At 73.6% G+C, this 57,383-nt stretch carries 47 protein-coding genes; 18 read left to right on the top strand and 29 right to left on the bottom strand.

Annotation, left to right across the window (positions count from 1 at the left end; translation table 11 throughout):
- The first annotated feature begins 15 nt into the window (after nt 1-15).
- Both C892_RS0100240 and C892_RS0100235 read left to right on the top strand, forming a co-directional pair.
- Nucleotides 16-1,365, top strand: a complete 1,350-nt coding sequence (locus C892_RS0100240; protein WP_017537284.1) for an FAD-dependent oxidoreductase — start codon at nt 16-18, stop codon at nt 1,363-1,365.
- Nucleotides 1,366-1,575: 210 nt separating this feature from the next.
- Nucleotides 1,576-4,668 (top strand): penicillin-binding transpeptidase domain-containing protein, encoded by a 3,093-nt coding sequence (locus C892_RS0100235; RefSeq protein WP_026124046.1) that lies wholly within the window; start codon nt 1,576-1,578, stop codon nt 4,666-4,668.
- A gap of 357 nt (nt 4,669-5,025) precedes the next feature.
- Here C892_RS0100235 and C892_RS0100230 read toward each other — a convergent pair whose 3' ends face one another.
- Nucleotides 5,026-5,328 (bottom strand): DUF3040 domain-containing protein, encoded by a 303-nt coding sequence (locus tag C892_RS0100230; protein WP_017537283.1) that lies wholly within the window; start codon nt 5,326-5,328, stop codon nt 5,026-5,028.
- Nucleotides 5,329-5,476: 148 nt separating this feature from the next.
- The gene (locus C892_RS28290) at nt 5,477-7,102 is read right to left on the bottom strand and encodes a glycoside hydrolase family 10-like protein (protein ID WP_017555511.1); all 1,626 of its coding nucleotides are present in this window, start codon (nt 7,100-7,102) and stop codon (nt 5,477-5,479) included.
- Between the two features lie 139 nt (nt 7,103-7,241).
- Between C892_RS28290 and C892_RS0100220 the strand changes: the two genes are divergently transcribed.
- Nucleotides 7,242-8,513, top strand: a complete 1,272-nt coding sequence (locus C892_RS0100220; RefSeq protein ID WP_017555510.1) for an isochorismate synthase — start codon at nt 7,242-7,244, stop codon at nt 8,511-8,513.
- A gap of 22 nt (nt 8,514-8,535) precedes the next feature.
- Here C892_RS0100220 and C892_RS0100215 read toward each other — a convergent pair whose 3' ends face one another.
- Together C892_RS0100215 and C892_RS0100210 are read right to left on the bottom strand one after the other, a co-directional pair.
- Nucleotides 8,536-9,318, bottom strand: a complete 783-nt coding sequence (locus tag C892_RS0100215; RefSeq protein ID WP_017555509.1) for a cupin domain-containing protein — start codon at nt 9,316-9,318, stop codon at nt 8,536-8,538.
- Nucleotides 9,319-9,366: 48 nt separating this feature from the next.
- Nucleotides 9,367-9,969, bottom strand: coding sequence for a TetR family transcriptional regulator (locus tag C892_RS0100210; protein ID WP_017555508.1), 603 nt, complete (start codon nt 9,967-9,969; stop codon nt 9,367-9,369).
- A gap of 88 nt (nt 9,970-10,057) precedes the next feature.
- On the opposite strand from C892_RS0100210, the gene C892_RS0100205 reads away from it, so the two are divergent.
- Complete coding sequence (locus tag C892_RS0100205) at nt 10,058-10,990, top strand: zinc-binding dehydrogenase (RefSeq protein ID WP_017555507.1); 933 nt, start codon at nt 10,058-10,060, stop codon at nt 10,988-10,990.
- A gap of 146 nt (nt 10,991-11,136) precedes the next feature.
- On the opposite strand, the gene menD is transcribed toward C892_RS0100205, so the two are convergent.
- The 3 genes from menD to menB form a co-directional block, all read right to left on the bottom strand.
- Nucleotides 11,137-12,807, bottom strand: coding sequence for a 2-succinyl-5-enolpyruvyl-6-hydroxy-3-cyclohexene-1-carboxylic-acid synthase (gene menD / locus C892_RS0100200; protein ID WP_026124045.1), 1,671 nt, complete (start codon nt 12,805-12,807; stop codon nt 11,137-11,139).
- A 335-nt stretch (nt 12,808-13,142) separates the two neighbouring features.
- On the bottom strand, nt 13,143-14,111 hold the full coding sequence (locus C892_RS0100195; protein ID WP_017555505.1) for an o-succinylbenzoate synthase: 969 nt from the start codon (nt 14,109-14,111) through the stop codon (nt 13,143-13,145).
- A 26-nt stretch (nt 14,112-14,137) separates the two neighbouring features.
- Nucleotides 14,138-14,977: a 1,4-dihydroxy-2-naphthoyl-CoA synthase gene (gene menB / locus C892_RS0100190; RefSeq protein ID WP_026124044.1), complete on the bottom strand. Its 840-nt coding sequence runs from the start codon at nt 14,975-14,977 to the stop codon at nt 14,138-14,140.
- Nucleotides 14,978-15,124: 147 nt separating this feature from the next.
- Here menB and C892_RS0100185 point away from each other — a divergent pair, with 147 nt between their 5' ends.
- The 4 genes from C892_RS0100185 to C892_RS0100170 all read left to right on the top strand — a co-directional run bounded on the left by C892_RS0100185 (nt 15,125) and on the right by C892_RS0100170 (nt 19,303).
- Nucleotides 15,125-16,321 (top strand): AMP-binding protein, encoded by a 1,197-nt coding sequence (locus C892_RS0100185; RefSeq protein ID WP_017555503.1) that lies wholly within the window; start codon nt 15,125-15,127, stop codon nt 16,319-16,321.
- Between the two features lie 382 nt (nt 16,322-16,703).
- Nucleotides 16,704-18,029: an RNA polymerase sigma factor gene (locus C892_RS0100180; RefSeq protein WP_026124043.1), complete on the top strand. Its 1,326-nt coding sequence runs from the start codon at nt 16,704-16,706 to the stop codon at nt 18,027-18,029.
- Nucleotides 18,030-18,272: 243 nt separating this feature from the next.
- The gene (locus C892_RS0100175) at nt 18,273-18,596 is read left to right on the top strand and encodes a hypothetical protein (protein WP_017537272.1); all 324 of its coding nucleotides are present in this window, start codon (nt 18,273-18,275) and stop codon (nt 18,594-18,596) included.
- An 89-nt stretch (nt 18,597-18,685) separates the two neighbouring features.
- Entirely contained in the window at nt 18,686-19,303 is a 618-nt protein-coding gene (locus tag C892_RS0100170; protein WP_017555502.1) for a TetR/AcrR family transcriptional regulator, read from the top strand.
- 28 nt (nt 19,304-19,331) lie between these two features.
- On the opposite strand, the gene C892_RS0100165 is transcribed toward C892_RS0100170, so the two are convergent.
- The gene (locus C892_RS0100165) at nt 19,332-19,721 is read right to left on the bottom strand and encodes a GntR family transcriptional regulator (RefSeq protein WP_017555501.1); all 390 of its coding nucleotides are present in this window, start codon (nt 19,719-19,721) and stop codon (nt 19,332-19,334) included.
- A gap of 153 nt (nt 19,722-19,874) precedes the next feature.
- Nucleotides 19,875-20,270 carry a hypothetical protein gene (locus C892_RS0100160; RefSeq protein WP_017537269.1) on the bottom strand — a complete coding sequence of 132 codons (396 nt, stop codon included), beginning with the start codon at nt 20,268-20,270 and terminating at the stop codon, nt 19,875-19,877.
- Between the two features lie 113 nt (nt 20,271-20,383).
- Between C892_RS0100160 and C892_RS0100155 the strand changes: the two genes are divergently transcribed.
- Entirely contained in the window at nt 20,384-21,076 is a 693-nt protein-coding gene (locus C892_RS0100155; RefSeq protein WP_017555500.1) for a TetR/AcrR family transcriptional regulator C-terminal domain-containing protein, read from the top strand.
- Between the two features lie 9 nt (nt 21,077-21,085).
- On the opposite strand, the gene C892_RS0100150 is transcribed toward C892_RS0100155, so the two are convergent.
- Both C892_RS0100150 and C892_RS0100145 read right to left on the bottom strand, forming a co-directional pair.
- Nucleotides 21,086-21,748 carry a response regulator gene (locus C892_RS0100150; protein WP_017537267.1) on the bottom strand — a complete coding sequence of 221 codons (663 nt, stop codon included), beginning with the start codon at nt 21,746-21,748 and terminating at the stop codon, nt 21,086-21,088.
- Nucleotides 21,745-23,013: a sensor histidine kinase gene (locus tag C892_RS0100145; protein WP_017555499.1), complete on the bottom strand. Its 1,269-nt coding sequence runs from the start codon at nt 23,011-23,013 to the stop codon at nt 21,745-21,747. Before C892_RS0100145 ends, C892_RS0100150 begins: the two co-directional genes overlap by 4 nt.
- Before the next feature lie 138 nt (nt 23,014-23,151).
- Here C892_RS0100145 and C892_RS0100140 point away from each other — a divergent pair, with 138 nt between their 5' ends.
- The gene (locus tag C892_RS0100140; protein WP_017555498.1) at nt 23,152-23,742 is read left to right on the top strand and encodes a hypothetical protein; all 591 of its coding nucleotides are present in this window, start codon (nt 23,152-23,154) and stop codon (nt 23,740-23,742) included.
- On the opposite strand, the gene C892_RS0100135 is transcribed toward C892_RS0100140, so the two are convergent.
- The 6 genes from C892_RS0100135 to C892_RS0100110 all read right to left on the bottom strand — a co-directional run bounded on the left by C892_RS0100135 (nt 23,739) and on the right by C892_RS0100110 (nt 32,583).
- Nucleotides 23,739-25,538, bottom strand: a complete 1,800-nt coding sequence (locus C892_RS0100135) for an ABC transporter ATP-binding protein (RefSeq protein WP_017555497.1) — start codon at nt 25,536-25,538, stop codon at nt 23,739-23,741. The two genes, C892_RS0100140 and C892_RS0100135, sit on opposite strands and share 4 nt — an antisense overlap.
- A 79-nt stretch (nt 25,539-25,617) precedes the next feature.
- A complete protein-coding gene (locus tag C892_RS0100130) occupies nt 25,618-26,631 on the bottom strand; it encodes an ABC transporter permease (RefSeq protein ID WP_017537263.1) in 1,014 nt (337 codons plus the stop codon).
- A 104-nt stretch (nt 26,632-26,735) separates the two neighbouring features.
- Nucleotides 26,736-28,499, bottom strand: a complete 1,764-nt coding sequence (locus C892_RS0100125) for an ABC transporter substrate-binding protein (RefSeq protein ID WP_083934293.1) — start codon at nt 28,497-28,499, stop codon at nt 26,736-26,738.
- A gap of 68 nt (nt 28,500-28,567) precedes the next feature.
- Nucleotides 28,568-29,593: an ABC transporter permease gene (locus C892_RS0100120; RefSeq protein ID WP_017555495.1), complete on the bottom strand. Its 1,026-nt coding sequence runs from the start codon at nt 29,591-29,593 to the stop codon at nt 28,568-28,570.
- A 558-nt stretch (nt 29,594-30,151) separates the two neighbouring features.
- The gene (locus C892_RS0100115) at nt 30,152-30,649 is read right to left on the bottom strand and encodes a hypothetical protein (RefSeq protein WP_017555494.1); all 498 of its coding nucleotides are present in this window, start codon (nt 30,647-30,649) and stop codon (nt 30,152-30,154) included.
- Nucleotides 30,650-30,810: 161 nt separating this feature from the next.
- A complete protein-coding gene (locus C892_RS0100110; RefSeq protein WP_017555493.1) occupies nt 30,811-32,583 on the bottom strand; it encodes an ABC transporter substrate-binding protein in 1,773 nt (590 codons plus the stop codon).
- A gap of 417 nt (nt 32,584-33,000) precedes the next feature.
- Between C892_RS0100110 and C892_RS0100105 the strand changes: the two genes are divergently transcribed.
- On the top strand, nt 33,001-33,402 hold the full coding sequence (locus C892_RS0100105; RefSeq protein WP_017555492.1) for a MerR family transcriptional regulator: 402 nt from the start codon (nt 33,001-33,003) through the stop codon (nt 33,400-33,402).
- Between the two features lie 101 nt (nt 33,403-33,503).
- Here C892_RS0100105 and C892_RS0100100 read toward each other — a convergent pair whose 3' ends face one another.
- The 3 genes from C892_RS0100100 to C892_RS0100090 form a co-directional block, all read right to left on the bottom strand.
- Nucleotides 33,504-34,895, bottom strand: coding sequence for a CotH kinase family protein (locus C892_RS0100100; protein WP_040685201.1), 1,392 nt, complete (start codon nt 34,893-34,895; stop codon nt 33,504-33,506).
- On the bottom strand, nt 34,895-35,581 hold the full coding sequence (locus C892_RS0100095) for a DUF4956 domain-containing protein (protein ID WP_017555490.1): 687 nt from the start codon (nt 35,579-35,581) through the stop codon (nt 34,895-34,897). The genes C892_RS0100100 and C892_RS0100095 overlap by 1 nt, the downstream gene beginning before the upstream one ends.
- A gap of 72 nt (nt 35,582-35,653) precedes the next feature.
- Entirely contained in the window at nt 35,654-36,466 is an 813-nt protein-coding gene (locus tag C892_RS0100090; protein WP_017555489.1) for a polyphosphate polymerase domain-containing protein, read from the bottom strand.
- Between the two features lie 484 nt (nt 36,467-36,950).
- Here C892_RS0100090 and C892_RS0100080 point away from each other — a divergent pair, with 484 nt between their 5' ends.
- A complete protein-coding gene (locus C892_RS0100080; protein ID WP_017555487.1) occupies nt 36,951-37,802 on the top strand; it encodes a metallophosphoesterase family protein in 852 nt (283 codons plus the stop codon).
- A gap of 160 nt (nt 37,803-37,962) precedes the next feature.
- Here C892_RS0100080 and C892_RS0100075 read toward each other — a convergent pair whose 3' ends face one another.
- Entirely contained in the window at nt 37,963-38,658 is a 696-nt protein-coding gene (locus C892_RS0100075; protein ID WP_017537251.1) for an HAD family hydrolase, read from the bottom strand.
- A gap of 82 nt (nt 38,659-38,740) precedes the next feature.
- The gene (gene metH / locus C892_RS0100070; RefSeq protein ID WP_083934292.1) at nt 38,741-42,214 is read right to left on the bottom strand and encodes a methionine synthase; all 3,474 of its coding nucleotides are present in this window, start codon (nt 42,212-42,214) and stop codon (nt 38,741-38,743) included.
- Between the two features lie 259 nt (nt 42,215-42,473).
- Between metH and C892_RS0100065 the strand changes: the two genes are divergently transcribed.
- On the top strand, nt 42,474-43,316 hold the full coding sequence (locus C892_RS0100065; RefSeq protein ID WP_017555485.1) for a PAC2 family protein: 843 nt from the start codon (nt 42,474-42,476) through the stop codon (nt 43,314-43,316).
- Between the two features lie 30 nt (nt 43,317-43,346).
- Here the strand turns inward: C892_RS0100065 and C892_RS0100060 are convergent, their stop codons facing one another.
- From C892_RS0100060 to C892_RS0100050, 3 genes are all read right to left on the bottom strand, one after another.
- Nucleotides 43,347-43,760 carry an ABATE domain-containing protein gene (locus C892_RS0100060; RefSeq protein WP_017537248.1) on the bottom strand — a complete coding sequence of 138 codons (414 nt, stop codon included), beginning with the start codon at nt 43,758-43,760 and terminating at the stop codon, nt 43,347-43,349.
- Between the two features lie 260 nt (nt 43,761-44,020).
- A complete protein-coding gene (mshC, locus tag C892_RS0100055) occupies nt 44,021-45,247 on the bottom strand; it encodes a cysteine--1-D-myo-inosityl 2-amino-2-deoxy-alpha-D-glucopyranoside ligase (RefSeq protein ID WP_083934291.1) in 1,227 nt (408 codons plus the stop codon).
- A gap of 91 nt (nt 45,248-45,338) precedes the next feature.
- Nucleotides 45,339-45,611 (bottom strand): hypothetical protein, encoded by a 273-nt coding sequence (locus C892_RS0100050; protein ID WP_017537246.1) that lies wholly within the window; start codon nt 45,609-45,611, stop codon nt 45,339-45,341.
- Between the two features lie 359 nt (nt 45,612-45,970).
- On the opposite strand from C892_RS0100050, the gene C892_RS0100045 reads away from it, so the two are divergent.
- A complete protein-coding gene (locus C892_RS0100045) occupies nt 45,971-48,448 on the top strand; it encodes an HAD-IC family P-type ATPase (RefSeq protein WP_017555483.1) in 2,478 nt (825 codons plus the stop codon).
- Nucleotides 48,449-48,666: 218 nt separating this feature from the next.
- On the opposite strand, the gene C892_RS0100040 is transcribed toward C892_RS0100045, so the two are convergent.
- The 4 genes from C892_RS0100040 to C892_RS0100025 all read right to left on the bottom strand — a co-directional run bounded on the left by C892_RS0100040 (nt 48,667) and on the right by C892_RS0100025 (nt 52,083).
- Entirely contained in the window at nt 48,667-49,422 is a 756-nt protein-coding gene (locus C892_RS0100040) for an Rv2133c family protein (RefSeq protein ID WP_017537244.1), read from the bottom strand.
- Nucleotides 49,419-50,015: an Rv2134c family protein gene (locus C892_RS0100035; protein ID WP_017555482.1), complete on the bottom strand. Its 597-nt coding sequence runs from the start codon at nt 50,013-50,015 to the stop codon at nt 49,419-49,421. The genes C892_RS0100040 and C892_RS0100035 overlap by 4 nt, the downstream gene beginning before the upstream one ends.
- A 51-nt stretch (nt 50,016-50,066) precedes the next feature.
- On the bottom strand, nt 50,067-50,792 hold the full coding sequence (locus tag C892_RS0100030) for an Rv2135c family putative phosphatase (protein WP_017555481.1): 726 nt from the start codon (nt 50,790-50,792) through the stop codon (nt 50,067-50,069).
- An 82-nt stretch (nt 50,793-50,874) separates the two neighbouring features.
- A complete protein-coding gene (locus C892_RS0100025; RefSeq protein WP_017555480.1) occupies nt 50,875-52,083 on the bottom strand; it encodes an undecaprenyl-diphosphate phosphatase in 1,209 nt (402 codons plus the stop codon).
- Between the two features lie 296 nt (nt 52,084-52,379).
- On the opposite strand from C892_RS0100025, the gene C892_RS0100020 reads away from it, so the two are divergent.
- The 4 genes from C892_RS0100020 (at nt 52,380) to C892_RS0100005 (ending at nt 56,769) form a co-directional block, all read left to right on the top strand.
- The gene (locus C892_RS0100020; RefSeq protein ID WP_017555479.1) at nt 52,380-53,333 is read left to right on the top strand and encodes an aldo/keto reductase; all 954 of its coding nucleotides are present in this window, start codon (nt 52,380-52,382) and stop codon (nt 53,331-53,333) included.
- Nucleotides 53,334-53,371: 38 nt separating this feature from the next.
- Entirely contained in the window at nt 53,372-53,782 is a 411-nt protein-coding gene (locus tag C892_RS32495; RefSeq protein WP_275041803.1) for a histidine phosphatase family protein, read from the top strand.
- A gap of 47 nt (nt 53,783-53,829) precedes the next feature.
- Nucleotides 53,830-55,704, top strand: a complete 1,875-nt coding sequence (locus C892_RS0100010) for a helix-hairpin-helix domain-containing protein (RefSeq protein WP_017555477.1) — start codon at nt 53,830-53,832, stop codon at nt 55,702-55,704.
- 198 nt (nt 55,705-55,902) lie between these two features.
- A complete protein-coding gene (locus C892_RS0100005) occupies nt 55,903-56,769 on the top strand; it encodes a EutQ-related cupin domain-containing protein (protein WP_239647204.1) in 867 nt (288 codons plus the stop codon).
- Nucleotides 56,770-57,383: the final 614 nt, after the last annotated feature.

Genomic DNA, 57,383 nt, shown 5'->3' with positions numbered 1-57,383 from the left:
ACGCGACCACTGCGCGTGGGAATCGTGGGGGCGGGCCCCGCGGGGATCTACGCGGCCGACCTGCTCACCAAGGACGAGACCCTGGCCGCGGAGGGCGTCGAGGTCAGCATCGACGTCCTGGACAGGCTCCCCTCCCCCTACGGGCTGGTCCGCTACGGCGTCGCCCCCGACCACCCCCGCATCAAGCAGATCCAGTCCGCGCTGCACAAGATCCTCGACAAGCCGCAGATCCGCTTCCTCGGCAACGTCGGCTACGGGATCGACCTGAAGCTGGAGGACCTGCACCGGCACTACGACGCCGTCATCTTCGCCACCGGCTCCGACCGCGACCGCCCCCTGGACGTCCCCGGTGCGGACCTGCCCGGCAGCCACGGCGCCGCCGACTTCGTCTTCTGGTACGACAGCCACCCCGACGTCTCCCCGCAGTGGCGGGTCGAGGGCACCAGCGTCGCCGTCATCGGCGCCGGGAACGTCGCGGTCGACGTCGCGCGCATCCTGGCCAAGGACGCCGACGACCTGCTGCCCACCGACATCACCGGCAACGTGCACGAGGGCCTGCGGGCCAAGGGCGTCACCGACGTGCACGTGTTCGCCCGGCGCGGCATCGCCCAGGCCAAGTTCACCCCGATGGAGCTGCGCGAGCTGGACAAGCAGCCCGGGGTCGAGGTGATCGTCTACCCCGAGGACTTCGAGATGTGCGAGGCCTCGGTGGCCGCCGCCGAGGAGTCCAACCAGGTCAAGACCAACGTCAAGGTCCTGCAGAACTGGGCCATCCGGGACCCGCGCGGCGAGCCGCGCCGCCTGCACCTGCACTTCCTGCACCGCCCCGCCGAGGTGCTCGGCGAGGACCGCGTCACCGGCCTGCGCACCGAGCGCATGGAGCTGACCGGCGACGGCGGGGTGCGCGGCACCGGCGAGTTCATCGACCACGAGGTCCAGGCCGTCTACCGCGCGGTGGGCTACCTCGGCTCGCCCCTGGCCGACCTGCCCTTCGACGAGGAGCGCGGCGTCGTGCCCAACGAGGGCGGCCGGGTGCTCGACATGGACGAGCGGCACGTCCCCGGCGTCTACGCCACCGGCTGGATCAAGCGCGGCCCGGTCGGCCTGATCGGCCACACCAAGGGCGACGCGCTGGAGACCGTCACCAACCTGGTGGAGGACCGCGCGGCCTTCCCCGAGCCCGAGGCGCCCGAGCCGGAGTCGTTCCTGCGGCTGCTGGAGGAGCGCGGAGTGCCCTACACCACCTTCGAGGGGTGGCGGCGGCTGGAGGCGCACGAGGAGTCCCTGGGTGAGGCCGAGGGCCGCAAGCGCGTCAAGGTGCGCGAGCGCGACGCGATGACCCGGATCGCCCGCGGCGAGGACTGATCCGGGACACTGGGCCCCTCACCGGCCGCTATCGTCGTTCCTGGCTCAGACGTACACGGCGAGGCGATCGGCCGGACCGGATCGCGGGCACGGGCCCCGAGGGCCCGTGCCCGCGCCCGGAGGGACCGCCCGCTCCCCCCTTCGGCGGCGACGCCGAGCCGTGCCCCTGCGCACGCGGGGGCGGTGCACCCCGGGAAGGACGAATCAGGCGTGGACGACAGGTGGACACCGGGAGAGGACGACGACGCGTTCCCCCGGCGCGACCAGGAGAGCGACGGAGGAGCGGCGCCTCCCCCGCCGCCCGCCGGTACTCGGGAGGAGGCGGAGTCCGCCCAGCCCCGCAACCCCTATGTTCTGCCGACGGCACCCTCCGAGCGGAACGAGCAGGGGCCGCCCGGCGTCCCCTCCGGCGCCGAGCGCCCCTACCCGTCGGGGCCGGGTGCCCCCGGCCGGGGCAGCGACGGCGGCATCGACTGGAAGGCGCCGCCGCGCCCGTCCGGCGTCCCCGGTGCAGGTGCCGGTGCCGCCGGGGCCGCCTCCTCCGAGGGCCCCGACGGCGACCCTGGTGGGAGCGACGCCCCGTCCCCTGTGGAGACCGGTCCTCTTCCGCAGACCCATGGCGGCGAGAGCGCCCCCTCCCGTAGTGACTGGGACGCCCCCAGCGACGCGAACGACCCGGTGACGCCGTCTCCGTCCGCGTCCTCGCCCCCTTCCGACCCTCAGGCCTCCTTCTCCCCGCCACCCGGGGCCCCGAGCGGGGGCGACCACCCCGAGCCTCCGACGGACGCGCCTGGCGCCACTGAGAGCCCTCAGGCCTACGACCCGTCCCGAGGGAGGGACGTCCTCGGTGGCGGCTTCTCCGAGGAGGCCCGGCCGCCGTTCGCCGACGGCCCCGGCCGCCAGGACTCCCCCTGGACCGGCGGCGGGGACCTCACCGGTGCCCCGTTCGAGCCCTCCCCGCAGCCCGTCCAGGAGGCCGACACCTCCCTCTCGCGCTTCGCACCCCCGACCGACCCCGAGCCGGGCGCCGCCGAGGTCGGCGACCGCGCTCCTTGGGCCACCTCCGCCTTCCCTCCTCAGGAGTACGGCGCCCCGGCCCCCGACGCCTCCCCCGACTCCACGATGCCCTCCTCGGGCCCGGCGGGCCCGGCGGGCCCTGCGGGCGATACCTTCGGGTGGCAGAGCGCTCCCCGACCCGCAGACGGGGTCTCAGAGCCCTCGGAGACCATCGCCCAGGGATACACGCCGCCCCCCGTCCCCGAGGGCGGGCAGCCGCACGACGCCCACGGCGCGTACGGGGAGGGCCTGTACGGGGACCGCGACCAGGGCGCCTCCACACCGCCCGGCGGGTTCGGCGCCGCGCCGGACGGACGCTCCTACCTGGACGAGTCGTCCAACCCCGCATTCCCGAACGCCGAGCGCTCCCCGTTCCCCGAGTCCGACGAGATCCCCGACGACACGTACGGCGCACAGAGCGCCCCCTACGGCGGGACGCCGGCGGGCGGGGACACCGGGCCCGGCACGCAGACCTTCGCCGTTCCCCCCGGAGTGCCCTCGGACGCCTCCTCCGGGCCCACCCCGTCGGGACCGTCCGATCCCGGCGGCCCCGGCGGCCCCGGCGGCCCCTACGGCCCGTTCGACGAGGACCCCGAGCCGAAGAAGCGCTCCCGCAAAGGCCTGTTCATCGGCATCGGGGCCGCCGTCCTCGCCGTCGTCCTCATCGGCGGCGTCACCGCCTGGTTCGTCCGGGGCAGGCCGGCGGGTCCCGAGGGCACCGCCGACGCCTACGCCGCCGCCTGGGGCGAGCGTGACTACGCGGCCATGGCGGCACAGACCACCGGCGGCGACGCCGAGAAGCTGCTCACCGGCCTCGACGAGAACCTCGGGGTCGAGAAGGCCTCCATCGAGGTGGGCGAGATCAGCGAGGGCGACGGCTCGGCCACCGCCCCGTTCACCGCCACCCTGTCGCTGAGCAGCGCCGGCGACTGGACCTACGAGGGCGAGCTGCCGCTGGTGCGCCAGGACGGGGAGTGGAAGGTCGACTTCACCCCCGACGTGGTGCACCCCGAGCTGTCCGACGGGACGACGCTCATCCGCGCCAACGTGCTGGGCGAACGCGGCCGCATCCTGGCCTCCGACGGCTCGCGCCTGGACACCGAGGACGCCTCCGGCTCGATCAAGATGCTCACCGGGTCGGTCGGGGCGGCCACCGCCGAGGACGTGGAGCGGCTGGGCGCCGGCTACCAGGAGGGCGACCCGGTCGGCCAGGGCGGCATCCAGCAGCAGTACGAGGAGCGCCTGGCGGGCGAGATGTCCACCTCCATCCGCGTCGCCCCGGTCGGCGAGGAGGAGGCGGCGGCCGAGGACCCCGACGCCCCGGTGGTGGCCACCCTGGAGGGCGAGCCCGGCAAGGACGTCACCACCGCCATCGACCCGGCCCTGCAGGACGCCGCGGCCGCGGCGGTCACCACCGAGGGCAAGCCGACCTCGCTGGTGGCGGTGCGCACCACCACCGGCGAGGTGCTGGCGGTCGCCAACAACGCCGCCGGGTTCAACCGCGCCCTGGACGGGCAGTACGCGCCCGGCTCCTCGCTGAAGATCATCACCTACGAGTCGCTGCTGGAGAACGGCATGACGACTTCGGACCCGATGGACTGCCCGAAGGAGGCGCTGGGCTTCAAGAACGCCGGGGACGCCGCCTACGGCGCCCAGACGATGAGCGAGGCCTTCGCCACCTCCTGCAACACCGCCCTGGTCCAGGCGGTGGTGCAGCGGCTCAGCGGCGAGCAGCTGGCGGCCACGGCCGAGGAGTTCGGCATGAACGCCGAGCTCAACGTGGGCATCCCCGCCCGCAAGCCGTCCTTCCCCCAGCCCGACGGCAACGGCCTGCTCGCCGCGCAGAGCATCGGCCAGGGCCAGGTGATCAGCACCCCGCTGCACATGGCCACCGTGCCCGCGGCAATCGCCGACGGGTCCTGGCGCTCCCCGGCGCTGGTGACCGACCCGGCGCTGGAGGACAAGCCCGACCCCAGGCCGATCGCGCACGCCGAGCAGATCCGGCCGATGATGCGCGCGGTCGTCACCGAGGGCACCGCCGAGAGCTCCGGGTTCGAGGGCGAGGTGTACGCCAAGACGGGCTCGGCCGAGTTCGGCACCGCCTCCGGTGAGGACGATGAGCTGGAGACCCACGCGTGGGTGGTCGGCTACAAGGGCGACATCGCCTTCGCCGCGGTGGTCGAGGGCGGCGGAGGCGGCGGCTCGGTCGCCGGCCCCGTGGCCGCCGAGTTCGCCAACACCTTCTGACCCGTCAGGGCCGGGACCGGCCCCACGCGTCGAGACGAGAGGCCGCCCGGGGTGTGCGCCCCGGGCGGCCTCGCCGTTCCCAAGGGTCCCGGACGGCGGGCGGGCTCCCACCCCCACTACCGCTTTACCGGGCGAAGGCCGCCGACGCCCCGCCCTACGGCGCAGATCCGACACCGCCTCGGGCAGGGGCGAGTCACCAGGCTGTACATGTCGGCCGCGAGGACGGCCGGTCCCGTCTCGGAGTCCCCCAGGAACACATCTCAGGAGCCAGGGCGTTCCCGACCGGCAGTGTGACCGGAGGCGGTCCTTCCCGCCCCAGTGGACCGGGGTCGGGCCGCTCCGGCGGGCGGGGCCGGGTCACCGGGCCGAGCCGCCCACGGCGCTGACCACGTCCACGTCCTGCTGCTCCCCGGGGCCCGCCGGGGCCTCGGCCGGGGGTGCGAGCAGGAGCAGTCCCAGCACCATGAGCAGGACCATCGCCGCGACGATCGCGCAGACCAGCCAGGCCCGCCACTTCAGGTCGCCGTCTGCGGGCCGGTCCGACAATCCGGGGTCACCGTCGCCGAACGACTGCAGGCGCCCCGCCAGGACCGGGTCGTCCTCGCTGAGGCGGTGCTCGATCGCGGCCAGGATCCGCTCCTCGTATTCGCGCAGAGCCATGGCGCCACCTTTCGCAACGGCAGGGGGAGCGCCGGACCGCCCCGGTGATACGGCGGCCCCGCCCCCGGTACCCGCTTTTCTATCCGGGAGCGGGTCCGCTGTCATCCGGTTCGGGGAATTCCCTCCTGACCGCGGGGTGCGGTCCTGCTCACCCCGTCGGGGCGGCGACCGCCTCGCCCTCGCCCGGCGCGCCTTCGGTGCGGTACCGGTCCAGGGCGGTCACGAAGTAGCGCAGCCCCTCATCGCCGCCCCCGGAGCCGTCCTCGGCGGCACCGGCGGCGGCATCGGTGAACGAGGGCCCGTCCCCCGCCCCCACGACGCCCACCAGGTTGTCGCGGCCGGCCAGCGCGCACGGGTCGTCGGCCCCGTCCCCCGCCACCCGGTACACGGCGTAGGAGCGCGCCCCCTCGACCGGGTCCCACGACAACCGGACGCCGCCGTCCCCGGTGCGCTCGGCCCCCAGCCCCCCGACCGGGTCGGGGCGCCCCTCACCGCCCTCGGCCCGGGGCGGCAGCGCCGGCAGGGCGTAGTGGTCCTCGGACAGCCGCTCCATCGCCCCCTGGGCCCGGCCCCGCAGGTCCTGCATGGAGAAGAACACGTCGCCGCCCACCTCGGGCAGCCCACCGCTGAAGTCGAGCTGGCGGGCGAGCGCACCGTCGCCCTCCCAGGCCTTCTCGCCGTCCTCGCCGACGCGGTAGGCGGCCTGGCCGATGTACAGGTCCACGCCCGTGCCCCGCACCTCCTCGGCCCACCAGGGCGCCAGCACCTCGTAGTCGGCGGCGGAGAACCCGCGCTCCCAGTACAGCTGGGGCACGAGGTAGTCCACGCTGCCCTGCTCGATCCAGGCCCGGGTGTCGGCGTACTGGGCCGAGTAGGACTCCAGGCCCTCGGTGTCGGAGCCGCCCGGGCCGCTGTCGGCGTTGCGGTAGATGCCGAAGGGGCTCACCCCGAACCGGACCCACGGCTCGGACTCCTCGATGGCCGCGTGCACGTCCGCCATCAGCGCGTCGACGTTGGAGCGCCGCCAGTCGTCGCGGTCCCCTCCGTCGCCGTACTCCTCCCAGCTCGCGTCGTCGTCGAACTCCTCGCCGCCGGCCGGGTAGGGGTAGAAGTAGTCGTCGAAGTGCACCCCGTCCACGTCGTAGCGGTCCACGACGTCCATGACGACGCCGGTGACCCATTCGCGCACCTCGGGCAGCCCGGGGTCGAGCCAGCCCTGGTCGTCGTACTCCACCAGCCAGTCGGGGTGCTCGACGGCCGGGTGGTCCCCGCTCAGCCCGTCGAGGTCGGGGTCCTTCCAGCCGACGCGGTAGGGGTTGAACCAGGCGTGCAGCTCCAGCCCGCGCGCGTGCGCCTCCCGGACGGCGAACTCCAGGGGGTCGTAGCCCGGGTCGCCCCCCTGCTCGCCGGTCAGGTAGCGCGCCCAGGGCTCCTTGTCCGAGGCGTAGACGGCGTCGGCGGTGGGCCGGGCGTGGAAGAAGACCGCGTTGAGGCCCAGTTCCGCGGCGTCGTCGAGCTGCGCGCGCAGCTCCTCCTTCTGCTCCTCGGCCTCCAGCCCCGGCTCGGAGGGCCAGTCGATGTTGCGGACCGTGGTCAGCCACACCCCGCGCATCTGCCGCTTGGGCAGATCGGCCGCGGCCTCGCACTCGGCGGGGATCGGCCGGGCGTCGGCGCCGGCCTCCGCGGGCCCCGCGTCCTCGGGAGGCGTCCCCGTGCACGCCGCCAGCACCGGCAGCGCCGCGGCCGTCGCCGCCCAGCGCAACAGCCTCCGCATGTCCCCCGTGCCCGCCTTTCCCCGCGTTCCGCCGATTCCACCGATTCCCGGGACAGCCTAGCGGCGCCTCCGTCACACCCGTCCCCGGATCCGCGCAGATGGGCACGCCCTCTCCGCCGACTCCCTAGACTCGAATGTCGTGAGTGTCGCCTTTGCATCCCCGTCACGCCTGGTCGTCCGCACCGTCGAGCTGCGCGACCGGCGTTCCCTGCTGTCCCACCTGCCCCCCGCCGCGCCCCTGTGCTGGCTCCGAGGCGGCGAGGGGCTGGTCGCCTGGGGCGAGGCGGCCCGCGTGGAGCCGCCCGCCGAGGCCGGGCCGCACGGGGCGGACCGCTTCGGCGGGGCCGCCGAGGCGGTGCGGGAGCTGTTCTCCGGGGCCGAGGTCGACGACGCGATCGACCTGCCGGGGACCGGACCGGTCGCCTTCGGGTCCTTCACCTTCGATGCGCGCTCGCCGGGATCGGTGCTGGTCGTGCCCAGCGTGGTGGCCGGGCGCCGGGACGGGCGCACCTGGCTGACCACCATCGGCGCGCACCGGCCGGGCGGCCACCCCGGCGCGCTCACCGCACCGGGGGCGCCGCTGCGCCCGGTGGGGCCGCTGACCTGGGGCCCGGGCTCGCGCACGGCCGAGGAGTGGTGCGGCTCGGTGGGCGCGGCGGTGGAGCGCATCCGGGCCGGCGGCCTGGCCAAGGCGGTGCTGGCGCGCGACGCGCTCGCCGACGCCGAGCGCGGCATCGACGTGCGCACCCTGCTGGGGCGGCTCGCGGCCGCCCACCCCGACTGCTACACCTTCGCGGTCGACGGCCTGGTGGGCGCCACCCCCGAGCTGCTCCTGCGCCGCGCGGGCGACCGGGTGGAGTCGCTGGTGCTGGCGGGGACCCGCCCCCGGGGCGCCACCGCCGCCGAGGACGCCGAACTCGCCCGGGACCTGCTCTCCTCGGCCAAGGACGCCGAGGAGCACCGCTATGCGATCGACTCGCTGCGCGCGGCGCTGGACCCGCTGGCCGAGGAGGTCTCGGCGCCGTCGTCGCCCGAGCTGCTGCGGCTGGCCAACGTGCAGCACCTGGCCTCGCCGGCCTCGGCCCGGCTGCGCGCGGGGGTCTCGACGCTGGACGCGGTGGGCGCCCTGCACCCCACGGCGGCGGTGGGCGGCACCCCCACCCGGGCGGCGGTGGAGCTCATCGCCGAGCTGGAGGGGATGGACCGCGGGCGCTACGCGGGCCCGGTGGGGTGGGTCGACGGCCAGGGGCGCGGCGAGTGGGCGATCGCGCTGCGCTGCGCACAGGTGTCGGGGTCGCGGGCGCGCCTGTTCGCGGGCTGCGGCATCGTGGCCGACTCCGACCCGCGCTCCGAGCTGGCCGAGGCCGACTCCAAGTTCCGCGTCATGCGCGAGGCCCTGACCGACGGCTGAAGGGGCCCGCGCCCGGCGGCGCTCACTCCCGCAGGGCCTCGAAGTCCGCGAACTCGAACCCCGGGGCGACGATGCAGGTCACCAGCGCCTCCTCGCCCACCAGCGGGCGCGCCGCCTGCCAGGTGCCGGCCGGGACCAGCAGCTGGAGCCGCTCCCCGGCCTCGACGTAGGGCCCCAGCACCTGCGGGCGCTCCTCCTGCGGCTCGTCCCCGGTCCCGCCCAGCAGCATCCGCAGCGGCCCGCCCCGGTTGAACACCCACAGCTCGTCCGAGCGGACCCGGTGCCAGCGCGACTCCTCGCCCGGGCAGAGCAGGAAGTGGATGGCGCTGGCCGCGTCGCGCGGCCCCGGGTAGCCCTCCGGCTCGGTGCGCACCGGGGCGCGCCACGTCTGGCGGTACCAGCCGCCCTCCGGGTGCGGCAGCAGGTCCAGCGCCTCCGCGGTGGGGCTGCGCCGGTCGACGCCGGTGAAGCCGCCCCACGGGTCGCGGCGCAGGTAGCGCACCCCCACCACGGCGCGGCGCGGGATCGGGCCGTACACGTGGGGGAAGCGCGCGTCCGGGCCGACCCCCGGGGGCGGCGCCGGCGCGGGCGCCTCCCAGCGCACCTCCGCGTCCACCATCCCGCTGTCCACGACCAGGGCCACCATCTGCTCGTCGGTCCCCCGGTAGAAGGCGTCGGCCACCGCCAGGAGCGTGGCCTCGTCCGGGGAGGCGTGCACGAACCCCTCGGTGTCCAGGGATTCGGCGGTGATGTCGCCCCCCTCCTGCCACCGCGCGTGCTCGGTCATGTGGAGGATGTAGGCCATGGGGGCGACGGTACCAGCGCCGTGACCGGCGACACCCTGTGCCCCGCCCTACGCCTCCAGGTGCAGGGCGGCGTCCATGCCGGCGAAGGCGCGGCGGACGTGCCCGGGCAGCTCTCCTGGCTCGCAGGCCGGCAGCCACTCGTCCAGGGCGCTCCTCCACGCCGCCACGCAGAACTCGACCAGCAGCCGCAGCTCCAGGCCGTCCGGCGCGTCGAGCCGCCTCCGGAACTCCGTCTGCACCTCGGCGCAGTGGTGCAGCGAGTGGCCCTCGAGCGCCGGGGACTCGGCGGTCAGCCGGAGGGTGGTGCGGAACCGGCGGTTCCAGTCCTCGTCCATCCGCGACAGCGCGGCCAGCAGTGTGTCGCGGAAGACGTCGCGCAGCGGTCCGGTCCTCGGCCCCTCGGCCTCGTCCAGGACCTCCAGGAAGACGCTCCACAGCTCCTTGGCGGCGGTGAGGGCCACGTCCTCCTTGGAGCGGTAGTAGCGGAAGAAGGTGCGCCGCGACACCTCGACGGCCTCGAGCAGTTCGTCGAGCGGGGTCGCGTCGAATCCGCGCTCGCCGAACAGCGTCACGGCGGTGTCCGCCAGCGCCTGGCGGGTGCGGACCTTCTTGCGTTCGCGCAGCGAGGCGGGCGGGTCGGAGGGCGTCATCGGAGCCAGTGTAGCGCGGCCGCCGAAACGTGGCGTATGCTCCGGAAGCGCAAATGCCACTCTGTGGCACTTTTCGTGAAGGAGCGACATGCGCGCACTCGTCATCGACCACGCCGCCCCCACCCGCCTGGCCATGGCCGAGGTGCCCGACCCGGTCCCCGAGCGGGACGAGGCCCTGGTGCGGGTCGAGGCCGTCTCCCTCAACTACGGGGAGGTCGCCGACGCCGCCCGGGGTGAGGCGCCGGACGGGACGGTCATCGGCTGGGACGCGGCAGGGGTGGTGGTCCGCCCCGCCGCCGACGGGTCGGGGCCGCCGGAGGGCGCCCGCGTCGTCACCCTCGGCCATGCGGGGTGGGCCCGGCTCCGGGCGGTGCCGGCGTCCATGCTCGGCACCGTGCCCGACGGCGCCGACCCGGGGGCCGCCGCCGCCCTCCCGGTCGCGGGACTCACCGCCCTGCACGTGCTGCGGCGCCTGGGGCAGCTGGTGGGCCGCCGGGTCATGGTCACCGGCGCGACCGGCGGCGTCGGACGGTTCGCCGTCCAGCTCGCCGCGCGCGCCGGGGCCCAGGTGGTGGCGATCAGCAGGGACCCGGCATCCGCTGAGGTCCTGCGAGCGCTCGGCGCCGACGAGGTCCGCTCCGACGCCGCGGACGTCCGGGAACCGGTCGCCGGGGTGGTCGACAACGTCGGCGGGCCCGCCCTGGTGAGCGCCTTCGCCGCCCTGGAGGCCGGCGGGACGCTGGTCAACGTGGGCCGCTCCTCGGAGGCGGCCGCGGTCCTGCCCACCGACGCGCTCAACGCCTACGGCGGCCGCCACGACCGGTCGATCCGCACGTTCTACCTGCTGGGCGAGCCCGTCCCGGACTTCTCCGGCGACCTGTCCTGGCTCGCCGCCGAGGTCGCCTCGGGCCGCCTGGACCCGGGCATCGTCCGGCGGGACCCGTGGACCCGCCACGAGGAGGCCGCCCGCGCACTGCTCGAAGGCCGCCTGCGCGGCAAGGCCGTGCTCGACGTGGACTGAGGCACCGCGGAACACGGCCGACGGAAACGACCCCACGAACCCCTAGGCGGCCGTCGCCGGTCGTGTCGGGCTGTGGTGGGAACGGATCCCGACCACTGCAGGGAGCACCCTGCCGCCCCGGGGGCACCTCAGGCGCCCGGGGCGGGTCATCCCTCCAGGGCCCGGTCCACGGCCTGTTGGATGCGGGCGCGCAGCGCCGCCGCGTCGGACCGGCCGGTGCGCACCTCGATCAGCCGCAGCCCCTCGCCGAGCAGCGCCTTGGGCAGGTCGCTCGCCCACTCCAGGCGCGTGTAGCCGACGTCGGCCATGGCCGCCACCCGTTCCATCGACACCCCGTGCGGCGTGCCGAAGACCCTCTCGAAGTCCGGGTGCCCCGCCTGCTCGAGGCCGGAGAAGATGCCGCCGCCGTCGTTGTTGACCACCATCACCGCCAGGTCCGGCCTGGGCTCGCCCGGACCGATGACCAGGCCGTTCTGGTCGTGCAGCACCGCGAGGTCCCCCAGCAGGGCGAAGGCGCCCCCGCCGCCGTCGGCCTGGTGGGCCAGGGCCGCGCCCACCGCCGTGGAGACCGTGCCGTCGATGCCGCTCACCCCGCGGTTGCCGATGATGCGCGCCCCGCAGCGGGAGGCCATCGCGGCGTCCAGGTCGCGGATCGGCATGCTCGACCCGGCGAACAGCAGTGACCCGTTCGGCAGCTGCGCGGCCAGGTCCCGGGCCAGCCGGGGCTCGCTGAGCGCCTCCTCGGCGTCGAGCACCCCGTCCACGGCCGCGCGCGCCGCCGCCTCGGCCCGCCTCCAGGACGCGGCCCAGGCGGTGTCCGGGTCGGCGCCCTCGGGCGCCGCGAGCGCCGGCACCACCTGGCAGGCGGTCCGCACCGGATCGGCGAAATGGCGCGGGTCGCCCACCGCGATGTGCCGCCGCGCACTGCGCAGATAGGACAGGAGCTGCCGGGACAGGCCCGGGCGCCCCACGCTGACCACCAGGTCGGGCACGTGCTCACGCGCGAAGGCGGGGTTGGCCAGCAGCTCCCGGTAGGCGGAGGCCGCCTCGGCGCGGCGCGCGTTGGAGGTGGGCTCGGCCAGCAGCGGCCACCCCGTGCGCGCCGACAGCGCCAGGAAGGGCACCGGGTCGTAGTCGCCGTCGCCGCAGACGATCCCCCCCCGCTCCACGGCGGGGGCCCGCACCGGCTCGGGCGCGCCCGGCACGGCGGGCCCGGTGAACCACGGCGCGTCCTCGGCGCGCCCGTCCAGCGGCTCGGGCCACTCCGGGGCGTCCGGCCACTGGTCCGGCACGAGCGGCTCGCGGAAGGCCAGGTTGAGGTGGGCCGGCCCGGGGTGGTCGGGGCCGGTGGCCGCCCAGGCGCGGCACGCCAGCGACCGCCAGTAGGCGACCATGCCCGGCACCGGCTCGGGCACCCCGGCCTCGGCGAAGAAGCGCACGGCGGGGCCGTAGAGGCGGATCTGGTCCACCGTCTGGTTGGCGCCGGTGGCGCGCAGCTCGGGCGGCCGGTCGGCGGTCAGGACCAGCAGCGGCACCCCGGCGTGGTCGGCCTCCATCACGGCCGGGTGGAAGTTGGCAGCCGCCGTGCCCGAGGTGCACACCAGCGCGACCGCGCGGCGCGAGGCGCGCGCCAGGCCCAGCGCGCAGAACGCCGCCGACCGCTCGTCGATGCGCACGTGGACGCGCACGCCGGGGTGGGCGACCAGGGCCAGCGCCAAGGGGGTCGAGCGCGACCCCGGGGCGACGACCGCCTCGGCCAGCCCGCAGCGGGCGAGCTCATCGACGAGGACCCGCGCCATCGCGGTCGAAGGATTCATGCAGAACAGCTCTCACGTAGTCGTCTTCAGGACAGTACCGGCGGAACCTCCGCCGAACCCCCTATCGGGTGCAACGGCCCACCGCCGCCGCATGGTCCCCCCGCGGGTGCGAAACTCCCCACTTTCCCGGCCCCGGGACCGGGCCGAAAGGAATGGCGACGGATCGCTCGCGACCTGAGAACAGCCCTCAGGGCCGTGCGGTGCGAACCCCACCGCCCCTGTCTGCCACCGCCCAAGGGCCCCGGGAGTCCGGTCCGCGCCCGGTTCCCCGCCTCCCTGAACGGACGGTGCGCCGGCGCACCGGAGGTGCGGGCGTGCCAACGCCTGTTCCCCGCTCAGGCGGCGCCACACCCCCGCGCCGCCGCACGGGCGGCCGACATCCGGTCCCTCCAGCCCTCAGGAGCGATCTCCACCGCCTCCAGCAGACGCGGGTCCACCTCCGGCCGACGCACCGGAAGCACCCCGCCGACCGGGAGCATCGGCTCGGCGCACACGTCGGACCGGAGCAGCTGCACCGTCGCCAGGCCGCAGGCATAGGGCAGCTCCGGCAGCGCGGCGGCCAGGGCCACCCCCGCGGCGATGCCCACCGACGTCTCCACCGCGCTGGAGACCACCACGGGCAGCCCGCACGCCTCGGCCACCCGCAGAGCGGGGCGCACTCCGCCCAGCGGCTGGACCTTCAGCACCACGATGTCGGCGGCCTCGGCGGCCCGGACCCGCATCGGGTCCTCGGCCTTGCGGATCGACTCGTCGGCCGCCACGGGGACCCCCGAGCGGCGCCGCACCCGCGCCAGTTCCTCCAGCGACGGGCACGGCTGTTCGGCGTACTCCAGCTCGAACCGGTCCAGCGCGCGCAGCATCCGCACGGCGGTGTCGGCGTCCCAGCCGCCGTTGGCGTCCACCCGGATCCGGCCCGAAGGGCCCAGCGCGTCGCGCACCGCCTCCACACGCTCCAGGTCCTCGGCGGGGTCCTGGCCGCGCTCGGCCACCTTGACCTTGGCGGTGCGGCAGCCGCCGGCGGCCACGATGCGCGCCGCCTCCTGCGGCCCCACCGCCGGGACCGTGACGTTCACCGGAACGCCGTCGCGCACCGGCTCGGGCCAGCCCTCCTCGGCCGCCTCGCGGCACGCGGCCCACCACCGGGCGCACTCGGCGGGCCCGTACTCGGCGAAGGGCGAGAACTCGCCCCACCCCGCCGGCCCGCGCACGACAAGGCCCTCCCGGGCCCGCACGCCGCGAAAGCGCGTCCTCATCGGGATCGAGAACGCCCGCCCCGCCGCGTCACGCTCGGCCGTCCCGGCCATCGCGGCCCCCTCCCCCTCGGCCCGGCTCAGGGGCGGCGGGGGAAGCGGTCGAACTCCGGCCGCCGCTTCTCCTTGAAGGCGTCCCGCCCCTCCTGGGCCTCCTCGCTCATGTAGTAGAGCATGGTGGCGTCACCGGCGAACTGCTGCATGCCCGCCGCGCCGTCGCTGACCGCGTTGATCGCGCCCTTGACCATGCGCAGCGCCAGCGGGGACTTCTCCAGCATCTCCCGGGCCCAGGCCACGGTCTCCTCCTCCAGGCGCTCCAGCGGCACCACGGTGTTGACCAGGCCCATGTCCTGGGCCTCCTCCGCGGTGTACTGGCGGCACAGGTACCAGATCTCGCGGGCCTTCTTCAGCCCCACGGTCTGGGCCAGCAGCCAGGAGCCGTACCCGCCGTCGAACGAGCCGACCTTCGGTCCGGTCTGGCCGAACCGCGCGTTGTCGGCGGCGATGGTCAGGTCGCAGCACACGTGCAGCACGTGGCCGCCGCCGATCGCCCAGCCGGCGACCATGGCGACCACCGGCTTGGGCATCCGGCGGATCTGCACCTGCAGGTCGAGCACGTTCAGCCGGCCGATCCCCTGGCGGGCCACCGTGTCGTCGCCCATGTAGCCGTCCTCGCCGCGGATCTTCTGGTCCCCGCCGGAGCAGAAGGCCTTGTCGCCGGCGCCGGTGAGGATGACCACGCCGACCCCGGAGTCGTCGCGGGCGACGTTGAAGGCGTCCTGCAGCTCGAACAGCGTCTGGGGGCGGAAGGCGTTGTGCACCTCCGGCCGGTTGATCGTGATCTTGGCGATGCCCTCGGCGGTCTCGTAGATGATGTCGGAGTACTCACCCGACCGCTGCCACTTCACGCCACTCACGATGTCGTCATCTCCTCTAGCCAGACGTCGGCCATTGCGCCGTGCCGGCCGGCCCGGGCGACTCCCGGTACCGGACGGTACGTCGGATGAGCTTAGTAGCCCGCGGGGGCGCGGCCGCACGCCCGCCACCGTGGGCTACCCTCGGGGGACGTGCCGGAACGACGACTGCACGCGCTCCTGGGCCCCGAGCCCGCGCGCCTGAGCGAACTCCTGGCCGCCGCGCTCGACGGGAGCGGTCCGGCCCTTCTGCCGATCGACCCCGCGCTGCCCGAGCCGCGCGTGCGCGCCCTGCTGGACGCGCTGCGCCCGGCCGCCCTGCACACCCCCGACGGGGTGCGGCCCCTGCCCGGCGCCGAACCGGTCCCCGACGACACCGCCCTGACCATCGCCACCTCCGGGTCCACCGGCACACCCAAGGGCGTGCTGCTCTCCGCCGCGGCCCTGCGCCACTCGGCGCACGCCTCCCTGGAGCGGATCGGCGCCCGGCCCGGGGACCGCTGGCTGTGCACCCTGCCCACCGCCCACATCTCGGGCCTGCTGGTGGTGCTGCGCGCCCTGCAAGGGGGAACCGAGCCGCTGCACACGCCCTTCGACACCGAGGCGGTCATGGCCGCGGCCGCCGAGCACCGCCCGCACGTGTCGCTGGTCCCCACCCAGCTGCGCCGCCTGCTCGCCGCCGGGGCCGACCTGTCCCTGTTCGGCAGCGTCCTGCTGGGCGGCGCCGCCGCCGAGGGCCCGCTGCTGCGCGCCGCCCGCGAGGCGGGCGGCCGGATCGTCACCACCTACGGGATGAGCGAGACCTGCGGCGGGTGCGTCTACGACGGCCGGCCGCTGGAGGGCGTGCGCGCCCGCACCGACGCCGAAGGGCGCATCCTGCTGTCCGGGCCGGTGCTGTTCTCCGGCTACCGCGGACCCGCCGGGGACACCGCCTCGGCGCTGGTGCGCGACGGCGACGGGCCGGCCTGGCTGCGCACCGGCGACCTGGGGTCGGTGGACGGCGACGGGCGGGTCCGGGTGCGCGGCCGCGCCGACGACGTGATCAACACCGGCGGCCACAAGGTCGTGGCCGGCGAGGTGGCCGGGGTGCTGGCCGGCCTGGACGCGGTCGCCGAGGCCGCCGTGGTGGGCCGCCCCGACCCCGAGTGGGGCGAGCGCGTCACCGCCGTCGTCGTGCCCGCCGACCCCCACGCCCCGCCCGACCTGGAGGAGCTGCGCGCCGCCGTCCGGGCCCGCCTGGCCCCCTACGCCGCCCCCCGCGAACTCGACCTGCGCCCCCGCCTGCCCCTGCTGCCCTCGGGAAAGACCGACCTGGCCGCGCTGAGGACCCCGCCGGACGTCCGCGATTGACGCGCCCGCGCGCGGGCAGCATGATCATGAGCGGTCGGACGGATCCGGCGAATCGGGGGAACTCATCGCGCCCTGCGGGCGTCTACACGGCAGACCGCTCTGTTCGGCGCCCGAGGGCGCCCGGTCGGCGCGGAAGTCCGGATCCGTCCACGGGGGGAGTGGTACCCGCCGTCGCGAAGGGGCCGGCAGCGGCCGGACGTCCCGTCCGCCGCGCGGTCCACCGTCCCGCAGAACCCTAGGCCGTGACCTGAACCACGACCGGCGATATCCAATCGAGACCGGGAACATTTGACTCTCTGACACGTTAGACATATTGGCGCGCCAAGACGGCGGATCCAGGCCGCCGCGTGCCACAGGTCTTGGAAGGGAGGGAGGTGCCTTCATGACGCGCACTGCCCTAGCCACTTCTCCCACGGTGGCGGACACCCCGGACACCGCGGGCGGCGCCGCGGCCGCGTCCGCGGCGCTGGACGAGCTCATCACCCGGGGGCGCTCCCAGGGACACCTGTCCCTGTCGGAGCTGCGCGCGGCGTTCACCGAGGCCGGCATCAGCCCGGCCGACGGGCGCTCCATCCTCCGGGAGCTCACCGACTCCGGGGTGCGGCTCGCCAACGGGGGCGACGATGCCGCGACGGTGGAGGCGGTCGACGCCGACACCGAGGACGAGGCGCTCGAAGACGCCCTCGACACGGCCAAGGACGAGGCGCGCGGGAAGGGCACCGAGGCGGCCGAGGTCGAGGTCGACCTCGACGACCAGTCCCCCGCCATGGGCGACTCGGTGCACACCTACCTCAAGGCCATCGGGCGCCGCCAGCTGCTCACGGCCGAGCAGGAGGTGGACCTGTCCAAGCGCATCGAGGCCGGTCTGTACGCAGAGTACCGCCTGGGGCAGCTGCCCGAGGCGCACGATCCGCCGACCGGTGCCGAGTCCGCGGCGATGAACGCGGCCGAGCGCGAGGAGCTGGAGTGGGTGGCCGAGGACGGCCGCCAGGCCAAGCAGCACATGCTGGAGGCCAACCTGCGGCTGGTGGTCTCGGTCGCCAAGAAGTACAGCGACCGCGGCATGTCCCTGCTGGACGTGGTCCAGGAGGGCAACCTCGGGCTGATCCGCGCCGTGGAGAAGTTCGACTACGCCAAGGGCTACAAGTTCTCCACCTACGCCATGTGGTGGATCCGGCAGGCAATACAGCGCGGATTCGCCGACTCGGCGCGCACCATCCGCCTGCCCGTCCACGTGCTGGAACTGCTCAGCAAGGTCAGCCGCCTGGAGCGGGACATGCACCAGACCCTGGGGCGTGAACCCACCCCCGACGAGCTGGCCCACGAGCTGGACAAGACCCCGGCCCAGATCGAGGAGCTGCTGCGGGTCACCCGCCAGCCGATCAGCCTGGACTCCACGATCGGCGAGGACGGCGAGACCCGCATCGGCGACCTGATCGAGGACATCGACGCCTCGGAGGCCTCCGAGGTCGTCGACCGCCAGCTCATGGCCGACCAGCTGCGCCGCGCACTGGACGACCTGGAGCCGCGCGAGGCCACCATCATGTCGCTGCGGTTCGGCCTGATGGACGGGCGCCCGCGCACCCTCGACGAGATCGGCAAGCACCTCGGCCTGACCCGGGAGCGCATCCGGCAGCTGGAGAAGCAGTCGCTGTCCAAGCTGCGGCACCCCAGCCGCGCCCAGCAGCTGCTGGACTTCGCCAGCTGACCCTGCCTCCCAGAAACCGCATACAAGGCCCCGCGCCCGCCCCACGGCGGGCGCGGGGCCTTTTCAGGGGCCCTCGCAGGGCACCCGCCCCGCCTTCCCTCAGGGAAGACCCTGACTCCCCCCTGGGATGCACCGCCGCCCCTGCCCAGCGGCCGCGCGCTGAGCGACAATCGAGGCATGACTTCGCAGACTCCCGGGCAGCCCGCCACACCACGCGCCCCCAAGGACGAGGTCTCCGCCGCGTTGCAGACCAGTCGGGAGCTCGGCCCTGACTACGACGACGCCGTGGCCGCCTCGCTCGCCGACAAGCTCGACGCCGCCATCGACGCCCGCGTGCGCGAGCACGTGGCCGCCGCACAGCAGCCCGCGCAGCAGCGTCCGCAGCGGATGAGCTACGACGAGCAGTGGAAGAGCCCGCGGCTGATCGTGGGGATCATCGCCATGGTGACCGCGATCCCCCTCACCGCCATCAGCGGCGGGATCATGGGCCTCGGCGGCGTGGCCCTCGCCTGGCTCGGGCTGCTCCTGGTCTACATCGTCTCCGTCATCGGCCTGGGCCGCCGCTGAGCGCAGGCCGGCGCCCCCGCGGCCGTTATGGTGGGTCCGGTACGACGGCCCAGGGGGCGACGCCGCCCCCACCGCACCCCGGGGAGACCGTGAGCGCCCAGCCCGCCGAGCAGAACCTCACCGCCCGCGAGCGCAACGAGCGGCGGCGCCGCGCCCGCATCCTCCGGGCCGCGGCCGCACTGGCCGCACGCGGCGGACTGGAGAGCGTGCACATGCGCGACGTGGCCGAGCGCGCCGACGTCGCCCTGGCCACGCTGTACCGCTACTACCCCTCCAAGACGCACCTGATGGTGGCCGTCCTGGCCGACGAGATCGCCTCGCTGGACGACTCGATCCGCCGGCGCCCCCTGATCGGCGACCGGCCCGGGGAGCGCGCCGCCTCGGTCCTGGTCCGCACCGCCCGCTGGATCATGCGCGAGCCGGAACTGGCCGACGCGATGCTGCGCGCCGCCAACTCCGCCGACGCCTCGGTCGTGGACTGGCGCTCGGCCGTCCAGGACCGCCTCACCTCGGTCGTGCTCTACAGCGCCTACGGCCCCGAGGCCGCGGAGGCGCCCAGCGCCCGCTCCCGGCTCCTGGCCCGCGCTCTGCACGAGGTGTGGACGCAGGAGCTGGTCCTGCTGCTGCACGGGTCCACCACCCTGGACGAGCTGGAACTGACCATCAGCGAGGTGGCGCCCCGCCTCCTGGACGACGGACCCGCCTGAGGGCCCCGGCACACGAGGCGCGGAAGGCTCAGCGGCCGCCCTCCGCCTGGCGGAGGGCGGCCGCGACGATGTCCAGGGCCTCCTCCCGGTCCAGGCCCAGGCGGGAGACCGCCTCGGCGTAGACCCGCGCGGCCGCGACCGCCTCCGCGCGTTGGGCGTCGCCGCCCGCGGCCACGAACGTGCCCGAGCGGCCGCGGGTCTCCAGCACGCCCGCCTGCTCCAGCTCCCGGTAGGCCCGCGCCACCGTGTTGACCGCCACCGCCAGCCCGCCCGCCAGCGAGCGCACCGTGGGCAGCCTGTACCCGACCGGGATCTCCCCCTCGGCCGCCGCGTTCGCGATCGCGGCGCGGATCTGCTCGTAGGGAGGGACCCGCGAATCCGGGTCGATGTCGATGAAGTCCGGGACTTCGGTCGCCACTGCCAGTCCTGCCGTCCTCGGTCCGGTCCTCCCGGCGGTCGCCGGGGCCCACAGCCACTGCGGCCCGACGCTCGCCGACGGGCCGCCGGGGCGCCCGGACACCGGTCCGCCACCCCCTCCCCGATCCTGCCATCGGGGAGGGGGCGGCGCACCTCAGACCCCGGCGGGGCGGCGGGGAACCCGCTCGATCCCGTGCAGGCGGTGCCGCTCGCGCTCGGTGAGCAGGCGCTCGGCGCGCTCGGTGGCCACGCGGATCTCGGGCTTGGCCAGGCGCTTGCGCCGGTAGAGGCGGTCGGAGTAGCCCCGCGCCCCCACCAGCACCCGCTCCTGGGCGTAGGCGGCGCGCGCGGCGTCGGTCAGGGCGGCGTCCAGGGCCTTGCCCAGCCGGCTGACCTCCTCCACGTCCGCGCCGTCCTCGTGGGCGGCGACGAGCGCCGACTCGGCCTCGGCGACCGCCTTCATCAGCTCCGGAAGGCGTTCCGCGTGCTCGCGGTCCTCGCTCAGGCGGCGCTGGTCGTCCTCGTCGCCCTTGCGGCCGAACAGACCCATGCTCACTCCCCATCGTGCTCGTGCCGATCGCCCCACAACTGTAGTGTGTCGGGGATCACGACGGCGAGGCGGATCCGCGTCTCCGTGGCGGACCTTTACTGAGTAGATCTAGAGTGGCGCCCGTGAGCCGAAACAACGCCGGTCTGAGCACCGATCGCATCATCGTCGAAGCACTGCGCATCATCGACGGCCAAGGGCTGCGGCGGCTGACCATGCGCCGCCTCGGCGACTCGATGGAGGTGGAGGCCATGGCGGTCTACCACCACTTCCCGCTCGGCAAGGAGCAGCTCTTCGAGGCCATCGCCGAGTACATCACCGACGTGCACCGGGAGCGGGCCGAGGCGCACACCGAGGAATCCCCTGACGACGGGACAGCCGAAGGGGAGGCCGACGAGGAAGAGGCCGACGAGCGCCCCTGGGACGAGCGACTGCGATCGTGGGCCTACGACTACCGCGCCGCCCTGCTCAAGCACTCAGGCGCCCTCCCTCTGCTGATCAACCGCCGCCCCGACACCGAGGCCGCGGTGCGCTCCCTGGAGCTGCAGTACGCCGCCTTCACCGAGGCCGGCCTGGAGGGCCGCGACATCGTGAACGCGGCGGCGGCGCTGGAGTCGTACGTGACCGGGGCCGTGGTCCACGAGGTCCGGGCGGGCGGCCTGGAGAGCCCCCACCCGGCCCGCCTCGACGGCCGCTTCCCCACGGTCACCGCACTGCGGGAGACGACGCTCGACCACGAGCAGGCCTTCGCCGAGGGCCTGGAGAGGCTGCTGAAGGCGTGGACAGGTGTCGGCCCCGACACGTCGTGAGGCCGCCCCTCAGACTCCGTCGGAGGCCTCTTGGGCGACGATGGCCGCCTGGACCCGGCTCCGCAGGTCGAGCTTGGCCAGGATCCGGCTCACGTGCGTCTTCGCCGTGGTCTCCGTGATCCCCAGCCTCCTGGAGATCTGCCGGTTGGACAGGCCCTCGCCCACGCAGCGCAGCACCTCCCGCTCCCGGGCCGTCAGCTGCTCCAGGGCCTCCGGCGCCACCTGGGGACGGTCGGGCCGGTCGGCCTCCCGCCCCGGCGGGACCGCGAACTCGGCGATCAGCCGCCGCGTGACCGCCGGAGCGATCATCCCCTCTCCGCGCGCGACCACCCGCACCGCCTCGACCAGCGCGTCCGCCTCGATGTTCTTCAGCAGGAACCCGGCCGCCCCGGCCCGCAGCGCCCCGAAGACGTACTCGTCCAGGTCGAAGGTGGTCAGCACCAGCACGTCGGTCCCGCTCCCGGCCAGTTCGCGGGCGGCGGCGATGCCGTCCTTGCGGGGCATGCGCACGTCCATCAGCACCACGTCCGGGCGGGTGCGCCGCACGGCGGCCACCGCCTCCTCGCCGTCGCCGGCCTCGGCCACGACGTCGATGTCCGGCGCGCCGTCCAGGATCATCACCAGGCCCGAGCGCACCGCCCACTGGTCCTCGGCCACCACGACCCTGATCACTGCCCGGCCTCCGTCCGCACCGGCAGCTCGGCCCGGACCCGCCACAGCCGCCCGTCCCCGGACGGCCCCGCGCAGAACACCCCGCCCAGAAGGTCCGCCCGCTCGCGCATGCCCACCAGTCCCATCCCCGCCCCCAGCGGGTCGGGCGGCGCGGCGCCCGCCACCGGGTTCTCCACGGCCACCACCAGCCGGTCCGCGCCCCCGGCGGGAGGGTAGTCCAGAGCGACCCGCACCCGCGGCGGGTCCGCGTAGCGCAGCGCGTTGGTCAGCGCCTCCTGGAGGATCCTGTAGGCGGCCGCGTCCACCTGCGGCGGCAGCGGCCCCCGGTCGCCGCGCTCGCGCACCTCCACCTCCAGCCCCGCCTCCCGGGCGGTGCGCACCAGCAGGTCGGCCTCGCCGACCCGCGGCGTGATCCGCTCCCCGGCCGGCGCCTCCCCCGCCCGCAGAACCCCGATCATCCTGCGCATCTCCTCCAGTCCCTGCACGCTGTTGTCCCGGACCACCACCAGCACCCGGCGCACCAGCTCCGGGTCGAACGGCTCGCGCGAGAGCGCCGCCGTGGACTGCACCGCGACCGCGCTCATGTGGTTGGCGATGACGTCGTGCAGCTCCCGGGCCACCCGGGCCCGCTCCTCGGCCACCGCGCGGGCGCGGTCGAGCTCGGCCATGCGCACCCGCTCCTCGGCCCGCTCGCGCTCCAGGTCGGCGCGCCCCCGGTGCTCCCGCACGCTCCACCCGGCGACCACCGGGAGCGCGAACACCATCACGTAGAGCCCGATCAGCTGCAGGTAGGCCAGCGCGCCGTCGACCTGCCCGGCCGCGTACAGCCAGCCCCCGGCGGCCACCACGGCGGCGCCGCCGGCGGCCACCGCGCTCAGCGCGCCGAACGCGCTGCGCCTGCGCCCCCACACGCACGCCGCGTACAGCAGGTCGCCGTAGGCCAGGTACACCCCGCTGGAGGGCCCGAACAGCGTGTCGACGGCCAGGACGGCGGTCCCGGCGGCCAGCGCCGCCCCGGGGGCGGTGCGGCGCAGGAGCATCAGCGCGCACATCACGGCCACGGTCGCCAGCAGGACCGCCGGAGCGGTGCCGTCGCGGTGCACGTAGGCGCCCAGCGCCCACAGCAGCACGCCCATCGACAGGTGCACCGCGGCCCACACGGCGCTGCCCAGGTACAGCCGCCCGCCGAGGACCCGGCGGTCCCGGTGGACGGCGCCCAGCAGTACGCCCTTCTCCGCCAGGGCCCGGCGCAGTCCTGTGGTCACGGCTCCATCCCAGCACGAACACGGCCCGCGGGCGTACAGCGAAGGTCGTACGGCGGTCTCCTCCCCGCGCCGATGCGCGCGGCGGGCGCCCGCGCGATGCTCGGTCCGGCACCATCGACGACACCGGGGGGCACACCGATGATCGTGGGGTTCATCCTCGCCTGCGAGGCCCTGTTCTGGGTCCTGCTGTTCGGCGGCCTGGCCGTCCGCTACCTGCTGCGCCTGCGCACGCTCAGCACGGTCCTGCTGCTGCTCGTACCCGTGCTGGACGTGGTGCTGCTCGCGGCGATCGCCCTGCACCTGGCCTCGGGGGCGCAGGCCGACACCGGTCACGGCCTGGGCGCCCTGTACCTGGGGTTCACCGTGGCCTGGGGGCACCCGGTGATCCGGTGGGCCGACGCCCGCTTCGCCCACCGCTTCGCCGGCGGCCCGCCGCCCCCGAAACCGCCGAAGGCGGGCGCGGCGGCCGTGCGCCGCGAGGCGGCGGCCTGGCTGCGCACCACCGCCGGGTGCGCGCTCGGCGCCGGGGTGCTCCTCGGGCTGGTCCTGTTCACCGGGGACCCCGAGCGCACCGCGGCGCTCAACGGCTTCTTCGCCACCCTCGGCATCGTCATGTTCTGGAACACGGTGATCGGCGCCTGGGGGATCGCCGCCGCCCTCGCCTCCCCGGCCGCCCGGAACGGGACCGGCGCGGCCGCTGAACCGCGCCGGCCCCAGGGCGGCTCCTAGGCCGCCTCGCCCTTGCCCGCGCGCAGGCGGACCCGCTCGGCGCGGTGCTCGCGCGCCTCGTCCGGGTCGAGGACCGGGGCGGCGTTGAGCAGCGAGCGGGTGTACTCGTCCTGCGGGGCCTCGTAGACCGAGTCGCTGTCGCTCAGCTCGACGACCCTTCCCTTCTTCATCACCGCGACGCGGTCGCTGACCTGGCGCACCACGGCCAGGTCGTGGGCGACGAAGATGTAGGTGAGGTCGAAGTCGTCCTGCAGCTCCGACAGCAGGCGCAGCACCTGGTCCTGCGTCGACACGTCCAGCGCCGACACCGGCTCGTCGCAGATCACCAGCTTGGGCCGCAGGATCAGCGCCCGCGCGATCGCGATGCGCTGCCGCTGACCGCCGGAGAAGGCGTGCGGGAACCGGTTGTAGTGCAGCGGCTCCAGGCCGACCCGCTCCAGCAGCTCCTGCACGCGCCGCTTGATCAGCTTGCCGTCGGACTCGCCCTGCACCCGCAGCGCGGTGCCGATGCTGTCGCCGATCGTCAGACGCGGGTTGAGCGAGGAGTAGGGGTTCTGGAACACCATCTGCACGTCCCGGCGCAGCGGCCGCAGCTTGCGCTCGGAGATGTGGGTGATGTCGCGCCCCTCGAACAGGACCTTGCCCTCGGTGGGCTCCAGCAGCCGCATGACCATGCGCGACAGGGTCGACTTGCCGGACCCGGACTCGCCCACGACGCCCAGCGTCTCGCCCTTGTGCAGGTCGAAGGAGACCCCGTCCACCGCGTAGAAGTCGGTGCTCTTGCCCATCATGCCGCCGCGCACCTTGAAGCGCATGCGCACGTTGTCCACCGACAGCAGCGGGTCGGTGTCGGGGTTCCAGGACCCGTCGGCCTCGGGCAGCGCCGTGGCGCCGGTGCGCCCGGCCGGCGCGGCGTCGCCGCCCTCCCCGGCGGCCCGGTCGGCCCGGACCTGGGCCCGGCGCTGGGCGCGGGAGACCTCCACCCGCGGCACAGCCGCCAGCAGGGCCTGGGTGTAGGGGTGCTCGGGCTCGGCGAGGACCTTGCGCACCTCGCCGCGCTCGACCGCCTTGCCCTTCTGCATGACCAGCACCTCGTCGACCGACCCGGCGACCACCGCCAGGTCGTGGCTGACCAGGATGAGCGCCATGCCCAGCTCGGTGCGCAGGTCGTCGAGCAGGTCCAGGATCTGGGCCTGCACCGTCACGTCCAGCGCCGTGGTCGGCTCGTCGGCCAGCAGCACCTTGGGGTCGCACATCAGCGCCATGGCGATGACCACGCGCTGGCGCATACCGCCGGAGAACTCGTGCGGGTAGGAGTTGACGCGCCGGGTCGGCTCGGGGATGCCCACGCGGTCCAGGGCCTCGACCGCGCGCGCCTTGGCCTCGGCGCGCGTGGACTTGGGCCGGTGGGTCCGGTAGGCCTCGATCAGCTGGTTGCCGATGGTGTACTGCGGGTGCAGCGAGGACATCGGGTCCTGGAAGACCATGGCGATGTCGTTGCCGCGCATCTGGCGGATGCGGGCGTCGCTCGCGGCCACCATGTCGTTGCCGGCCACCTCCAGCCGCCCGGCGATCCTGGCCCGGGTGCCGCGGTGCAGGCCCATCAGCGCCAGGGAGGTGGCGCTCTTGCCGGAGCCCGACTCGCCGACGATGCCCAGGGCGCCGCCGGGGGCCACCTCGAACGAGAGCCCGTCGACGGCGTGGACGTCGCCGTCCATCGTCGGGAAGGTGATGGAGAGGTCCTGGACGAGCACCGCCGGCCCGGCGGCGTCCTGTCCTGTGCCCGTGGTCGTCATTGCCGGTGATTCCTTCGGGTCGGGCCCCGGCCGCCGGCGGCGGCGCGGGGAGCGGAAGTTCTGCTGGAAGGGCCGGGACTCAGCCGGACACCCGCACCCGGGGATCCACCCAGGCGTAGAGCAGGTCGACGATCAGGTTGCAGACCACCACGAAGAAGGCGCCGAACAGGGTGACGCCCAGGATCACGGGGAGGTCCTGGGAGATGATCGCCTGGACCGCGTAGCGGCCGATGCCGTTGAGGGAGAAGACGGTCTCGGTGAGCACCGCACCGCCCAGCACCAGGCCGATGTCCAGACCGAAGATCGTGACGATCGGGGTGAGCGTGGGGCGCAGGCCGTGCTTGAGGATCACCTTCCACTCGGCCAGGCCCTTGGCCCGCGCCGTGCGGATGTAGTCCTCGCCCATCGTCTCCAGCATGCCCGCCCGGGTCTGCCGGGCGTACTGGGCGGCGTGCAGGAAGGCCAGGGTCACCCAGGGCAGGAACAGCCCGGTCGCCCAGGCGATCGGATCCTGGAAGAAGGGGGTGTAGCGCGGGGTGTCGAACAGGCCCCAGGCGTGCACCAGGAAGGCCAGCGACAGCAGGCCGGTGAAGAACACCGGCAGGGAGACGCCCGCCAGGGCGAGGCCCATGCTGAGCCGGTCGAAGATGCTGCCCTTCTTGATGGCCGAGACGACGCCCACCGAGACGCCGCCGACCAGCCAGATCACACCGGCGCCGATGGCCATGGAGAAGGTGACCGGGAGCCGGTTGACGATCTCGGGGAAGACCTCGGTGTAGTTCTGGAAGGAGTAGCCGAAGCAGGGCGCGGAGCAGACCACCTCGCGCCCGCCGAAGGTGTAGGTGGCGCCGACGAAGATGCCCTTGATGAACTCCCAGAACTGCAACGCGATGGGCTGGTCCAGGTTGAGGCGGTCGATGGTGGCCTGGATGGCCTCCTCGGTGGGCGCCTTGCCCACGTACATCGTGGCCAGCTGCTGGACCGTCTGCCCGGCCATGCGGGGCACCACGTAGAAGATCAGGAAGGTCACCAGGGTGACGATGGCGAGCAGCAGGACGCCGGCGCCGAGGCGACGAAGAAGATAAGTGACCAACGTATCCGGCCGCGAAGGCCGGCCGGGCCCTGTTCGGGCCCGGCCGCCCCCGCGGCCTTCACCTGCCTAACTCTCAGGTCGAAGGATCGGGGTTCCGGGTTCCGCTACTGGTTCGTCGTACCGAGCGGCATGTAGTCGTACATCGCGTAGCCGGCGCTGAAGTAGACGTTCGTCAGGTTCTCCGGCCGGTACAGCACCGACTTCTCGAAGACGATCGGCAGGATGGCCCCGGCCTCCATGACCCGGCGGTCGACCTCCTTGTAGAGGCGCTCCTGCTCCTGCTCGTCCCCGGTCTCCACGGCCTGGTCGAGCATGTCGTTGATCTGCTCGTCGTCCAGCTCGGAGACGTTGGAGTTGCCGGCGTCCTTGATGTTGTCGCCGTGCACGATGTAGCTGAGGAACCCGTAGCCGGTCGGCCAGTCCGGGATCCAGCCGTAGACGTTCAGGCCCAGCTCGTTCTCGTGGACGAAGTCGGGCGAGCCGGCCTGGGTGTTGGTGAAGCTGTCCGAGGGGTACTGCTTGATGTCGACCTCGATGCCGACCCGCTCGAGGCTGGCCTGCAGCGCCTCGGCCGCGGCGACCTCGGTCGGGCGGTCGCTGCGCACGCCGAGGTTGGTCTCGAAGCCGCCGTCCTCGCCGCACTCCTCCAGCTTGGCCTCGGCCTTGTCGAGGTCGCCCTTGTCGTCCTCGGAGGGGTACAGGTCCAGGTCGGGGTCGTGGCCCTTGATCGTCGGCGGGATCACGTCGTTGGGGATCTCCCCGCCGGCGGCGCCGCCCCAGGCCCGCTGGAGCGAGTTGTGGTCGGCGGCGTACATGACCGCCTGGCGGCACGCCTCGTCGTCCAGCGGCTCGACCTCGGTGTTGACGGCCACGTAGCGCAGGGCCCCGGTCTCGGGGTTGTCCACGTTGGCCTTGGCGGCCTCGTCGGTGAGGATCTCGCCCTTCTTGGCCGGGCCCAGCCCGGTGCCGCCCAGGTCGACGTCGAGCTCGCCGTTGATCAGGCGCTGGTCGATCTCGTTCTGGTCGACGCCCTCCTCGACCGTGATCCGGTCGGGCAGCGCCGGGCGGATCGGGTCGGAGTCGGCGTTCCACTCCTCGTTGCGCACGAGGGTGAGCCCGCTGCCGGGCTTCCAGTCGTCCTCGAACTTGTAGGGCCCGGAGGAGACGACGCGCTGCTGGTACTGCTGGCCCTTGTCGGAGTCGGCCGGGACCGGGGCGGTCTGCGGCTGAACCAGCACGTACGGGAAGTCCGCGAAGGGCTTCTTCAGGTGGAAGACGATGGTCTTGTCGTCCGGCGTCTCGATGCCGTCGAAGCCGGCCAGCGGGTCGGAGGGGTTGGCGTTGACCCCCTCGTAGTCGTCGCTGTCGGCCAGCAGCTCCTTGAAGTAGCGCGGGCCGTTGGGCAGCGCGTCCTCGCCGAAGTTGCTGCGCGCGACGGCGTACTTGATGTCCTCGCTGGTGACCGCCGAGCCGTCCTCGTAGGTGAGGCCGTCGCGGAGCTTCACGGTGTAGGACGTGCCGTCGTCGCTGATGTCGGGCATCTCCGCGGCCATGTCCGGCACCGGCTCGGTGGACTTCGCGCCGGGCTCGGGGCTGTAGGTGAGCAGCGTCCGGGCGTAGTACCGGCTGAAGTTCCAGACGTAGCCGTAGTAGGTGTTGCCCGGGTCGGTGCTCTCCATGTTGGCGGAGATGGCGTACCGCAGGGTGCCGCCGGACTCCTCGGAGGCGTTGACGACCTCCGTGGTGCCCTGGTCGTAGGACCCGGCCGAGCCGCCGCCGTCGGAGCCACCGCCGCCGCACGCGCTCAGCAGCAGCGCCGACGACACCCCCAGAGCGGCAAGCCCCAGTGCTGACTTCCTCAATTCCATGCCTTTCTCGTTGCGCGTGATGCTCGCCGCGGCCCCCGGCCCGCCCCGGGTCGGCCGCCCCCGTGCGCTCAGTCGGACGAGCGGGGGTCGAAGGCGTCCCGCAGGCCGTCACCGAACAGGTTGAACGCGAGCACGGTGATGAAGATGGCCAGGCCCGGGATGATCACGAAATGGGGCGACGTGGTGTAGAAGTCCAGCGAGTCGGACAGCATGCCGCCCCAGCTCGGGGTGGGGGGATTGATCCCGACGCCGAGGAAGGAGAGGGAGGCCTCGAAGATGATGTTCGTCGGGATGAGCAGGGTCGAGTAGACGAGGATCGGCGTGATCAGGTTGGGCAGCAGCTCGCGGAAGAGGATGTGCCCGCTCCCGGCCCCCAGGCTGCGCGCCGCCTCGACGAACTCGCGCTCCTTGAGGGTGAGCGTCTGCCCGCGCACGATGCGGCCGATGTAGGGCCAGTTGAAGAACCCGATGATGAAGATCAGCAGGCCCACCCGCAGCGCGTTGCCCTCCAGCCCGAAGGCGCCGTCGGGGATGACCCCGGCCAGGGCGATGGCGAACAGCAGCAGGGGGAAGGCCAGGAAGATGTCCATGGCCCGGCTGATGATGGTGTCGGTGACCCCGCCGAAGTAGCCGGCGACGATGCCCAGCACGGTGCCGATGATCACGCACAGCACGGTGGCGCCGAAGGCGACCAGCAGGGAGATCTGCGCGCCGTAGACGATCCGGCTGAACATGTCCCGGCCGGTGACCGGCTCCAGGCCGAGCAGGTGCTCGGCGGACATGCCGCCCCAGGGGTCGATGCCCGCCGCCGGGTCGTCCGGGTCCTTCAGGGCGCCGCCGGTCAGCGGGTCCATCAGGCTCTGGTGGAACTCGTTGGGCGGGAACCCGAGGAGCTTGGTCAGCAGGGGGGCCAGCACCGCCATGGCGATGAGCAGCAGCACCACGATGGCGCCGGCCATGGCGACCTTGTCGCGGCGGAAGCGCTGCCAGGCGATCTGGCGGAGGGACCGGTTGGCGGCCGCCGACGCCTTCTGGCCGGCTGCGGCGCCGCTGTCCTCCACCTGCTTCTCAGGTGCGTCCGAAGGCGCGCTCATGGCACCACTACTCCCCCACTACTCCGCTTGAGTGTCGCGGCTTCGGCACCGGCGGGCGGCCGGTGATGGGTCGACCGCCCGGCTCGGGGTCCGGCCGGGTGGGCCGGCCCGGGCTGGCCGGTCGCATCCGGCAGGGGGCCGGGGCCCGCCGCCGGATCTGCCAGCGCACCCGTCGGCTTAACACCGAAGCTCGACGTGGCTAACAGGATCGGTGCAGATCGGTTTGCACCGCGATCAATGTACGCCTGCTCACATGTCAGTCCGTCCAAATCACACCGTTGTGGCTGAATCGTGACTGCTCACCAACGAATCCGTCATGTCACGACACGTCGGCAGGCGTTCACCCGGCGCCACCCAGTCTGCCCGAAAGGACCCGCCGCCCCTCTGACGGCGCGCCCGCAGGGGGCGCGCACGGGGGCGGCGGCACCATGGCGCACATCATACGACAAGAAAAGGTATAAAACACCATGAAGCGGACATTAATCGCGCGCCCCGCCTCGCGGAGCGCGCGTCGCTGGAGCGGCGGCCCCTAACGGGACGCCGCAGGAGGAGGACCGCTCACTCGATCCCGTGCTTGCGCAGCAGGTCCTCGATGTCGCCCATGTCGTCGTCGCCGCCCTTGGAGCCCTTGGAGCCCTTGGCGCCCGCCTTGCCCGCCGAGCCGCCCGGCGCCTGGGCCGCCGGCCCCTGGGCCCCGGAGGGGCCCTCCAGGCCGGGGGCCGCGCCGGACCCTTCGGCGGCCTTCTTCTCGCGCGTCTTCCGGCCCTGGGCGCCGCCCATGCCCCGGGCCCGCATGACCCCCGAGACCACGAACAGCACCGCCGCCACGGCCGCCACCGCGACCCCGGCCCAGACCATCGGATTGAACAGCAGGCCGGCCAGGATCCCGACGATGTCGGCCGCGGCGCGCCACAGCGTGGCCATGAGCCCCAGGAGGCCGGCGGCGAGCGGGACCAGCGACCAGGCCACGCCGCGCAGCCCCGCGGCCGCGCCCCGGCGGCGCCAGACCACCCACGAGATCAGCAGCCCCACGATGGTGATGGCCGCCCCGAGCATCGGACCTGCGATCGGCAATGTCTCCGGCATGCCCCCAGTCTCGCATCGCGGCTCCGGCCGCGCATCGGGGTCGCTCCCTAGGGAAAGGGGGATCCCCCGGACGAACGAGACCCGGGGTGCGGCGCGCGCGGCGCCGCACCCCGGGCGGTGCTCGCTTGGGATCAGCCGGTGTTGGTGGTCCCGAGGGTGGCGTAGTCGTACATCTTCCAGCTCTGGTTGAAGAAGACGTTGGTCAGGGTGTCAGGCCGGTACAGCACGGCCTTGTGGTAGACCATCGGGACGATGACGGCCTGCTCCATGGCGAGCTTGTCGATCTTCTTCGACATCGCGTCGCGCTCTTCCGGGTCCTCGATCGCGGTGATCTCGTCGAAGAGCTCGTTGATCTCCTCGTTGTCCAGCTCGGAGATGTTGGAGTTGCCGGCGTCCTTGATGGCGTCGCCGTCCAGGATCTTGCTCATGTAGCCGTAGCCGGTGTTCCAGTCGGGCATCCACCCGTAGATGTTCAGGCCCAGCTCCTCCTTGTGCACGAAGCTCGGGGAGCCCGCCTGGGTGTTGGTGAACGTGTCGGAGGGGTACTGCTTGATGTTCACCGTGATGCCCGCGCGCTTGAGGCCCTCCTGGATGGCCTCGGCCGCCGAGACCTCCGCCGGACGGTCGCTGCGCACGCCGAGGTTGGTCTCGAAGCCGCCGTCCTCGCCGCACTCCTCCAGCTTGGCCTCGGCCTCGGGGACGTTGCCCTCCTGGGCCTCGGGGTCCTCGGCCGGGTAGACAGCGCTCTCCTCGTCGTGGCCGGGGACCACGGGCGGCAGGATCGTGTTGGCCATGGCGCCGCCCGCCGAGCCGCCCCAGGCGCGGTGCACGGCGCTGCGGTTGAGCGCGTACTGCACGGCCTGGCGGCACTCCAGCGTGTCCAGCGGCTCCACCTGGGTGTTGACCGTCAGGTAGTAGTGGGCACCGTTGACCGGGTTGTCGATGCTCGTCTTGGCGTCCTCGTCCTGGAGCAGCTCACCCTTCTTGGCCGGGCCCAGGCCGGTTCCGCCCAGGTCGACGTCGAGGTCGCCGCTCTCGAGGCGCTGGTCGATCTCGTTCTGCTCCACGCCCTCCTCGACCGTGATCCGGTCCGGCAGGGCGGTGCGGACCGGGTCGGACTCGGCGTCCCACTCCTCGTTGCGCACCAGGTTCAGGCCGCTGCCCGGCGTGTAGTCGCCGTCGAACTTGTAGGGCCCGGAGGAGACGACGTGCTTCTGGTACTGCTCGCCCTTGTCGGCATCGGCCGGGACCGGCGCGGACTGCGGCTGCACCATGACGTACTTGAAGTCGTAGAACGGCTTCTTGAGGTGGAAGACCATGGTGTGGTCGTCCGGGGTCTCGATGCCGTCGAAGCCCTCGAGGGGGTCGTCGGTGTCCTCGTAGGGGCCCTCGTAGTTGTCGGAGTCGGCCAGGTGCTCCTGGTAGTACTTGGGGCCGTTCGGCAGGGCCTCGGGGCCGAAGTTGCTGCGCGCGATGGCGTACTTGACGTCCTCGGCGGTGATCTCCGAGCCGTCCTCGTACTTCATGCCCGGCTTGATCTTGACGGTCCAGGTCTTGCCGTCCTCGCTCACCTCGGGGTCGCCCTCGGCGAGGTCCGGGACGACCTTCTGGCCCGCCTCGCCCGGCTGCGCGTCGTAGGTGTAGAGCGTTCGCGCGTACAGCCGGGAGAAGTTCCACATGTACCCGTAGTACACGTTGCCCGGGTCGGTGCTCTCCATGTTCGCCGAGATGGCGAACCGCAGGGTGCCGCCCTGCTCCTCGGAGGCGTTGACGATCTCTGTCTGCCCCTGGTCGAACTCAGCGTCGGAGGCGCCCGTTCCGCCGTCTCCGCCGGTGCCGCAGGCCGACAGCAGGAGGGCCGTCGCGGCTGTGGCCGCGACCGTGCCCAGCGCTGTTCTCTTCAATGTCCCGCCTCTCTCGAACTTCGGGTGGTACGCATCAGCGAGCGGCACCCACCCCTGCGGTACCGCAGGTCCCGGGGTCGGGGACGGCTCTCGACAGGAGTGAGCGAGATTCGGCCTCTGATGCACGCTGCGGCCAATTTAGAAGGAGTTAAATCACGGTTCGTCTAAGATCAGGTAACTACTACGCCCCACCACTGCTTGTGACGCCTCGTATTCACCGCGGCTTCACGGGTGACCTGAGCTGCGCTTCACCCATCGGCGGCGCCCGCACCGGGCGCGGGCTCGCAGGTCACCGCCGGGTGCGTTCGACCTCTGCGGGCCCCGCCCCGGCGCCTGTGCGCGTCCGGGCCCGTCCGCATGGCACACTCTCCAGGACGGATTCCGCCCGGAGGCGGAACAGGACCAGGGGAGGCTCCAATGGGCGACGCGCTCATGCGGATCGGCGAGGTGGCCGAGCGCACGGGTCTGTCGCTGCGCACGATCCGCCACTATGACGACGTGGGGGTGGTGCGCCCCTCCGCGCGTTCACAGGGCGGGTTCCGCCTCTATACGGAGGCGGACGTGCAGAGGCTCCTGCTCATCAAGAGGATGAAGCCCCTCGACTTCTCCTTGGAGGAGGTCAAGGACCTCCTCGGCGTCCTGGACGAGCTCGACGCGGGCCCACAGGGCGGCCCTGCACGCGAGGACCTGCTGCGGCGCCTGGACGAGTACTACACGTCGGCCACGGAGCGCAGCGTCGCCCTGCGGAGGAAGCTGGAGGCCGCCGAGGAGTTCGCCGAGCGCCTGGGCGCACAGCGGGCCCAGTACCGCACCGACTGACCCCCGGCTCCTCCCGATTCGAACCTCTCCCCGCGTGAGAGTAGGGTCCACCCGTGAGGGGGGTCGGCGGCCCTTTCGCTGCGTACCCTGCCGGCCTCCCCTCACGCGCTCTCCTCTGGGATCGAGGCGATCTGTTCGGCGAGGGCCTCCTGCGCCGAGGCGGCTTCCTCATCGCCGACGGCTTGAGCCTGGGCGACCTCGGAGTCCAGGAGGTCGGCGGCCGTACCGCTCTGGACCAGGCTCTCGTAGAGGTCCGCATAGGCCTCTTCGTAGAGCTGGGCGAACTCGTCGTTCTCCAGGAACCGCTCCTTGAGGGCCCCGCTGCCGCCCATGCCCGGGCCGCCACCGCCATCACCGCCGCCGGGCGGCTCCCTGCCTTCAGGGGCCTGCATGCCCTCCTCCGGAGGCTGCATCCCTTCCGCGCCTCCCCGGCCTCCCGGGCCTCCGCCCATCATGCCCATGCCTCCGAAGGCCATGTTCAGGTCCCAGGACAGCACCGTGAAGCGGTCCTCGCCGGCGTCGTACCAGAGGTAGTAGTTGTTGCCCGGGCCGTCCATGGCGTCGCCGTTGGACATCAGGTCCTGGAGCGCGAGGTAGGAGGCGAAGGATTCGACGTCCACGTGCTCGTCCAGCTCGGACGCGAACTCCTCGTCGCCGGCCTCGTCGACGAACTCCAGCAGGTCCATCACCGGTTGCAGGTCGTAGGCGCCCTCGGCGTTGATCTGCTTGAAGGCGTCCTCGTAGTCGGTCGGGTCGTCGCCCAGGTAGTCGAAGGAGCCCTCCGCCCGCGCCTTGTACAGCACGCCGTCACCGAGCCCGTCGGCCCACGGGGCGTCCGGGGCGTCCAGGACGATCCGCGGCTCGGCATCGCCGCCGTTGACCGACAGCGCGGTGAAGGAGAGGTCCTGCGTCGTCTGCCCCGCCGCCTCGGTCAGGCCCAGTGCCAGCGCCTCGTTGAGGGCGGTGTCGGAGGTGGAGGTGGCGGGCCTCAGGGCGATCTCGGTGCTGCCCTGGTAGGCGCGGCCCTCCACGTACTCGTCGAACGACACCAGCCAGGGCAGCGCCTCGGGTTCGTCCTCGGACAGGGACACGCCTCCGGGGCCCCTCCCCTGCTGCACCGTGCCGCCCTGGCCGCCTCCGCGCAGGCTCGACAGCGTCGAGTTGCCCTTCAGGCGCAGGCCCACGTCCTCGACGGCGGTGCCGTCGATCACCACGTCGGCCTTGATGTACTCCTTCTCCCCCGAGGTCCGGAAGGTGTCGATCATGTCCGCGTACTGGGACGGGTCGTAGGAGACCTCGATGGTGTGCCCGCCGCCGTCGAAGAGGTCCCCCTCCCCTTCGATGTCCTGAGTGACCGCCTCCTCGGAGACCGGATCCGAGGTGGTGTAGGGGCGTATCCGGGCGTCCCCGAAGAACACCACCAGGGCGAGCAGGGCGGCGCACACCGCCGCAGCGGTCCTCCAGTGGCGGCGCACGCGTACCGGCACCGCCATCACAGGTCCGTCTGGTCGTAGCCGGTCAGGACGGTGGCCTTCTGCCCGGCGGTCACCGCGCGCAGGCGCTCGACGAGGTCGCCCGGGGCGACGCCCTTCTTCAGGCGGGCGGTGTAGGCCAGCTCCAGCAGTGTGCCGCCGCGCACCGTCTCGGTGCTGATCAGCTCGTGCTCGTCGGTGCAGGCGATGAGCACGTCGTCCAGGGCCGCCCCGTGGTCGGTGCCGTCGGCGGGCACCTGCACCTTGACCACCTGGCGCTGGACGTTCAGCGCGAACCAGTTGAAGCGGTGCATGAGCAGCACGACCGCGCAGATGACGACGGTGGCGATCGCGGCCAGGGCGTAGAAGCGGGTGCCGCAGGCCATGCCCAGGCCCATGACCAGGAAGATGAACCCGACGTCTCGGGTCTCCTTGATCGCGTTGCGGAAGCGGACCACGGACAACGCCCCCACCAGGGCGAACGCCCGGGCCACGTTGGAGCCGACGACCAGCATGATCAGGGCGATGAGCATGCCGAGCACGATGAGCGTGTGCACGAAGCTCTGGCTGTAGGAGATGTTGCGGTGGGTGGTGCGGTAGGTCCAGGCGACGACCAGGCTCGTCACGAAGGCGAGCGACAGGGCCGCCACCACGTCCATGACGCTGAACGTGCCGGACAGGTCGGTGATGCCGAAATCGAGGTTCATGAGGCTTCCAGTGGTCCTTGGTCTTCGGTTCGCGTGAGCGGACAGGAGCGCGGGTGCGCAGGGGTACGGGGCTCAGGCGTCGGCGGACTCGTCGAGCGCCACGTGGAAGACCGAGCGCGGCGCCTTGCCGAACGCCTCCACGCTCTGGCAGTACTTGGAGATCCGCTGGACCTGCAGTCCGCACCTGGCGGCCATGTCGGTCACCCAGTACGGGGCGCGCTCGTTGGCCTTGACCTCCATCACCGCCAGGTGCGGGGGAACGATGGAGCGGTTCTCCGCCTCCGCACGCAGGTCGAAGTCGCGGTCGCGCCCGCGCACACGGTGGTCCAGGGTCACCCGCAGCCCCAGGTCGGAGCCGGTGCCGACGTAGGGCTCGCGCCGGTAGCCGGTCATGGCGGTGGGGCGCAGGTCGAGCCGGTGCACCAGGTCGAGCACCTCGTCGACGAAGGCCTGGTCCGCCCCGGGGTGCTCCACCCGCACCCGCCGGTCGCACAGGTCGCGGGCCAGGCGGTACGGGAGCATGACGCGGCGCTTCTGGGTGACGCGGTTGACCCGCTGCTTGATCTCCACCGAGACCGGCGTGTCCTCGGGCGCCTCGCCCACCTCGCCGTAGCGGCGGATGCGCAGCTTGCGCCGGAACCTCAGGCCCTCGATCTTCTCCCAGTAGAAACGGAGCCGCCGGGTGTCGTAGTAGAGGCTCCAGACCCCGTAGCCGTTGGCGCCGGCATTGGCGTCCGCCTGCATACGCGCGCTCAGCTCGGCACGGACCTGCGGCACCTGCGCCCGGGGGACGAGGTACTTGATCTCGTAACGGTTGAAGGCGTGCAGCCCGCCGGGGGCGCGCAGCCGGTCCCCGGGACCGTTCGGGGTGGACGGGTCGGCCATGGTTCTCCCTTCGCCGGTCGGCGACGACTCGGTGAACACAAGCCGAACGCACTGTGAAGGACCGGGGAGACCCCTGGGAGATTCCTGGGAACGCACACCGTCCTCCCTGGTCAGAGGCGGAGAGCCGTCCGGGGTTAACGTTGCGTGAGAAGAGCGCCGCCGGTTCGCGCGCCCCTTCGCGGCACCGCCGAGAGTCGCGGCATCGCCCCGATGGACACGGTCGAGGCCGCGGAGGGCCGGGGCACCGTGATGGGTGCGACCGCCCTGCGGCGCCGCGCCCACATGCGCCGGACCGCGCCCGCGGCCTGACCCCGCCCCGCCCCGGGGTGCGCCGGCCCGGCGGGACCGGATTGAATGGGGACCGCTGCGACAGGACCCCGTGGGAAGGGCGGCCCTCGACGATGACGACCAGCCGCGGCGGCGGAGCGACCGGCCTCCGCCGCCCCACTGTGCATCCGGCCGGCGACCGCGCCGGAGGTGCGGCATGACCGGCTCCCTGCTCGCGGTGAGCGACCTGCACGCCGCCCACCCCGACAACCGCGCGGTCGTGGAGGGGCTGCGCCCCGGATCCCCCGAGGACTGGCTGATCGTGGCCGGGGACGTGGCCGAGACCGTCGACCGCATCGCCTGGGCCCTCGGGGTGCTCCGGGAGAGGTTCGCCAAGGTCCTCTGGACGCCCGGGAACCACGAGCTGTGGACGTCCAAGCGCGACACGGTGGACCTGCGCGGGGTGGAGCGCTACGAGCACCTGGTCAAGGTCTGCCGGGAGCTGGACGTCCTCACGCCCGAGGACCCGTACCCCGTCTGGGACGGGCCCGGCGGACCGGTGGTGGTCGCCCCCCTGTTCCTGCTCTACGACTACTCGTTCCTCGCCCCCGGGACGGCCACCAAGGAGGAGTCGCTCCAGGTCGCCTACGACACCGGGATCGTGTGCACCGACGAGTACCTGCTCCACCCGGACCCCTACCCCGACCGCGCGGCCTGGTGCGCCGCACGCGTGGAGGAGACCGAGCGCCGCCTGGAGGAGTGCCCGGCCGACCTGCCCACGGTGCTGGTCAACCACTACCCGCTGGTGCGCACGCCCACCGACATCCTGCGCTACCCCCAGTTCGCCCAGTGGTGCGGAACCGACCGCACGGCCGACTGGCACCTGAGGTTCCGCGCGCAGTGCGTGGTCTACGGGCACCTGCACATCCCCAGGACGACCTGGTACGACGGCGTCCGCTTCGAGGAGGTGTCGATCGGCTACCCCCGTGAGTGGAAGAGGCCCCGCCACCCCGAGGTCGGCCTGCGCAGCATCCTCCCCGCCGACCCCGACCGGGGCGAGTGGGGGTAGCCATGTCCTCGAGGACGGCGGGCTCCGCACGATCGACCTGACGACCTGGAGGCCCTCGCGTGATCTCGATTTCGCGACGGGCACCGGCCCGGCCGGACACACGCGTGGGGCCGGGCATCGCGCCCGGCCCCACGACGGATCCTGCAGGCTCCGTCCGGGATCAGACCCCGGCGGAGCGGGCGGCGTGGCGTTCGGCGATCTCGGACAGGCGGTCCAGGCCGACCTCCTCCAGGGAGTCGACGACCGTCAGGCCCTCGGCCGGCTCGATCGGCACCATCATCGGGACCGCGATCGTGGCGCAGCCCGCGGCCAGCGCCGAGGCCACGCCCACGACCGAGTCCTCCACCGCCACGCAGCGCGCCGGGTCCACGCCCAGCAGGCGGGCGGCCTTCAGGTAGGGCGCCGGGTCCGGCTTGTTGGCCTCCACCTCGTCGCCGCCCACCGACAGGTCGAACGAGCCCAGCCCGATCGCGCCGATCGCCGGCTCGATCAGCAGGCGCTCGGTGGAGGTGACCAGCGCCGAGCGCACCGGCGCGGCCGCGACCGCGGCCACCAGCTCCTCGGCGCCCGGCCGCGGGTCGGCGCCCTCGGCCAGCCGGCGCCCGAACGCCTCCTGCAGCAGCGCGATGATCTCCCGGGGCGTGGCCTGGGCCCCGGTCAGGTCGGCGATGTAGCGGCCCACCGACTCCGCGGCCCCGCCCACGTTGCGGTGGTGGTCGTCCTCGGTCCAGACGCCGCCCAGTCCGGCGACGACCTCGGCCTCGGCGTCCCCCCACAGCCCTTCGCTGTCGATCAGGGTGCCGTCCATGTCGAACAGGACGGCCTCGGGCAGGGCGCGGGTCGGTGTGCTGCTCATCGCGGTGGGGCCCCGCCCCCGCTCGCGCGGGGTGCGGGGCCCTTCCTCCTTCGTTCGTCGGGTGCCTGCGGGCGGCGGCCCGTCAGACGTTGAAGTACTTGGCTTCCGGGTGGTGGATGACGATCGCGTCGGTCGCCTGCTCGGGGACGAGCTGGAACTCCTCCGACAGGGTGACGCCGACGCGCTCGGGCTCCAGCAGCTTCATGATCTTGGCCCGGTCCTCCAGGTCGGGGCAGGCCCCGTACCCCAGGGAGAACCGCGCCCCCCGGTAGCCCAGCTTGAAGAACTGCTCGATGTCGTCCGGGTCCTCGCCGTCGAAGCCCAGCTCGGAGCGGATCCGGGTGTGCCAGTACTCCGCCAGCGCCTCGGTCAGCTGCACCGACAGGCCGTGCAGCTCGAGGTAGTCGCGGTAGGCGTCCTTCTCGAACAGCTCCTGGGTGGCGCGGCTGATGCCGCCGCCGACGGTGACGACCTGGAAGGACACCACGTCGGTCTCCCCCGACTCCTTCGGCCGGAAGAAGTCCGACAGGCACAGGTGCCGGTCGCGGCGCTGGCGCGGGAAGCTGAAGCGGGTCCGCTCGGCGCCGTCCTCGCCCAGGACGACCAGGTCGTCGCCCTCGCTGTAGCAGGGGAAGTGGCCGTAGACGACCGCGGCCTCCAGCCAGCCCTCGGTCTGGATGCGGTCCAGCCACATCCGCATGCGCGGCCGGCCCTCGGTCTCCACCAGCTCCTCGTAGGTGGGGCCCTCCTTGCCGCGGGAGCCCTTGAGCCCCCACTGGCCCATGAAGGTGGCCCGCTCGTCCAGGTAGGCGGTGTAGTCGGCCAGCGGGATGCCCTTGCTGATCCGGTCGCCCCAGAACGGCGGGGTGGGCACCGGGTTGTCGGTGGCCACGTCGCTGCGGGCGGGCATGTCCTCGGGCGCGGTCACCTTGAGCTTGGCGCCGCCCTTGACCCGGCGGGTGCGCAGCGGCGGCAGCTCGGCGCCCTCCTCGCCGCGCTTGACCGCCATGAAGGCGTCCATCAGGCGCAGCCCCTCGAAGGCGTCCTTGGCGTAGCGGACCTCGCCCTCGTACAGCTCGGCCAGGTCCTCCTCGACGAAGGAGCGGGTGAGCGCGGCACCGCCCAGCAGCACCGGGAACTTGTCGGAGATGCCCCGGGAGTTCATCTCCTCCAGGTTCTCCTTCATGATGACCGTCGACTTCACCAGCAGGCCGGACATGCCGATCATGTCGGCCTTGTTGTCCTCGGCGGCCTCCAGGATCGCCGTCACCGGCTGCTTGATGCCGATGTTGACCACGTCGTAGCCGTTGTTGGACAGGATGATGTCGACGAGGTTCTTGCCGATGTCGTGGACGTCGCCCTTGACGGTGGCCAGCACGATGCGGCCCTTGCCGTCGTCGTCCTCGTTCTTCTCCATGTGCGGTTCGAGGTGGGCCACCGCGGCCTTCATCACCTCGGCCGACTTCAGGACGAACGGCAGCTGCATCTGGCCGGAGCCGAACAGGTCGCCCACGACCTTCATGCCCGCCAGGAGGTCGTCGTTGACGATCTCCAGCGCCTTCTTCTCGGTGAGGGCCGCGTCCAGGTCCTCCTGCATGCCGACCTGCTCGCCGTCGATGATGCGGCGCTGCAGGCGCTCCCACAGCGGCAGCGCGGCCAGCGCCTCGGCCCGGGAGGCCTTCATCTCCTTGGCGTCCACGCCGTCGAAGAGCTCCATGAACGCGGCCAGCGGGTCGAAGTCGCCCTCGCGCCGGTCGTAGATCAGGTCGAGGGCCGCCTTGCGCTGGTCCTCGGGGATCTGGTTCATCGGCAGGATCTTGGAGGCGTGCACGATCGCCGAGTCCAGGCCCGCCTCGACCGCCTCGGCCAGGTAGACCGAGTTGAGGACGATACGGCCGGCCGGGTTGAGGCCGAAGGACAGGTTGGACAGGCCCAGCGTGGTCTGCACGTCCGGGTAGCGGCGCTTGAGCTCCTTGATGGCCTCGAGGGTCTCGATGCCGTCGCGGCGCGTCTCCTCCTGGCCGGTGGTGATGGGGAAGGTCAGGGTGTCGATGACGATGTCGCCGACCCTCATGCCCCAGTTCTCCACCAGGTCGTCGATGAGGCGGCTGGCGACCCGGACCTTCCAGTCGCAGGTGCGGGCCTGGCCCTCCTCGTCGATGCACAGCCCCACCACGGCGGCGCCGTGCTCCTTGACCAGGCGCATGATGCGGGCGAAGCGCGAGTCCGGCCCGTCGCCGTCCTCGTAGTTGACCGAGTTGATCACCGCGCGGCCGCCGACCAGCTCCAGGCCGGCCTCCAGCACCCCCGGCTCGGTGGAGTCCAGCATCAGCGGCAGGGTGGAGGCGGTGGCCAGGCGCGAGGCGAGCTCGCGCATGTCCTGGGTGCCGTCCCGGCCCACGTAGTCCACGTTCAGGTCGAGCAGGTGGGCGCCGTCGCTGATCTGCTCGCGGGCGATCTCCACGCAGTCGTCGTAGCGCTCCTCGACCATCGCCTCGCGGAACTTCTTGGATCCGTTGGCGTTGGTGCGCTCGCCGACGGCGAGGTAGCTGGCGTCCTGGCGGAAGGGCACGCTCTGGTAGAGCGAGGCGGCCGCGGCCGGGCTCTCCGGCGTGCGGTCCTTGATCCCCCGCCCCTGCACCCGCTCGACCACGTGGCGCAGGTGCTCGGGGGTGGTGCCGCAGCAGCCGCCGGCCATGGACAGCCCGAACTCGGAGGTGAAGCTGTCGTGGGCGTCGGCCAGCTCGCTCGGGGTGAGCGGGTAGACCGCTCCCTCGGAGCCCAGCTGGGGCAGGCCCGCGTTGGGCATGCAGGAGATCGGCACGGTGGCGTGCTGGGACAGGTAGCGCAGGTGCTCGCTCATCTCGGCCGGGCCGGTGGCGCAGTTGAGCCCGATCATGTCGATGCCCAGCGGCTCCAGCGCGGTGACCGCGGCGCCGATCTCCGAGCCCATCAGCATGGTGCCGGTGGTCTCGATGGTGACCTGCGCGATCACGGTGATGTCGCTGCCCAGCGCGCGGCGGGCCCGCATCGCCCCGATCACGGCGGCCTTGGTCTGCAGCAGGTCCTGGCAGGTCTCGATGAGGATGGCGTCGGCGCCGCCCTCGATCAGCCCGCGGTGGCACTGCTCGTAGTAGTCGCGGAGGGTGGCGAAGGGCGCGTGGCCCAGGGAGGGGAGCTTGGTTCCCGGGCCCACCGAGCCCAGGACGTAGCGGGGGTGGTCGGGGGTGGAGTACTCATCGGCGACCTCGCGTGCGATGCGGGCGCCGGACTCGGCGAGCTCGTAGGTGCGGTCCACGATGTCGTACTCGCCGAGGTTGCCGAAGTTGGCACCGAAGGTGTTCGTCTCGACGCAGTCCACGCCCACGTCGAAGAAGCCCGCGTGGGTCGAGCGCACCACGTCTGGGCGGGTGATGTTGAGGATCTCGTTGCAGCCTTCGTGGCCTTCGAAGTCGTCGAGGCCGAGATCATGGCCTTGCAGCATCGTGCCCATCGCGCCATCGGCGACGATGACGCGGCGGGCGAGGGCGTCCCGGAAGGAGAGTCGAGAACTCATGACCCTTTACTGTAGTGACGGCCGACCGGTTCGTGCGCATACGGGGGCAGCCGACGGTCACCTGTTCACGAAAATGCAGGTCAGACGGTCGGGACAGCGTCGTCCGGAATGAAGGTGTCCACGCTACGCGTTTCGCGCTACGGAACGATACCGTACGGCGTTCCCCCGCGCGGCCGGAACCCCGTAGGGTTGTGCGTGTCCACGCGAGCAGCAGAGCGATGGGCCCGCCCGACGGCGGGTCCCGGTGAGGAGGCGGCCTGTGCCTGAGCTCGGCGACGGCGTTCCCGAACTCGTCGAGCCCGTACTGGTGGCCGCCTTCGAAGGGTGGAACGACGCCGGCGAGGCCGCCAGCGCGGCCCTGGACCAGCTGGCGTCCGCCTGGGAGGCCCAGGAGCTGACCGTGCTGGACGCCGACGACTACTACGACTTCCAGGTCTCCCGGCCCCGGATCACCGTCTCCCGGGGCAGGCACGCGGGCGTGGAGTGGCCCGCCACCCGGGTGCGCCTGGCCCGCGCCGGCGGCGTGGACGTGGTCCTGGTCAGCGGCTCGGAGCCGAACATGCGCTGGCGCGGGTTCAGCGCCGACCTGCTGGCGGTCGCCCGCGAGCTGGGGGTGCGCCGCGCCGTCATGCTGGGCGCGCTGCTGGCCGACTCCCCGCACACCCGCCCCGTCCCGGTGACCGGGGTCGCCTCCCCGCCCGAGCTCGGCACCGACCTGGCCCTGGAGCCCACCGAGTACGAGGGGCCCACCGGCATCGTGGGGGTGCTGCACGACGTGTTCGCCGAGGCCGGCATCGAGACGGTGTCGCTGTGGGCGGCGGTCCCGCACTACGTGGCCCAGCCGCCCAGCCCGAAGGCGGCGCTGGCGCTGCTGCGCCGGGTCGAGGACGTGCTCGACCGCCCGGTGCCCATGGGCGAGCTGCCCGAGGACGCCCGCGCCTGGGAGACCGGCGTGGACGAACTGGCCTCGGAGGACGAGGACATCGCCGGGTACGTGCGCAGCCTGGAGGAGGCCAAGGACGCCGCCGAGCTGCCCGAGGCCAGCGGCGAGGCCATCGCCCGCGAGTTCCAGCGCTACCTGCGCCGCCGCGACCACGGCTGAGCGTCCTGTGGCCCCCTCCCGGGCGGCCCCTCAGAGCCCGATGTTCCGCCACTCCCCGGTGAGTGCGACGGACGCCCAGGCGCCCGCGATGCGGGCCAGGCCGCGGCGCACCTCGTCGACCACGGCCGGGGCGAGCACGCCCTGCTCCTCCTGCGGGTCGAGGCGCACGGTGACGCGCAGGCCGTCCAGCACGCGCTGTCCGCGCGCCAGCGCGTCCTCGTCGGTGGCCCGGCCCGCGGCCTGGAAGAGCAGGGCCCGGATCCCGTCGCGGAGGGAGAGGGCCTCGTCCAGGTCGGCCAGGGTGATGGGGATGGCCCCGGCGTTCACCAGGCCGTGCTCGCGCAGGAAGCGGGCCAGGTCGGCACGGTCGGCCAGATCGCCGCGGGGGCCGGCGAAGGCCGCCACCAGCTGGGCGGCGGAGGTCGGTCGGGTCGTGGTCGTCATGGTGCCATCCCACCACGGAAGGCCACCGCACGGTGGCGTTCCGCAGGTTCCCGACCACATTCGGCCGTTCGTGCGCCATAGGGAACATTTCCGGTTCCTTCCGGTGCGTTCCCTATGGACACGGACCACGCAGTTCTGGGCGTGCAGCACCGGAAACCTCTGAGCGCCCCGGCATCGGGGCGCTCAGAGGTTCTGTGCCTTGCTCTGTGCCTTGGCCTGGAACGGGGCCGCCGTTCCGCCCCTCGCCCCTTCCCCGGCTCTTACAGCCGCACGCCCAGAAGGGTGTCGACGGTGTCGCGGACCAGGGCCGGAGCCGCCGGGTCGTCGCCGGCGCCCGCCTCGGCCCGCTCGGCCCAGGCGTCGACGGCGGCCAGCGCGGCCGGGGTGTCCAGGTCGTCCGCGAGGGCCCTGCGGACCTCCGCCAGCACCGGGGCGGCGTCCGGGCCCGCTTCGCGGCCGACCGCGGCGCGCCAGCGCTCCAGGCGCCCGCGGGCCTCCTCCAGGCCCTGGGACGTCCAGTCCCAGTCGGCCCGGTAGTGGTGCGGCAGCATCGCCAGGCGGACCGCCATCGGGTCGGCGCCCTCCTCGCGGAGCCGGGAGACGAACTCGAGGTTGCCCAGGGACTTGGACATCTTCTGGCCGTCCAGCCCGACCATGCCCACGTGCATGTAGTTCTGCGCGTGCGGGTGGGAGCCGGTCGCCTTACAGGCCTCGGCCGCCCCCATCTCGTGGTGCGGGAACACCAGGTCGCTCCCGCCGCCGTTCAGGTCGAAGCCCATGCCCAGCTCGTTGAGCGAGATCGCGCTGCACTCCACGTGCCAGCCGGGCCTCCCCCGGCCCAAGGGGCTCTCCCAGGCGGGCTCGCCCGGGCGCTCGGCGCGCCACAGCAGCCAGTCCAGGGGGTCCTTCTTGCCGGGCCGGTCCGGGTCTCCGCCGCGCTCGCCGAACAGGCGCAGCATCTCCTCCCGGCTCATCCCGCCGACCTCGCCGAAGTGCTCCGCGGCCTCCACCGAGAAGTAGACGTCGCCCTCCAGCTCATAGGCGGCGCCGCTCTCGCGCACCTTGGCCACGAAATCGGCGATGAGGCCGATCGACTCCACGACGCCCACGTAGGCGCGCGGGGGCAGGACGCGCAGCGCCTCCATGTCCTCGCGGAAGACCTGGATCTCGCGGGCCGCCAGGTCGCGCCACGCCTCGCCGGTGGCCTGCGCCCGCTCCAGGAGCGGGTCGTCCACGTCCGTGGTGTTCTGCACGTAGTCCACGGCGTGGCCGGCGTCCCGCCACACCCGGTTGACCAGGTCGAAGGTCAGGTAGGTGAAGGCATGACCGATGTGGGCGGCGTCGTAGGGCGTGATCCCGCAGACGTACATGCGGGCGGTCGCCCCGGGGGTTGTGGTGCGCTGGGCCCCGGTGACGGTGTCGTGGATGCGGAGCGGTCCGCCGCTCCCTGGCAGGCGGACGATGTCGGGCGCAGACCAAGAACGCATGACACCGAGATTATCCGGCCATGTGAGGCGAAACCTCCCGCCCCCAGGGCGCGCCGGACGAGATCATTCGCCGACTCGGAGCGGGAATAACTCAGACCGAGCGTTGTTCGGGCCCGCCGTCCGCCCGCGGGTCGCCGGGCGAGGTGCGCACGATCGCGCGGACGGCGGCGGCCGCCGCCAGCACGCACAGCAGCGCCAGCCCGGTGTTGCCGACGTTCCAGTGCAGCAGGGCCGCGGACAGCGCCACCACGTACAGCAGCCAGTAGCAGGCCAGTTCGGCGAGGGAGGCCGGCGCCCCGGCGAGGGGCGGACGCGCGCGTCCGCGCCGCCCGCGCAGCGCGGGCCGGTTGCTCAGGCGGTTCATACGGCCATTCCGCTCCCGCTTCTCGCTCCGGGGGCTCCTCTGCGTCCCCCTGCCCCCTTTCAGACGTCGAGCGCTCTTTCGCGGTTGACAGCCCGGATCCCCTCAGCGGACCTCGTCGACCATCTCCCAGGCGGCGGCGCCGGCCCCACTATGGCGCGCGTGCCGCCCCCACCCCCCCGCCGGGGTGGGGGCACTCCCCCGGCCGGCGGGCGTGCCCGACCGCGCCGGCCTCCGGCGTCCCCTAAGCTCTGCACCGGTGGGGGAGGTCACCCGCGTCGCTCCCCGCACCCGATCTTCCGGTGGCCCTTCCGCGTGCCGGCCGCCCCCGGCCGCCTCGCGACCGACGATCTGGAGCGTGCATGCCCGCCCGAGGCGACCAGCAGGACCCGGCCGTTTCCGTGCTCGACCACGACCACGGGCTGACCGCGGCCCAGGTCGCCGAACGGGTGGCCGACGGGCGCACCAACGACGTCCCGGTGCGGGCCAGCCGCAGCATCGGCGCGATCGTCCGCGGGAACGTGCTGACCCGGATCAACGCCATGATCGCGGTGCTGTTCGCGGTCATCGCGGTGATCGGCCCGGTCCAGGACGGCCTGTTCGCCCTGGTGATCGTGGTCAACACGCTCATCGGCATCGCCCAGGAGCTGCGCGCCAAGCGCACCCTGGACAAGCTGGCGATCGTCAACGCCGCCCACCCGCGGGTGGTGCGCGACGGCGCCGCCACCCCGGTCACCGCCCAGGAGATCGTGCTGGACGACGTGGTCGAGTGCGCCCAGGGCGACCAGGTGGTGGTGGACGGCACCGTGGTCGCCGCCGAGGGCCTGGAGGTCGACGAGTCGCTGCTGACCGGCGAGGCCGACCCCGTGCTCAAGCGCCCCGGGGACGCGGTGATGTCGGGCAGCTTCATCGTCGCCGGGACCGGCCGCTACCGGGCGGCCAAGGTGGGGCGGCACGCCTACGCCGCCCGGCTGGCCGAGGAGGCCAGCCGGTTCAGCCTGGTCCACTCCGAGCTGCGCTCGGGCATCAACCGCATCCTGACCTTCATCACCTGGGCGCTGTTCCCCATCGGCGGGCTGCTGATCTTCAGCCAGCTCGCCCTGAACGGGCAGATCGGCATCGAGGAGTCGGTCGACGGGGGCCAGATCACCGGCCCGGTGGCCGACGCGCTGCGCGGCACGGTGGCCGCCCTGGTCTCGATGATCCCCGAGGGCCTGGTGCTGCTGGTCAGCATCGCCTTCGCGGTCGGCGTCATCCGCCTGGGGCAGCAGAAGTGCCTGGTCCAGGAGCTGCCCGCGATCGAAGGGCTGGCCCGGGTGGACGTGGTGTGCACGGACAAGACCGGCACCCTGACCGAGAACGGCATGCGCCTGGCCGAGGTGCGCGAGATGGGCGGCGGCGCGGACCCGGCCCGGACGGCGCTGGCCGCGCTGGCCGCGGCCGACCCGCGCCCCAACCCCAGCGTCGCCGCGATCGCCGAGGCCCTGGGGGCGCCGCCGGACGACTGGTCGGTGGTGGCGCGCGCGCCGTTCTCCTCGGCGCGCAAGTGGAGCGGCGCCTCCTTCGCCACCCCCGAGGGCGAGCAGCACTGGGTGCTGGGCGCCCCGGACGTGCTGGCGCCCCCGTCGGGGCCCGAGGCCGCCGAGGCCGAGCGCATCGGCGCCGAAGGGGTGCGGGTGCTGCTGCTGGGGCGGGCCGGTGAGCGCGTGGACGGGCCGGAGGCGCCCGGACCGGTGCGGCCGGCCGCGCTGGTCGTGCTCGACCAGCGGCTGCGCGGCGACGCCAAGGACGCCCTGGACTACTTCGCCGGCCAGGGCGTGCAGGTCAAGATCGTCTCGGGGGACAACGCGGTGTCGGTGGGCGCGGTGGCGCGCGCGGTGGAGCTGCCGGGCGCCCGCGAGCCGCGCGACGCGCGGGAGCTGCCGACCGCGCAGGAGGCCTTCGCCGACGAGGCGGACCGGGCCACGGTGTTCGGCCGGGTCACCCCCGAGCAGAAGCGGGACCTGGTGCGGGGGCTGCGCTCGCGCGGGCGCACGGTGGCGATGACCGGCGACGGCGTCAACGACGTGCTGGCCCTGAAGGAGGCCGACATCGGCGTGGCCATGGGGTCGGGCAGCCCGGCCTCGCGGGCGGTGGCGCAGATCGTGCTGCTGGGCAACCGGTTCTCGGCGCTTCCGGCGGTGGTCGCCGAGGGGCGGCGGGTGATCGGCAACATCGAGCGGGTGGCCAACCTGTTCCTGACCAAGACCGTGTACTCGATGACGATGGCCACGGTGGTCAGCGTGCTGGCGGTGGCCTACCCCTTCTTCCCGCGGCACGCCACCCTCATCAATGCGGTGACGTTCGGCATCCCCTCGTTCTTCCTAGCGCTGGCGCCCAACACCGAGCGGGCGCGGCCGGGGTTCGTGCGGCGGACGCTGCGCCTGGCGGTGCCGTCGGGGCTGATCGCGGGGGCGGCCGCGGTGACGACGTACCTGATGGTGCTCGACGGGCGGGTGGTGCCGGACCCGGCGGACCGGACGGCGGTGGTGATCACGCTGTGCGCGACCACGCTGTGGGTGCTGCTGCTGGTGGCCAAGCCGTACGTGTGGTGGAAGACGGTGCTGGTCGGCGCGATGGTGGGGCTGCTGCTGACGGCGCTGCTCACCCCGGTCGGGCAGGCGTTCTTCGCCCTGGACGTGAGCGCCCCGGGCAAGATCGGGGTGGCCCTGGGCGTCGCGGCGGCGGCGATGGCCCTGATCACCGCGGTCCGGCTGGTCGACGACCGCCTCATCGCCCGCGAGGAGTCCCGCCGGGAGGCGGCGGAACGCGTCCCGTCCGCGAGCGGCGCCGAGGGGTAGGGGCCGCGCTCACCCCCGAGCCGGGGACGGCACAACTCGATCGATAGTGGTGGATTCGCCACTCATTGCGCGATTCAGTGACCTTTTCACCACGATCGATGGCGCACCACCCCCGTTGCAGGCCGCTCGGTGCCCGGAGCGGGGCCCCGCTCCGCCGTCGCCGCCCCCTCTCCCCGGGCGGCCCGCCGATCGACGCGGGATCGCCGGTCGGCGGGGGCTCAGACCGGCGGCCAGGGGACGGCCGGCCAGGCCGGGGACGGGTAGGGGTGCACCTTGTGCTGCAGGAGGAGTTCCACCCTGCGGCGCAGGGCGTAGCGCTCCGGGCCGGTCAGGTGGCGGGACAGCTCCCCGGCCAGGTGCCCCTCCTTGTTCCCCAGGCCCTCCGCGAGCGCCTCCAGGCCCGCCAGGGCCTCCCCGGTCAGGGGCTCGCCCTGCCACTGCCAGAGCACCGTGCGGAGCTTGTACTCCTCGGCGAAGGCCACTCCGTGGTCGCACCCGTGCAGGTGGCCGCCGGGCAGCGGAAGCAGGTGCCCGATCTTGCGGTCGGAGTTGTTGATGACCGCGTCGAAGACCGCCATCCGCCGCAGCGGCGCGCTGTGCGCGTCCTGCGCCAGACCGACCAGGTCCACCTCCGGGTCGGCGTCCACCCACAGCTGCACCATGCCCTCGCCGAAGGGCCCGTCGCGGTGCACGGTCGGCGGGACCACGCCCCACCCGAGCGCCTCGGAGACGGCGAACGCCGCGACCTCGCGCCCGGCCAGGGTCCCCTCGGGGAAGTCCCACAGCGGCCGCTCCCCGGCGACCGGCTTGTACACGCAGGCCGCCTCCCCCTGCGGCGAGGAGACGGCGGCGTAGAACGTGGCGTTGGAGGCGGCGGTGAGCCTGCCCACGACCTCCAGGGTTCCGGTGCGCAGCAGCTCCACGGCCGCCTCTCCCCCGGCGGGCACCGCCGTCCCGCCCTGCCCCTCGGTCACGCGCCGGCGGGCCGGTAGCCGTTCTGCCGGGGGCAGATGTGCCCCGCGGGGTCCAGCGGGCGCCCGCACAGCGGGCAGTTGGGCCGGCCCGCGGCGACCACCCGCATCGCGCGGCCGGCGAACGCGCGGGCGGCCGTCGGCGTCAGGTGCACCCGCAGCACGTCGCGGTCGGCGGGCGCGGTCTCGCTGAAGACCTCCACCTCGGCCTGCTCCCCGGACTCCTCCTCGCCCTCGGCGTCCTGCACCGCCTCCTGGGCCTCGATGATCACGCGCGAGGCCTCGGCGTCCCAGGCCAGGGCCAGGGTGCCCACCCGGAAGTCCTCGTCGATCGGCTGCTCGAGCGGGCCGTCGTCGACCTCGGCCCCGTTCTCCGAGATCTCCGAGGCCTCGGGCAGCGGGTCGCCGAAGCGGACCCGGACCTCTTCCAGCAGCTCCTCCACCCGCTCGGCGAGCGCGGACACCTGGGCCTTCTCCAGGACGACGGACGTGATGCGGCCGTCTCCGCTCGCCTGGAGGAAGAAGGTCCGCTCCCCCGGCTGGCCGACGGTCCCGGCCACGAAGCGGTTCGGCGGGTCGTACAAGTACAGCGACATGCCAAGAACCCTAGAGGATCGCGGGCTGCGGAGCGATCGCGACCGCCCCCGTCACCGGCGGCCGCCGCCCGCGCCGCCTCCGACGACGGCGTCCCCGGCGCTCTGCTGGGCCCCCTCCTCCGGGGGCGGCGCCAGCCCCTCGGCGGTCGCGCCGACGTCGTTGAGGCGCAGCAGGAACGGCCGCGTCCGTGTGTAGCGCAGGGCGGTCACCGAGCACGGGTCGACCTGGATGCGCTGGAACAGGTCCAGGTGCATGCCCAGGGCGTCGGCGGCGGCCGCCTTGATCACGTCGCCGTGGGCGCACACCAGGTAGCGGGGGTGCCCGGTGTCCGAGGCGGCCGCCAGGCGCGCGTTCCAGTCCCGGACCGCGCCCACGACCCGGGCGCTGACCTGGGCCAGGGACTCCCCGCCGGGGAAATGGGCCGCCGAAGGCTGCTGCTGGACCACCGGCCATTCCGGCTCGTCCTTGAGCTCCTCAAGGGTGCGCCCGGTCCAGGTGCCGTAGTCGCACTCGCTGAAGCGCTCGTCCACGACGGGCTCCAGCCCCAGCGCGGCGGCCAGCGGCGCGGCGGTCTGACGGCACCGCTCCAGCGGACTGGTGACGATCGCGTCCAGGTGCAGCCCGCTCAGCCGGCGGGCGGTCTCCTCGGCCTGGCGCCGTCCGCGCTCGTCGAGGTCGATGCCGGGGCTGCGGCCGGCCAGGACGCTCCCGGTGACGGCGGTCAGGCCGTGCCGCAGGAGGATCAGGGTGGCGGAGGCGTTCGCTGGGATGCCCATGGCCGTCCACCCTAGACCACGGCGCCGGGCCCACCCCGGAGGGCGGGCCCGGCGCCGGAACGCTCGCCTCGGAGCCGCGGGGTCAGCCGGCGGGCACGCCCTCCTGGGTCTGCCCGGTGCCGCCCTGGCCCGTCTGGCCGTCGCCGCCGGCGGTTCCGGGGGTGCCGGCGGTGCCGTCCTGGGCGTCGTCGGCGTGCGGGTCGTAGGTCTGGTCGGTCAGCGGGTTGATCGGCAGCCCGCTCTCGTCGTCGATCACCACGTCCATGCCCAGCTCGGGGTCGTGGTGCAGCCCCGACTCGGGGTTGACCGGCAGGCCCACCTCGGGGTCGATCGGCCAGCCGGTGACCGGGTCGACGCTCGGCGAGGGCGAGGGCTCCTCGGAGGGGGTGGGCTCCTCAGAGGGCTCGTCGCTGGGCTCCGGGGAGGCCTCGGCGACGACCTCGCCCTTGTCGGGCTGCTCCTCGGCGCCGCCCTTGGGGTCGAGCACGCCGAAGCTGACCAGGGTCAGCACCAGGATCCCCAGGCCGATGCGGTAGTAGACGAACGGCATGAAGCTGTGGGTGGAGATGAACTTCATCAGCCAGGCCACGCAGACGTAGCCGACGATCCCCGCCACAAGGGTGGCGACGATGGTGGCCGTCCACCCGGCGTACATGTCGCCGCCGATGTCGGTCAGCTTGTACAGCCCGGAGGCGAAAACCGCGGGCATCGCCAGCAGGAAGGAGAACTCGGCCGCGTCCTTGCGCTTGAAGCCCATCAGCATGCCGCCGGTGATGGTGCCGCCGGAGCGGGAGACACCGGGGATGAGCGCCAGGCACTGGAACAGGCCGTAGGTGACGCCGCGGGTGATGGTCAGGTCGGCCAGCACCCGGTGCTTGCGGGTGTAGCGGTCGGTGGCGCCGAGGACGACGCCGAACACGATCAGGGTCAGCGCGATCAGGCGCAGGTCCCGGAAGACCGTGTCGATCTGCTCCTCCAGCAGCAGCCCCAGCACGCCGATGGGGATGGTGCCGACGATGACGTACCAGCCCATCCGGGCGTTGATGTCGCGGCGCAGCTCGCGGTCGAACAGCGAGCGGGTCCACGTGGACAGGATCGACCAGATGCGCCGGCGGAAATAGACCAGCACCGCCAGTTCGGTACCGATCTGGGTGACCGCGGTGAACGCCGCCCCCGGGTCGGGCCAGCCGAAGAACGCGGAGATCACGCGTACGTGCCCGCTGGACGAGATCGGCAGCATTTCGGTCAGCCCTTGGACGAGTCCAAGGATGATGGCCTCGATGATGGACACGGCGGGCTCGGCTCCTGTTTGCAGGTTCGGCAAGCGGCCGCGGGCGGGGGGACTCGCGGCGGAGGGCTGGACGGTTCGGCGCCGCGGGGGCGGGGGTGAAGGCCCGACCGGCATCCGGCGGCGACCGGAGGAAGCCTACTACCGGTTCCCGCACGTGTGCGCGGTGCCCGTGCGCGCCCGCCCGGTTCCGGTCGGGCCTGCGCGGACAAACGGCCGGACCGCCGCATCCCCTGCGAACTGGGCTTCTCCGGGCGGGCCTCGGCCGCCCACCCGGGGACCGGGTAACCTCGCACGCCATGGAACAGCGACAGGCGGGCGGCTCGGGGCTGTGGGTGTCGTGCACCGCTCTGGGGACCATGACCTGGGGCAACGACACCGACCAGGCGGAGGCCTCGGACCTGCTGACCGCCTTCGTCGACGCCGGGGGAACGCTGGTCGACACCGCCGACGTCTACAACGGCGGCGAGGGGGAGCGCATCCTCGGCCGCCTGCTCAACGGGGTGGTCCGGCGCAGCGATGTGATCATCGCCACCAAGACGGGGCACGCCACCGACGGCCACCGGCCGGTCGACACCTCCCGGCGCCACCTGCTGGCGTCGCTGGACGCGTCGCTGCGCCGCCTGCAGACCGACCACGTGGACCTGTGGCAGCTGCACGCCCACGACCCCGCCACGCCGTTCGAGGAGACGCTGTCGGCCCTGGACGCGGCGGTGGCCTCGGGCAAGGCCCGCTATGTGGGGGTGGGCAACATGACGGCCTGGCAGTTCGCGGCGCTGGCGGCCTGGCAGCGCTCGGGCGGCTCCGGGCGCAACCCGGTGGTGACGGCGGCGGCCGAGTACTCGCTGCTGTGCCGGGACCCCGAGCGCGACCTGCTGCCGGCCGCCGCGGCGCTGGGCGCCGGGGTGATCGCGTGGGCGTCGCTGGGCCGCGGCGTGCTCAGCGGCAAGTACCGCAGGGGCGTCCCGCAGGGGTCGCGCGGCTCGCGGCCGCAGATGGCGCCGTACGTGGAGCCCTACCTGGGCGAGCCGAGCCGCCGGGTGGTGGAGTCGGTGTGCACGGCGGCCGAGGGGCTGGGGGTGTCGCCCCTGGCGGTGGCGCTGAGCTGGGTGCGCGACCGCCCCGGCGTGGCGTCGGTGGCCATCGGCCCGCGCACCGCCGCCCAGCTCGACGAGATCCTCGGCGCCGAGGACGTGCGCCTGCCCGACGAGATCCGCGAGGCCCTCGACGACGCCTCGGCCAAGCGGCGGTAGTCGGCGGCGGCCTCCCAAGGGAACGTCGGCAGGGTCGGATCGAGAGCGCCTGGGAGAGCGCTTGGGAGACCGCTTGGGAGACCGCTTGGGAGACCGCAGTACGGCCCGGCCATGCGCGCCGCACCCTGCCGAGCGGAGGCGCCGACCTGCCCGCGCGGGGCGGGACCGCGGTCCTCACGAGTCCGTTGGAGCGGTGCCGTCGGACCGTCGCGCCGCCGACGGCCGCGTTGGGCCTGGAGGCGGTGGTGGACGAGCCTTTCGGTGAGTGCGACTGCGGTGCCTGGACCGGGCGTTCCCTGGAGGAGCTCAGGGAGGAGCCGGAGTGGCCGGTGGTCCGGCACCACCCTTCGGCGGCGCGGTTCGGCGTCCCGGCCGCCGCCCGGATCGCCGCCCGGATCACCGCCCACCGGTCACGCGGCCGGGACGCCTGTGTCGCCGTTCCTCGCTAGGCTGCTCTTCCGTCGGCCGCACGCCCCGAGGAGAGGACGCTTCCCGCATGTCAGACGCCCCCGAGCGCACCCGCGCCGTGCTGGCGGGTATGGGCGCCCCAGAGTCCCTGGCCGAGCCGCTCGTCGCCGCTCTGGGCCCCGGCGCCGCCGAGGAGCTGGCCGAGGACCCCTGGCGGCTGCTGGCGCTGCCCGCGGTCACCCCCGACCAGGCCGACTACTGCGCCCGGCGCGCCCTGGGCGACGCCGCCTCCCCCGACGACCCGCGCCGCGGGCGCGCCCTGGTCGGGCGGGCGCTGGCGGCGGCCGCCCGGGAGGGCTCCACCACGGTGGAGGAGCGCGAGCTGGGCCGGGCCCTGCGCGGCATGCGGATCGCCGACCCCGGCCACGCCGTCGAAGCGGCCCAGGAGGACGGGTCGGCCATGGTGTTCGAGGTCTTCCCCGAGGACGCCGACGACGGGTTCGAGGACGGCGACGTGCCGGAGATGCCCGACCCGGACCGCTTCGTCGCCCCCACCCGGGTGGGCCTGGCCGAACAGGACCTGGGCGAGGGGCTGGCCCGGCTGGTCGGCACCAGCGAGCCCGTGATGGACCCGGCGACCGCCGCGGAGACCGCCGACGCCGCCGCCGAGCGGCTGGGCGAGGAGTTCGCCCCCGAGACGACCGCCGCCGCGATCGCGGCCCTCATGCGCGGGGTGGCGGTGCTGCGGCACGGGCCCGGCGCGGGCGCGGCGGTGCGCCACACGCTGGCGTGCCTGGCCGCGGCCGCCGAGGACAGCGCGGTCGGGCTGGCGGTGGCCTCGCCCACGGCGCAATCCGCGGCAGCGCTCAACGCGCTGCTGGACGGGGCCCTGCGCACCGCCGCCCCGAGCGCGGGGGCCGCCGGCGCGGAGTCGGACGACGGTGCGAACGCTGCGAACGCTGCGGAGCCGGAGGCGGCGGCCGACGGCGCCGGAGAGGGCACCGGGAGCGGAGAGGCCGCGCCCTCCCCCACCGTCGCCGCCGGGGCGGTCCCGCTGGGGCGCCTGCTGGAGGCCGGCTCGCCGGTGCCCGCCGGGATCGTCGTGGTCACCGACGCCATGGCGCTGGACGTCGAGCGCGCGGCCGCTCTGGTCGAGGCGTGCGAGGACGGCACCCACCTGGTACTGCTGGCCGACCCCGCCGAGGCGCCGTCGGCCCGCCCCGGCCAGGTGGTGCGGGACGTCGCGGAGTCGCGGCTGGCCGCCGTCGCCGACCTGCCCGACGCGCAGCCCCCGGGGCCGATCGCCGCGCTGGCCGCGGCGGTCGCCGAGGGTGAGCTGGCCCCGGCGCAGGCGCCTGACAAGGAGGTCGTCGCCGTGCCCGCGTCGTCGGGCGCCGAGGCGGCGCACCGGGCGGTGCAGCTGGTGGGCGACTCGATCCCGCGCGCCCTGGGCATCCCCGCCGAGCAGGTGCAGATCATCGCCGCGACCCGCGGCGGCGAGGCGGGGGCGGACGCGCTCAACCGGGCCTGCAAGGAGCGCTTCAACCCCGGCCCGGGCGCGCTCGGCGGGCTCGACGCGGGCGACCGGGTGCTGCTGGCCGGGGGCGGCCCCGGCTACTCCGCGGGCGACGTGGGGTACCTGCGCACCGGCCCGGAGGGCGACGACCGCCCGCACGTGGAGCTGCCGGGCATGTGCGCGCCCGTCCCGGCGGACCCGGCGCACCTGCGCCCGGGGTGGGCGGTGACGGTGGCCGCGGCGCACGGGTCGCACTGGCCGGCCGCGGTCACGGTCTTCGGCCCCGAGACCCGCGGCTCGCGCCCGCAGGTGTACACGGCCTTGACCCGCGGCGAGCGCCACGTGTCCATCGTCCACGCGGCCGGCCCGGAACTGGCCGAGGCGGTCAAGGAGAAGGCGTCCCTCCCCCGCACGACCCGGCTGCGCGACGTCATCCGCGAGGGGTGAGGTGCGGGCACGGGGCCAGGCTCCGGGGTTCAGCACCCGGGGTCGGCCGGAAACCGGGAGGTGTCCAGGCGAAGGGCGCCGAGCGGACCGGCGGGGCGGCCTTGTAGGCCGGGTCACACTCCGCTTCACCTTGAGTTGGACTTAAGTCGAACTTCTAGCTTGGGATGCCACCGGAGACCGCGGGCGCGGTGACCGGTGGTGAGCGAACGTCCCGAGACGGAACGGAGCAGCACCGTGAAGTTCGACCCTGAGAGCGTCGCCGCCTACTCGGCCGCCGATGTGAGCCTGTGGAGCTGGACCGACGAGGACGAGGGCACGCACGTCGGCTACATCGCCGACGAGCACGAGAAGGCGGCCATGGGCATGGCCTTCGTGCACTTCCGGTCCGGCGTGGAGTTCGACTTCACCTGGCCCTACGACGAGGTGTGCATCGTCACCCGGGGCAGCCTGACCGTCGACACCCTCGGCAGGCGGATCACCGCACGCGCCGGACAGGTCATGACCCAGCCCAAGGGGGTTCCCGGAACCTTCCGGATCGGAGAGGACCTGGAGATGATCTGCGTGCACCACCCCACGTTCGCCCGTGCGAACGGAATGTCCCTCCAGGAGTACAAGGCGGCGACGGATGCCGGCGAACACCCTTCCCTGCCGGTCGCCGCCGCGCGCCGCGCCCAGAGCGCGGGCGGCTTCTTCGACCCCGCGGTGATGCAGGTGTTCGACATCTCCGACATCCCGGACTGGATCACCGTCGACGGGGAACAGGGCGCCAAGGTCGGCTACATCGCCGACAAGGCGGAAGGCGCACCGTTCGGCCTGGCCTTCTCCGATTTCCGGCGGGGCGGGGTGTACGAACTGGAATTCCCCTACGATGAGGTCGCCGCGATCACGAGCGGAAGCTTCACCGTTCGGAGCAACGGCCGCTCCTTCAAAGCGAGCGCAGGCCAGATGCTCTACATGCCCCACGGCGTCTCCGCCGTGTTCGAGATCGATGAGGACACCGTCGCCGTCGGTCTCCACCACCCCACCTTCGAAGACGCGATGGGGCATCCGCCGCACGAGGGATGAGGCGCAGGGCGCCCCGGTGCGCCAGTCAGACGGCGGCGGCGAGGAAGCCCGATGGCCCTGACAGCGGCGTCGTCGGCCTCCGGGCGTGCGGATGGTCGTCGGGCTCGGCGGCGACGGATGAGCAGGTGCCCCGCTTGTTGCCGCTTCCCGGCCGCCTGGTCTCCGCCGGTCGGGCGTGGACGGCGGCGACGGCGAGCGGTGTGGTTTCCCGGGCTTGCCTGTCGGGTGGCCGGGCCCTGGTGGTCCGGGTGACGGGGCGGCGACGAGCAAGGCCGGTGGGTCGTCCGGAGCACTGTCGGGGATCGGGCGTGCGGACGGCCGGGGCGGTGGGGCGGCGACGGAGCGGCCGGGTAGCCGCTTACGCCTGCTTGCCGTCCGCCGGGCCCCTGTCGGCCCATGGGGGAGGAGCGGCGGCGGAGGAGCAGGTGCCCCGCTCACTGCTTCTCGCCGGCTGCCGGGTTCCCGCCGGTCGGACGGGTAGGGCGGCGACGGATGAGCGGGGCGCCCCGGTCGTGTCCGCCGGCGTGGTTGGACTCTGCGGGCCCCGGCCGCCCCCGGGGGCACTGTCTGCCGCCCGCAGCGACACCCTTGTTGATCTCGGGGAAGTCGGGGTA

This window comes from Nocardiopsis baichengensis YIM 90130, assembly GCF_000341205.1.
Taxonomy (GTDB): domain Bacteria; phylum Actinomycetota; class Actinomycetes; order Streptosporangiales; family Streptosporangiaceae; genus Nocardiopsis_A; species Nocardiopsis_A halophila.
The sequence above is the reverse complement of the archived record's forward strand: the minus strand, read 5'-3'. Positions and strand labels throughout refer to the sequence as shown.

What these genes read in the sequence shown, in the direction of transcription:
- C892_RS0100230 (WP_017537283.1), bottom strand. Translation starts at nt 5,328, where the DNA reads ATGGCTCTGCGCGAATACGAGGAGCGGATCCTGGCCGCGATCGAGCAC.
- C892_RS28290 (WP_017555511.1), bottom strand. Translation starts at nt 7,102, where the DNA reads ATGCGGAGGCTGTTGCGCTGGGCGGCGACGGCCGCGGCGCTGCCGGTG.
- C892_RS0100215 (WP_017555509.1), bottom strand. Translation starts at nt 9,318, where the DNA reads ATGGCCTACATCCTCCACATGACCGAGCACGCGCGGTGGCAGGAGGGG.
- C892_RS0100210 (WP_017555508.1), bottom strand. Translation starts at nt 9,969, where the DNA reads ATGACGCCCTCCGACCCGCCCGCCTCGCTGCGCGAACGCAAGAAGGTC.
- C892_RS0100205 (WP_017555507.1), top strand. Translation starts at nt 10,058, where the DNA reads ATGCGCGCACTCGTCATCGACCACGCCGCCCCCACCCGCCTGGCCATG.
- menD (WP_026124045.1), bottom strand. Translation starts at nt 12,807, where the DNA reads ATGAATCCTTCGACCGCGATGGCGCGGGTCCTCGTCGATGAGCTCGCC.
- C892_RS0100195 (WP_017555505.1), bottom strand. Translation starts at nt 14,111, where the DNA reads ATGGCCGGGACGGCCGAGCGTGACGCGGCGGGGCGGGCGTTCTCGATC.
- C892_RS0100180 (WP_026124043.1), top strand. Translation starts at nt 16,704, where the DNA reads ATGACGCGCACTGCCCTAGCCACTTCTCCCACGGTGGCGGACACCCCG.
- C892_RS0100160 (WP_017537269.1), bottom strand. Translation starts at nt 20,270, where the DNA reads ATGGGTCTGTTCGGCCGCAAGGGCGACGAGGACGACCAGCGCCGCCTG.
- C892_RS0100140 (WP_017555498.1), top strand. Translation starts at nt 23,152, where the DNA reads ATGATCGTGGGGTTCATCCTCGCCTGCGAGGCCCTGTTCTGGGTCCTG.
- C892_RS0100135 (WP_017555497.1), bottom strand. Translation starts at nt 25,538, where the DNA reads ATGACGACCACGGGCACAGGACAGGACGCCGCCGGGCCGGCGGTGCTC.
- C892_RS0100125 (WP_083934293.1), bottom strand. Translation starts at nt 28,499, where the DNA reads ATGGAATTGAGGAAGTCAGCACTGGGGCTTGCCGCTCTGGGGGTGTCG.
- C892_RS0100120 (WP_017555495.1), bottom strand. Translation starts at nt 29,593, where the DNA reads ATGAGCGCGCCTTCGGACGCACCTGAGAAGCAGGTGGAGGACAGCGGC.
- C892_RS0100115 (WP_017555494.1), bottom strand. Translation starts at nt 30,649, where the DNA reads ATGCTCGGGGCGGCCATCACCATCGTGGGGCTGCTGATCTCGTGGGTG.
- C892_RS0100105 (WP_017555492.1), top strand. Translation starts at nt 33,001, where the DNA reads ATGGGCGACGCGCTCATGCGGATCGGCGAGGTGGCCGAGCGCACGGGT.
- C892_RS0100100 (WP_040685201.1), bottom strand. Translation starts at nt 34,895, where the DNA reads ATGGCGGTGCCGGTACGCGTGCGCCGCCACTGGAGGACCGCTGCGGCG.
- C892_RS0100095 (WP_017555490.1), bottom strand. Translation starts at nt 35,581, where the DNA reads ATGAACCTCGATTTCGGCATCACCGACCTGTCCGGCACGTTCAGCGTC.
- C892_RS0100090 (WP_017555489.1), bottom strand. Translation starts at nt 36,466, where the DNA reads ATGGCCGACCCGTCCACCCCGAACGGTCCCGGGGACCGGCTGCGCGCC.
- C892_RS0100080 (WP_017555487.1), top strand. Translation starts at nt 36,951, where the DNA reads ATGACCGGCTCCCTGCTCGCGGTGAGCGACCTGCACGCCGCCCACCCC.
- C892_RS0100075 (WP_017537251.1), bottom strand. Translation starts at nt 38,658, where the DNA reads ATGAGCAGCACACCGACCCGCGCCCTGCCCGAGGCCGTCCTGTTCGAC.
- metH (WP_083934292.1), bottom strand. Translation starts at nt 42,214, where the DNA reads ATGAGTTCTCGACTCTCCTTCCGGGACGCCCTCGCCCGCCGCGTCATC.
- C892_RS0100060 (WP_017537248.1), bottom strand. Translation starts at nt 43,760, where the DNA reads ATGACGACCACGACCCGACCGACCTCCGCCGCCCAGCTGGTGGCGGCC.
- mshC (WP_083934291.1), bottom strand. Translation starts at nt 45,247, where the DNA reads ATGCGTTCTTGGTCTGCGCCCGACATCGTCCGCCTGCCAGGGAGCGGC.
- C892_RS0100050 (WP_017537246.1), bottom strand. Translation starts at nt 45,611, where the DNA reads ATGAACCGCCTGAGCAACCGGCCCGCGCTGCGCGGGCGGCGCGGACGC.
- C892_RS0100045 (WP_017555483.1), top strand. Translation starts at nt 45,971, where the DNA reads ATGCCCGCCCGAGGCGACCAGCAGGACCCGGCCGTTTCCGTGCTCGAC.
- C892_RS0100035 (WP_017555482.1), bottom strand. Translation starts at nt 50,015, where the DNA reads ATGTCGCTGTACTTGTACGACCCGCCGAACCGCTTCGTGGCCGGGACC.
- C892_RS0100030 (WP_017555481.1), bottom strand. Translation starts at nt 50,792, where the DNA reads ATGGGCATCCCAGCGAACGCCTCCGCCACCCTGATCCTCCTGCGGCAC.
- C892_RS0100020 (WP_017555479.1), top strand. Translation starts at nt 52,380, where the DNA reads ATGGAACAGCGACAGGCGGGCGGCTCGGGGCTGTGGGTGTCGTGCACC.
- C892_RS0100010 (WP_017555477.1), top strand. Translation starts at nt 53,830, where the DNA reads ATGTCAGACGCCCCCGAGCGCACCCGCGCCGTGCTGGCGGGTATGGGC.